General features: G+C 66.5%; 52 protein-coding genes and 2 tRNA genes (1 of these 54 running past the window's edge). 25 read left to right on the top strand and 29 right to left on the bottom strand.

Features of this window, described 5'->3' with window-relative positions:
* On the top strand, positions 1–73 hold the final stretch of the coding sequence (locus tag AAHM44_RS13155; RefSeq protein WP_342250255.1) for an SDR family NAD(P)-dependent oxidoreductase. Its footprint begins 641 nt before the window's first position; the window shows 73 of its 714 coding nt (coding positions 642–714); its start codon lies off the left edge, out of view; it ends in the stop codon at positions 71–73.
* A 125-nt stretch (positions 74–198) separates the two neighbouring features.
* Here AAHM44_RS13155 and AAHM44_RS13150 read toward each other — a convergent pair whose 3' ends face one another.
* The 7 genes from AAHM44_RS13150 to AAHM44_RS13120 form a co-directional block, all read right to left on the bottom strand.
* Entirely contained in the window at positions 199–1,380 is a 1,182-nt protein-coding gene (locus AAHM44_RS13150) for a serine hydrolase domain-containing protein (protein ID WP_269575332.1), read from the bottom strand.
* The gene (locus tag AAHM44_RS13145) at positions 1,377–2,606 is read right to left on the bottom strand and encodes a cyclopropane-fatty-acyl-phospholipid synthase family protein (RefSeq protein WP_342250254.1); all 1,230 of its coding nucleotides are present in this window, start codon (positions 2,604–2,606) and stop codon (positions 1,377–1,379) included. Before AAHM44_RS13145 ends, AAHM44_RS13150 begins: the two co-directional genes overlap by 4 nt.
* Positions 2,607–2,645: 39 nt before the next feature.
* A complete protein-coding gene (locus AAHM44_RS13140; RefSeq protein ID WP_342250253.1) occupies positions 2,646–3,797 on the bottom strand; it encodes an acyltransferase family protein in 1,152 nt (383 codons plus the stop codon).
* A gap of 120 nt (positions 3,798–3,917) precedes the next feature.
* A complete protein-coding gene (locus AAHM44_RS13135; protein WP_269575329.1) occupies positions 3,918–4,952 on the bottom strand; it encodes a 2-oxoacid:ferredoxin oxidoreductase subunit beta in 1,035 nt (344 codons plus the stop codon).
* Between the two features lie 10 nt (positions 4,953–4,962).
* On the bottom strand, positions 4,963–5,337 hold the full coding sequence (locus AAHM44_RS13130; protein WP_342250252.1) for a hypothetical protein: 375 nt from the start codon (positions 5,335–5,337) through the stop codon (positions 4,963–4,965).
* A gap of 167 nt (positions 5,338–5,504) precedes the next feature.
* Positions 5,505–7,448, bottom strand: coding sequence for a 2-oxoacid:acceptor oxidoreductase subunit alpha (locus tag AAHM44_RS13125; protein WP_269575327.1), 1,944 nt, complete (start codon positions 7,446–7,448; stop codon positions 5,505–5,507).
* A gap of 79 nt (positions 7,449–7,527) precedes the next feature.
* A complete protein-coding gene (locus AAHM44_RS13120) occupies positions 7,528–8,424 on the bottom strand; it encodes a histone deacetylase family protein (RefSeq protein WP_269575326.1) in 897 nt (298 codons plus the stop codon).
* A 152-nt stretch (positions 8,425–8,576) separates the two neighbouring features.
* On the opposite strand from AAHM44_RS13120, the gene AAHM44_RS13115 reads away from it, so the two are divergent.
* The 7 genes from AAHM44_RS13115 (at position 8,577) to AAHM44_RS13085 (ending at position 15,299) form a co-directional block, all read left to right on the top strand.
* The gene (locus tag AAHM44_RS13115) at positions 8,577–9,056 is read left to right on the top strand and encodes an RNA pyrophosphohydrolase (protein WP_269575325.1); all 480 of its coding nucleotides are present in this window, start codon (positions 8,577–8,579) and stop codon (positions 9,054–9,056) included.
* A gap of 95 nt (positions 9,057–9,151) precedes the next feature.
* Positions 9,152–10,042 carry a DUF481 domain-containing protein gene (locus AAHM44_RS13110; protein WP_260396045.1) on the top strand — a complete coding sequence of 297 codons (891 nt, stop codon included), beginning with the start codon at positions 9,152–9,154 and terminating at the stop codon, positions 10,040–10,042.
* A 145-nt stretch (positions 10,043–10,187) separates the two neighbouring features.
* Positions 10,188–11,396 carry a hydrolase gene (locus AAHM44_RS13105; RefSeq protein WP_342250251.1) on the top strand — a complete coding sequence of 403 codons (1,209 nt, stop codon included), beginning with the start codon at positions 10,188–10,190 and terminating at the stop codon, positions 11,394–11,396.
* A complete protein-coding gene (locus AAHM44_RS13100; RefSeq protein WP_342250250.1) occupies positions 11,393–12,403 on the top strand; it encodes an arginine N-succinyltransferase in 1,011 nt (336 codons plus the stop codon). Before AAHM44_RS13105 ends, AAHM44_RS13100 begins: the two co-directional genes overlap by 4 nt.
* The gene (locus tag AAHM44_RS13095; protein WP_342250249.1) at positions 12,403–13,662 is read left to right on the top strand and encodes an N-succinylarginine dihydrolase; all 1,260 of its coding nucleotides are present in this window, start codon (positions 12,403–12,405) and stop codon (positions 13,660–13,662) included. The genes AAHM44_RS13100 and AAHM44_RS13095 overlap by 1 nt, the downstream gene beginning before the upstream one ends.
* Positions 13,663–13,713: 51 nt before the next feature.
* On the top strand, positions 13,714–13,926 hold the full coding sequence (locus AAHM44_RS13090; protein ID WP_184166210.1) for a hypothetical protein: 213 nt from the start codon (positions 13,714–13,716) through the stop codon (positions 13,924–13,926).
* A 71-nt stretch (positions 13,927–13,997) separates the two neighbouring features.
* Entirely contained in the window at positions 13,998–15,299 is a 1,302-nt protein-coding gene (locus AAHM44_RS13085; protein WP_184166213.1) for a sensor histidine kinase, read from the top strand.
* A 161-nt stretch (positions 15,300–15,460) separates the two neighbouring features.
* On the opposite strand, the gene AAHM44_RS13080 is transcribed toward AAHM44_RS13085, so the two are convergent.
* Positions 15,461–15,537: transfer RNA gene (locus tag AAHM44_RS13080), tRNA-Arg, on the bottom strand.
* Between the two features lie 82 nt (positions 15,538–15,619).
* Here AAHM44_RS13080 and AAHM44_RS13075 point away from each other — a divergent pair.
* The gene (locus AAHM44_RS13075) at positions 15,620–16,117 is read left to right on the top strand and encodes a hypothetical protein (RefSeq protein WP_342250248.1); all 498 of its coding nucleotides are present in this window, start codon (positions 15,620–15,622) and stop codon (positions 16,115–16,117) included.
* Between the two features lie 2 nt (positions 16,118–16,119).
* Here AAHM44_RS13075 and AAHM44_RS13070 read toward each other — a convergent pair whose 3' ends face one another.
* The 8 genes from AAHM44_RS13070 to AAHM44_RS13035 form a co-directional block, all read right to left on the bottom strand.
* Positions 16,120–18,402 (bottom strand): fused MFS/spermidine synthase, encoded by a 2,283-nt coding sequence (locus AAHM44_RS13070; protein WP_342250247.1) that lies wholly within the window; start codon positions 18,400–18,402, stop codon positions 16,120–16,122.
* A 167-nt stretch (positions 18,403–18,569) separates the two neighbouring features.
* Positions 18,570–19,100 carry a GNAT family N-acetyltransferase gene (locus AAHM44_RS13065; RefSeq protein ID WP_342250246.1) on the bottom strand — a complete coding sequence of 177 codons (531 nt, stop codon included), beginning with the start codon at positions 19,098–19,100 and terminating at the stop codon, positions 18,570–18,572.
* A gap of 8 nt (positions 19,101–19,108) precedes the next feature.
* On the bottom strand, positions 19,109–19,660 hold the full coding sequence (locus AAHM44_RS13060) for a GNAT family N-acetyltransferase (RefSeq protein WP_342250245.1): 552 nt from the start codon (positions 19,658–19,660) through the stop codon (positions 19,109–19,111).
* Entirely contained in the window at positions 19,657–20,193 is a 537-nt protein-coding gene (locus tag AAHM44_RS13055; RefSeq protein ID WP_269575316.1) for a GNAT family N-acetyltransferase, read from the bottom strand. The genes AAHM44_RS13060 and AAHM44_RS13055 overlap by 4 nt, the downstream gene beginning before the upstream one ends.
* Positions 20,190–21,176 (bottom strand): porphobilinogen synthase, encoded by a 987-nt coding sequence (gene hemB / locus AAHM44_RS13050; RefSeq protein ID WP_342250244.1) that lies wholly within the window; start codon positions 21,174–21,176, stop codon positions 20,190–20,192. Before hemB ends, AAHM44_RS13055 begins: the two co-directional genes overlap by 4 nt.
* 18 nt (positions 21,177–21,194) lie before the next feature.
* Complete coding sequence (locus AAHM44_RS13045; RefSeq protein WP_342250243.1) at positions 21,195–22,643, bottom strand: MATE family efflux transporter; 1,449 nt, start codon at positions 22,641–22,643, stop codon at positions 21,195–21,197.
* A gap of 71 nt (positions 22,644–22,714) precedes the next feature.
* Positions 22,715–23,755, bottom strand: coding sequence for a choice-of-anchor A family protein (locus AAHM44_RS13040; RefSeq protein ID WP_342250242.1), 1,041 nt, complete (start codon positions 23,753–23,755; stop codon positions 22,715–22,717).
* A 239-nt stretch (positions 23,756–23,994) separates the two neighbouring features.
* A complete protein-coding gene (locus AAHM44_RS13035) occupies positions 23,995–26,673 on the bottom strand; it encodes a valine--tRNA ligase (protein WP_342250241.1) in 2,679 nt (892 codons plus the stop codon).
* Positions 26,674–26,782: 109 nt separating this feature from the next.
* Between AAHM44_RS13035 and AAHM44_RS13030 the strand changes: the two genes are divergently transcribed.
* Complete coding sequence (locus AAHM44_RS13030) at positions 26,783–27,205, top strand: MAPEG family protein (RefSeq protein ID WP_342250258.1); 423 nt, start codon at positions 26,783–26,785, stop codon at positions 27,203–27,205.
* Positions 27,206–27,215: 10 nt separating this feature from the next.
* Here AAHM44_RS13030 and AAHM44_RS13025 read toward each other — a convergent pair whose 3' ends face one another.
* From AAHM44_RS13025 to AAHM44_RS13005, 5 genes are all read right to left on the bottom strand, one after another.
* Entirely contained in the window at positions 27,216–28,124 is a 909-nt protein-coding gene (locus AAHM44_RS13025; RefSeq protein ID WP_342250240.1) for a hypothetical protein, read from the bottom strand.
* A gap of 85 nt (positions 28,125–28,209) precedes the next feature.
* Positions 28,210–30,258, bottom strand: coding sequence for a S9 family peptidase (locus AAHM44_RS13020; protein ID WP_342250239.1), 2,049 nt, complete (start codon positions 30,256–30,258; stop codon positions 28,210–28,212).
* A 174-nt stretch (positions 30,259–30,432) separates the two neighbouring features.
* Complete coding sequence (locus tag AAHM44_RS13015) at positions 30,433–30,948, bottom strand: DUF2497 domain-containing protein (RefSeq protein WP_269575309.1); 516 nt, start codon at positions 30,946–30,948, stop codon at positions 30,433–30,435.
* A gap of 36 nt (positions 30,949–30,984) precedes the next feature.
* Positions 30,985–32,589, bottom strand: coding sequence for a TolC family outer membrane protein (locus AAHM44_RS13010; protein ID WP_269575308.1), 1,605 nt, complete (start codon positions 32,587–32,589; stop codon positions 30,985–30,987).
* Positions 32,590–32,605: 16 nt separating this feature from the next.
* A complete protein-coding gene (locus tag AAHM44_RS13005) occupies positions 32,606–33,289 on the bottom strand; it encodes a protein-L-isoaspartate O-methyltransferase family protein (RefSeq protein ID WP_269575307.1) in 684 nt (227 codons plus the stop codon).
* Between the two features lie 164 nt (positions 33,290–33,453).
* Here AAHM44_RS13005 and AAHM44_RS13000 point away from each other — a divergent pair.
* The 9 genes from AAHM44_RS13000 to AAHM44_RS12960 all read left to right on the top strand — a co-directional run bounded on the left by AAHM44_RS13000 (position 33,454) and on the right by AAHM44_RS12960 (position 39,567).
* Positions 33,454–33,527, top strand: a tRNA-Cys gene (locus AAHM44_RS13000).
* Positions 33,528–33,688: 161 nt separating this feature from the next.
* Positions 33,689–33,907, top strand: coding sequence for a hypothetical protein (locus AAHM44_RS12995; RefSeq protein WP_269575306.1), 219 nt, complete (start codon positions 33,689–33,691; stop codon positions 33,905–33,907).
* A gap of 56 nt (positions 33,908–33,963) precedes the next feature.
* Positions 33,964–34,272, top strand: coding sequence for a hypothetical protein (locus tag AAHM44_RS12990; RefSeq protein WP_342250238.1), 309 nt, complete (start codon positions 33,964–33,966; stop codon positions 34,270–34,272).
* A gap of 38 nt (positions 34,273–34,310) precedes the next feature.
* The gene (cysS, locus tag AAHM44_RS12985) at positions 34,311–35,741 is read left to right on the top strand and encodes a cysteine--tRNA ligase (RefSeq protein ID WP_269575304.1); all 1,431 of its coding nucleotides are present in this window, start codon (positions 34,311–34,313) and stop codon (positions 35,739–35,741) included.
* Positions 35,742–35,851: 110 nt separating this feature from the next.
* Positions 35,852–36,418 carry a hypothetical protein gene (locus AAHM44_RS12980; protein ID WP_269575303.1) on the top strand — a complete coding sequence of 189 codons (567 nt, stop codon included), beginning with the start codon at positions 35,852–35,854 and terminating at the stop codon, positions 36,416–36,418.
* 119 nt (positions 36,419–36,537) lie between these two features.
* Positions 36,538–37,668, top strand: coding sequence for a hypothetical protein (locus AAHM44_RS12975; RefSeq protein WP_342250237.1), 1,131 nt, complete (start codon positions 36,538–36,540; stop codon positions 37,666–37,668).
* 136 nt (positions 37,669–37,804) lie between these two features.
* The gene (locus AAHM44_RS12970) at positions 37,805–38,740 is read left to right on the top strand and encodes an NAD(P)-dependent oxidoreductase (RefSeq protein ID WP_342250236.1); all 936 of its coding nucleotides are present in this window, start codon (positions 37,805–37,807) and stop codon (positions 38,738–38,740) included.
* A gap of 42 nt (positions 38,741–38,782) precedes the next feature.
* Positions 38,783–39,109, top strand: a complete 327-nt coding sequence (locus AAHM44_RS12965) for an ArsR/SmtB family transcription factor (RefSeq protein ID WP_342250235.1) — start codon at positions 38,783–38,785, stop codon at positions 39,107–39,109.
* A 2-nt stretch (positions 39,110–39,111) separates the two neighbouring features.
* Positions 39,112–39,567: an SRPBCC family protein gene (locus AAHM44_RS12960; protein WP_342250234.1), complete on the top strand. Its 456-nt coding sequence runs from the start codon at positions 39,112–39,114 to the stop codon at positions 39,565–39,567.
* Between the two features lie 27 nt (positions 39,568–39,594).
* On the opposite strand, the gene AAHM44_RS12955 is transcribed toward AAHM44_RS12960, so the two are convergent.
* Both AAHM44_RS12955 and AAHM44_RS12950 read right to left on the bottom strand, forming a co-directional pair.
* On the bottom strand, positions 39,595–40,713 hold the full coding sequence (locus AAHM44_RS12955) for a pyridoxal phosphate-dependent aminotransferase (protein ID WP_342250233.1): 1,119 nt from the start codon (positions 40,711–40,713) through the stop codon (positions 39,595–39,597).
* An 11-nt stretch (positions 40,714–40,724) separates the two neighbouring features.
* Positions 40,725–41,510, bottom strand: a complete 786-nt coding sequence (locus AAHM44_RS12950) for a sulfite exporter TauE/SafE family protein (protein WP_269576456.1) — start codon at positions 41,508–41,510, stop codon at positions 40,725–40,727.
* A gap of 553 nt (positions 41,511–42,063) precedes the next feature.
* Between AAHM44_RS12950 and AAHM44_RS12945 the strand changes: the two genes are divergently transcribed.
* Both AAHM44_RS12945 and AAHM44_RS12940 read left to right on the top strand, forming a co-directional pair.
* Positions 42,064–43,437 (top strand): class II 3-deoxy-7-phosphoheptulonate synthase, encoded by a 1,374-nt coding sequence (locus AAHM44_RS12945; RefSeq protein ID WP_184168277.1) that lies wholly within the window; start codon positions 42,064–42,066, stop codon positions 43,435–43,437.
* Between the two features lie 132 nt (positions 43,438–43,569).
* Positions 43,570–46,287 carry a PAS domain S-box protein gene (locus tag AAHM44_RS12940; protein WP_342250232.1) on the top strand — a complete coding sequence of 906 codons (2,718 nt, stop codon included), beginning with the start codon at positions 43,570–43,572 and terminating at the stop codon, positions 46,285–46,287.
* A gap of 152 nt (positions 46,288–46,439) precedes the next feature.
* On the opposite strand, the gene AAHM44_RS12935 is transcribed toward AAHM44_RS12940, so the two are convergent.
* Both AAHM44_RS12935 and AAHM44_RS12930 read right to left on the bottom strand, forming a co-directional pair.
* Positions 46,440–46,871 carry a DUF488 domain-containing protein gene (locus AAHM44_RS12935; RefSeq protein ID WP_269575298.1) on the bottom strand — a complete coding sequence of 144 codons (432 nt, stop codon included), beginning with the start codon at positions 46,869–46,871 and terminating at the stop codon, positions 46,440–46,442.
* On the bottom strand, positions 46,868–47,512 hold the full coding sequence (locus AAHM44_RS12930; protein WP_342250231.1) for a lysoplasmalogenase family protein: 645 nt from the start codon (positions 47,510–47,512) through the stop codon (positions 46,868–46,870). Before AAHM44_RS12930 ends, AAHM44_RS12935 begins: the two co-directional genes overlap by 4 nt.
* Positions 47,513–47,570: 58 nt before the next feature.
* Here AAHM44_RS12930 and trmFO point away from each other — a divergent pair, with 58 nt between their 5' ends.
* Positions 47,571–48,917, top strand: a complete 1,347-nt coding sequence (gene trmFO, locus AAHM44_RS12925) for a methylenetetrahydrofolate--tRNA-(uracil(54)-C(5))-methyltransferase (FADH(2)-oxidizing) TrmFO (RefSeq protein WP_269575296.1) — start codon at positions 47,571–47,573, stop codon at positions 48,915–48,917.
* Here trmFO and AAHM44_RS12920 read toward each other — a convergent pair.
* Both AAHM44_RS12920 and AAHM44_RS12915 read right to left on the bottom strand, forming a co-directional pair.
* Positions 48,887–49,384, bottom strand: a complete 498-nt coding sequence (locus AAHM44_RS12920; RefSeq protein WP_342250230.1) for an EF-hand domain-containing protein — start codon at positions 49,382–49,384, stop codon at positions 48,887–48,889. The genes trmFO and AAHM44_RS12920 overlap by 31 nt on opposite strands.
* Before the next feature lie 46 nt (positions 49,385–49,430).
* On the bottom strand, positions 49,431–50,090 hold the full coding sequence (locus tag AAHM44_RS12915) for a squalene/phytoene synthase family protein (protein WP_342250229.1): 660 nt from the start codon (positions 50,088–50,090) through the stop codon (positions 49,431–49,433).
* 198 nt (positions 50,091–50,288) lie between these two features.
* Between AAHM44_RS12915 and AAHM44_RS12910 the strand changes: the two genes are divergently transcribed.
* The 3 genes from AAHM44_RS12910 to AAHM44_RS12900 are packed head-to-tail and all read left to right on the top strand — an operon-like array spanning position 50,289 to position 53,346.
* A complete protein-coding gene (locus AAHM44_RS12910) occupies positions 50,289–52,019 on the top strand; it encodes a pilus assembly protein TadG-related protein (protein WP_342250228.1) in 1,731 nt (576 codons plus the stop codon).
* On the top strand, positions 52,016–52,636 hold the full coding sequence (locus AAHM44_RS12905) for a TadE/TadG family type IV pilus assembly protein (protein ID WP_269575292.1): 621 nt from the start codon (positions 52,016–52,018) through the stop codon (positions 52,634–52,636). The genes AAHM44_RS12910 and AAHM44_RS12905 overlap by 4 nt, the downstream gene beginning before the upstream one ends.
* Positions 52,633–53,346 (top strand): TadE/TadG family type IV pilus assembly protein, encoded by a 714-nt coding sequence (locus AAHM44_RS12900; RefSeq protein WP_269575291.1) that lies wholly within the window; start codon positions 52,633–52,635, stop codon positions 53,344–53,346. Before AAHM44_RS12905 ends, AAHM44_RS12900 begins: the two co-directional genes overlap by 4 nt.
* 102 nt (positions 53,347–53,448) lie before the next feature.
* On the opposite strand, the gene AAHM44_RS12895 is transcribed toward AAHM44_RS12900, so the two are convergent.
* Complete coding sequence (locus AAHM44_RS12895; RefSeq protein WP_269575290.1) at positions 53,449–54,855, bottom strand: pyruvate dehydrogenase complex E1 component subunit beta; 1,407 nt, start codon at positions 54,853–54,855, stop codon at positions 53,449–53,451.
* A 1-nt stretch (position 54,856) separates the two neighbouring features.
* On the bottom strand, positions 54,857–55,903 hold the full coding sequence (gene pdhA, locus AAHM44_RS12890) for a pyruvate dehydrogenase (acetyl-transferring) E1 component subunit alpha (RefSeq protein ID WP_269575289.1): 1,047 nt from the start codon (positions 55,901–55,903) through the stop codon (positions 54,857–54,859).
* Between the last annotated feature and the right edge of the window lie 379 nt (positions 55,904–56,282).

The raw sequence follows: 56,282 nt of genomic DNA, 5'->3' as shown, positions 1-56,282 counted from the left end.
GGTGGCGGAACGGATCGCGGCGCTGGCGGCCTCGGGGTTCGAGGCGGGGCATTTCGAGCGGGTTGAGGGCTGAGAGCTCTCGGTTCTTCCTGCTTCCCGGCAAAAGCCGGGGCCCAGGGTCACAAGCGGATCGGCAGAGAAACCCTGGGCCCCGGCTTTCGCCGGGGAGCAGTTTGACTTGCCAGGCCAGCGCTCGCGCTACTTCGCCGCGGCCTCGAACAGCCGGTTGAGGAACGCAGTGCGCGCCTTGCCATAATCGCTGTCGCTGGCCTTGGGCGCTGCTGCCGAGACCGCGATCACCACCTTCGATTTCGGATCGACGCGGATCGTCTGGCCGAAAATGCCCTGGGCGCCGAAGCGGCCTTCGGGATAGGTCCACCATTGATAGCCATAGCCGAAGCCCGGTACGCCGATATCGGCATGGGCGGTGGTCGACTGGCGATACCAGTCGGCAGGGACGACGCCCTTGCCGCCCTCGAGCGCGAACTGGCCGAGCCGGGCATAGTCGCGCAAGCTCACCGACAGGCAGCAGCCGCTGACCTCGTGTCCGGACGGATCGACCATCCAGAACGCGTCCTGCTCCATGCCATAGGGCTGCCAGATCTTCGCGCTGAGATAGGTGGCGAGCGGCTTGCCGGTGGCGCGCATCACCAGCACGCCGATCAGATTGGTCTCGCCGGTCTTGTAGACCCACTTCGCACCCGGCGCGAACTCGCGGGGGAGCTTCTTCATGTAGTAGACGGTGGGGTCCTCCCCTGCCGGTACCGGCTCGAGGAACATGCGGGCGACGTCGGACTTGGCGTCGGTATAATCCTCGTTCCACTTCACGCCCGAGGTCATGGTGAGCAGCTGTGCGATCGTGACGCCGTCATAGCCGCTGCCGGCGAGTTCGGGGATGTATTTGGTGACGAGCTCGTCGACCGACTTGATATAGCCATCCTTGATCGCCGCACCGACCAGCGACGAGGTGAAGGACTTGGCGACCGAGAAGCTGGTCCAGCGGCCCTCCCGCGAATAGCCGCGGGCATAGCGTTCGAGCACGATCTTGCCGTCCTTGAGCACGATCAGCCCGGAGATGTTCTGCTGGGCGATGAAGGCGTCGAGATCGGCATCGGGGAAAGCGAGCGGCTTGCCCGCGGGAAGCGCGCGGACCCTGGTGCCGGCCTTGACGATATGGCCGGGGAAGAGCCGCTCCATATGCGGGAAATTGGCGTCGCGCTGGGCCTGGCTCCAGAACAGCACCTCGGCACCGACCTTGCGCAGGCCCGAATTGTCGCCGGACTGCAGCTTCACGTCGGACGACTGGACCGCCTGGGCGATCGCCCCCTGCCCCGCGACGGTTCCCAGCGCGAGTGCGCCGGCCAGCAGCAACTTCCTCATATCCCCTCCTCCTTCACCAAGGTGAGCTGGACGACGTCAATACCGCCGCCTCTGAACCCGCCTTCGCAATACATCAGATAATAGCGCCACAAGTCGATGAAATTTCGGTCGAATTGTGCAGGCAGCGTGCCCGCCAGCACGGCCGCATCGAAGCGCTCGCGCCACAGGCGGAGCGTCTCGGCATAGTCGAGGCCGAAACCGATGCGGTCCTGGGTGGGCAGGCCCCGCGCGGCGGCCAGGGCGGCGAAACGCCGCTCCGACAGCAGCAGGCCGCCCGGGAAGACATAGGCCTGGATGAAGTCGACGTTCGCGGCATAGTCCTCGAAGAACGCGTCGTCGAAGATGATGACCTGCAGCGCCGCATGGCCGCCCGGCTTGAGCGCACCGGCAATGGCATCGAGATAGGCGGGCCAATAGGCCTGCCCCACCGCCTCGGCCATCTCGATGCTGGCAACCGCGTCATAGCTGCCGGTGACGTCGCGATAGTCGGTGAGGGTGAAGCGGGCGTCGCGCGGCACGCGTGCCTCGGCCCAGGCCTTCTGCTCGGTGGACAGGGTGATGCCATGGACCTTGCGCCCCTGCGCCACCGCCAGCTCGGCGAAGCTCCCCCAGCCGCAGCCGATCTCGAGGATCTCGTCGCCGGGGCTGGTGTTGGTGCGTGCCAGGATCGCCGCGAGCTTTTCGTGCTGGGCCTGTTCGAGCGTCTGGCCGGGTGCGGTGAACAGCGCGCTCGAATAGGTCATTCCGGGGTCGAGCCAGAGCTGGTAGAAGTCGTTGCCCAGGTCGTAATGGAACTGGATGTTGCGTCGCGAGCCGCCGCGATGGTTACGGTTGCGCCAGTGGAGCAGGCGCTTGATGCCCTTGGACAGGCCGGTGGCGCGGGCCTGGCGGGCGAGCTCGGCGCGGTTGAGGCCGAACAGCGCGAAGAGCTGGACCGGATCGGGGCTGGCCCATTCGCCGAGTGCCCAGGCCTGGTACCAGCCGATCGAGCCGCCGACCGCCAGGCGGAGCAGCGCACGCCAGCTGCGCAGGTCGACGATCGCGGCGGGCCCCTCGGCGCGGCCGCCGAGCAGGCGGGCGGTGCCGTCCGGCAGGCCGAGCGACAGGCTGCCCCGGGCGATGCCGGCGTCGATCTTGTCGAGCTGGCCACGAAACAAGGGGGCGAGCGCGCGTGCGGACCAGTGGCGCGGCTTGTCGGGATTGGGCTGGCTCAGGGGCGCGTGCATTGCGTCGCGCACAATGCACGCGCCGGTGAGTCGGGCAAGCTAGCTTTTGCTACGCTTCTTCGGGCGCTCGCCGTTGAACAGGTAGCGCAGCGCCGGGCTCAGCTTGATGAGCTTCCAGATGCCGTAGGAGCCGAAAAAGGCAGTCAGGCAGAGCAGGATGAAGCGCGGCCAGAGCGGGATCGGCAACTGGTCGAGCAGTGGCGTGACCAGCACGATCAGCGGCTCGTGGAACAGGTAGATCACGAAGGAGGCGGAGACGAGCGCCTTCACCCAGCGGCGCTCGCCATGGATGAAATGCGCCAGCGCGCCAAGCGAGGCCTGGGTGAGGCAGAGCGCGGCGACGCCGGTGAGCACCGGGCGCCACAGGAACGGCACCGTACGCGGATAGAAGGCGACGATGATGCTCGCGGCCAGGCCGGTGAGGAACAGGATCCAGGAGAAGCGGGCGAAGCGCCGGTCGAGCGCGGGGATGCGCTGGAGGATCGCCCCGAGCAGGAACCAGGGCAGATAGTCGAGCGCGTAGCGGGCCGAGAGGAAGTTGACCGCGAAATTGTTCAGGTAGCGATAGCGCTCGAGCTGGAGCGAGCCCAGCCCGCACAGGCCGAGTACCAGGCCGGTGGCGAGGGTGAGCGGAATGAACCAGCGGACCAGGTTGCGCTGCTCGCCCTTGAGCTCGGCATGGGCGAGCGCGGGGAAGATCCAGACCAGGGCGGCGAGCCCGGCGGTGTAGTAGAGCAGCACCTGGACGAACCAGAGATGCTCGAACGGGTTGCGCTCGGTCATCGTCATGATTTCCCACCAGCGACCGAGCGGGTCGGGATTGCCGGTGATGCACAGCAGCAGGAAATGCATGAGCGGCACGAGCAGGAAGGTGCCGGCCAGGAAGGGCGGGACGAGCCGGTGGAGGCGCGAGGGCAGATAGCTCGCCACCGGGCGCTTCTGGAGCAGCATCGCGGCGAAATAGCCGGCGATCATGTAGAAGCCCGGCATGCGGAACAGGTGGAGATAATCCGCCAGGTAGATGAAATCGATCGAGCGATCGTGGAAATTGGCGATCCACGGCCCGGGGCGCGCGGTGAGCGAGGCGTGGTACGGGATGCCGAACAGCAGGAACACAGCCCGCAGCGCGTCGAGGTCGTGGCGGCGGGCGCGCTCGGCGGGGGTGCGGAAGGTGCCGTCGCCTGGGGTCATCGGGACAAGACGCTTGTCGCCGGCGCAAGTTCACGCGGAAAAAGGCCGGCGGATGCGCGGGTCAACATGAACGGGGCGATAGGCCAGTTCGCCGCCAATGCAAGCCGATAGCGATAACAGTCAGAGCTTGTGCGGCTCCTTGTCGACCATCCAGGTCTGGCCTTTCGACACCAGCTTCTGGAGATCGGCGGCCTTGCCTTCGCTCGCCGCCTTGTTCTGCGCGATCACCGCGCTTTCGAACGTGGGTGCGGGGTCGTCATAGAGCACGCCGAGCGCCATCGGGAACGGGCCGAAGGGCATCTCGACCAGCATGTGCGCGATGGCGCGATTGGTGATGTTGTGGACGATCACCCCCGCCCCCTGCCAGTCGCCGTCGGTGACATCGACGACCTTGAGGACGAGCCGTTCGGGATCGAGCGCGAGGCCGCGGGTGCCGCCGGCGAAGAGCAAAGGCTGGCCATGCTCGGCCCAGAGCTGGTTGGCGGCGGCATTGGGCTTGGCGGTGAAGGGCTCGAAGACCTCGTCGTTGTAGACGATGCAGTTCTGGAAGATCTCGACGAACGCCGCGCCCTGGTGCGCATGCGCCGCCTTCAGAACCGATGGCAGGTTCTTGTGGACGTCGATCCCGCGGGCGACGAAGCGTGCCCCTGCCCCCAGCGCGAAGGCGCAGGGCTTGGCGGGGTGGTCGACCGAGCCGAAGGGCGTGGACGGGCTGCGCGTGCCTTCGCGGCTGGTCGGGGAATATTGGCCCTTGGTGAGGCCGTAGATCTCGTTGTTGAACAGCAGGAACTGGCAGTTCAGGTTGCGCCGGAGCAGGTGCATCGTATGGTTGCCGCCGATCGACAGCGCATCGCCGTCTCCGGTGATGATCCACACGTCGAGCTCCGGATTGGCGAGCTTGACCCCCGTCGCCACCGCCGGCGCGCGGCCGTGGATGGTGTGGAAGCCATAGGTCTCCATGTAATAGGGGAAGCGCGACGAGCAGCCGATGCCGCTGACGAACACCGTGTTCTCGGGTGCGACGCCCAGCTCGGGCATGGTGCGCTGCACCGCCTTGAGGATAGCATAGTCGCCGCAGCCCGGGCACCAGCGGACCTCCTGGTCCGTCTCCCAGTCCTTGGGGGTGCTGGGGCGGATGGTGGTGATCTCGTTCATGCGATCTCCCTCAATTCGCTTCGGCGATGGAGAGCTTCTCCATCGTCACGCCGCCGAACAGGTCGCGGCGGATGGCGTCGAACACGCGGCGGCGGTCTTCGGCGCGGTAGATGGTGGCGAGCACGGTGACGCGGACGCCGTCGACATCGGCGATCCAGCTCTGCTTGATGCCCTGCTTCGTCAGATAGTCGCCGAAGAAGTTGCGGCCAGGTGGGCGCCCGTCGAGGCTGAACTTGCCTTCGAACAGCGTGTCGATCACTCCGGCCTGGCGCGGGCTGGCGCGGCCATCCTCGGCCAAGGCATGCCAGTCGCTCATTCGCGGAGCGTCGGCAAAGACGACGGCGATGACCGGATCGAGGGGGTTGTTGCTCCGATAGGCCCGCATCGGGCCTCCATATCCGCTGCTACTGTCGCCGTAATCGGGCGAGAGTCCAGCCAGCTGCGTGGGCAACGCCTTGATATGGGCAACCACGTTCGGGGACATCATGGTTCTCTGGGCCGCAGCGGGAGAGGCCGTGAGCATCAGCCCGATCAGCAAACTCGTGGCGCGGATCACGGGTTCACTGCCTCCGGACTGGGCAACTGGCTGTCGCTGGGCGGGAGTTCCTGGTCGAAGTCCACGCCGATATGCTGGGCGATCGCCCTTTCGATCTCGGCGATGCGGAACGGTTGGCCGGAGACCTTGGTGAGCGACCGGGCATCGACGAGATACTGGTCGCGCAGCAGCGTCTTGAGCTGGCCCGTGTTCATTTCCGGCACGAGGACATGCTCGTAACTCTTTAGCAGGTCGCCAAGATTTCTTGGAAGCGGCCAGATGTGGCGGATATGGATGTGGCTGACGTCATGCCCCTTTGACCGCGCGCGGCGTACCGCCTGGGCGATCGGGCCATAGGTCGAGCCCCAGCCGACCACCACCAGCTTGCCGCCCGCCTGTCCCTGCTCGACCGGCTGGTCGGGCACGTCGATGCCCATCGCCTTGTCGCGGCGCATGTCGGTCATCGCCTGGTGGTTGGCGGGCGAATAATCGATATTGCCCGAGCCCTGCGCCTTCTCGATGCCGCCGATGCGGTGGAGCAGGCCCGGCGTGCCGGGCTTGACCCAGGGGCGCGCGCGCTTGTCATTGCGGGCATAGGGCTGGAACTTCTCGCCTTCCGGCGGGACCTGGGTGTGGAACGCCACCGGGAACGGCTCGTAGCTGCTCATGTCCGGCACCTTCCAGGGCTCGGCGGCATTCTGGAGATAGCCGTCGGTGAGCAGCATCACCGGGGTCATATACTGGGTGGCGATGCGCACCGCCTCGATCGCGACGTCGAAGCAGTCAGCGGCCGAGCGAGCCGCGAGCACCGGCAACGGAGCGTCACCATTTCTGCCGTAGACAGCTTGATATAGGTCAGACTGTTCAGTTTTTGTGGGAAGCCCGGTGGAGGGGCCGCCGCGCTGGGCGTTGACGATCACCAGCGGCAATTCGGTCATGATCGCCAGGCCGATCGCCTCAGTCTTGAGCGCGATGCCCGGCCCCGAGGAACAGGTGACGCCAAGGCTGCCGGCATAGGCGCTGCCCAACGCCGAAGCGACCGCGGCGATCTCATCCTCGGCCTGGAAAGTGGTGACGTTATATTCCTTGTACCGCGAGAGCGTGTGCAGGATCGCGCTGGCCGGGGTGATCGGATAGCCGCCGAAAAACATCGGCAGGTTCGCGAGCTGGGCCCCCGCGACCAAACCCAGCGAGATCGACTCCGCGCCGGTGACGGTGCGGTACAGGCCGGGCTCGGCAGGCGCGGCGGCGACCTGGCGTTGGCTGATCCCCATCGCGCCGAGCTCGGCGGTCTCGCCATAGGCATGGCCGGCGTTGAGCGCGGCGATATTGGCTTCGGCCAGATCGGGGGCCTTGGCGAACTTGGCCTTGAGCCAGTCGACCAGGGGCTGGCGATCGCGATCGAACATCCAGAGCGCGAGGCCCAGCGTCCACATGTTCTTGCAGCGTAGCGCCTCCTTGTTGCCGAGGCCGAAGGGCTTCACCGCGTCGAGGGTCAGCTGCGAGATGTTGAGCTTGAGCAGCTGCCACCGCGCCAGGCTGCCATCCTCGAGCGGATTGGCGGGGTATTTTGCCTTGTCGAGGTTGCGCTGGCCGAACTCGCCTTCGTCCGCGATGATCAGGCCACCGGGCTTGAGCGCTTCGACATTGGTCTTGAGCGCCGCCGGGTTCATCGCGACGAGGACATCGGGCTGGTCGCCCGCCGTATCGATCCGGGCCGAGCCGAAGTTGATCTGGAAGGCGGAGACCCCGAACAACGTGCCCTGGGGCGCGCGGATCTCCGCGGGGAAATCGGGGAAGGTGGCGAGGTCGTTGCCGGCCAGCGCGGTGGAGAGGGTGAACTGGCCGCCGGTGAGCTGCATGCCATCGCCGGAGTCGCCGGCGAAACGAACCACGATCGCTTCAGGTGCGGGATGCGCCGACGCCTCTTCGGGCGTAAGCGTATGCGCGGCAGTCGCCACAGCCTGTCTCCTGCAATTTTATATCGTTGCGCAGATGTCTACGCTCCAATCTCCCTCAACCCAAAGCAGAAAATGCGGATCAGCTCCGGGGCACGCCCTGCCCCAGCGCCAGGATCGAGGCAACGTGGCGGCGCGAGACTTCGAGCGCATCCTCGCCATAGCCGCCACCCAATGCGCTAGCGAAGGGGACGCCGCGTGACGTCATGGCGGCGGAAATCCAGCGATCGCGCTCGATCAGCCCTTCGTAGCTGAGTCCGAGGCGGCCGAGCCGGTCGCCGGCGAGCGGATCGACGCCCGCCTGATAAAGAACCAGATCGGGTGCGAAACTTTCGAGCAGCGGGATGAGAGTGTCCTCCAGCGCCTCCAGATACTCCGCGTCGCCCACCCCGTCGGCCAGCGGCACATCGAGCGTGGAGCGCGCCTTGCGAACCGGGAAGTTCTTCTCGGCATGGATCGAATAGGTGGCGATCTCCGGGCGTCCCGCGGTCAGCGCCGCAGTGCCGTCGCCCTGATGGACGTCGCAGTCGACGATCAGGATACGATGCCCCTCCTCCGCCAGGCGCACGCCGGCGATGGCGAGATCGTTGAACACGCAGAAGCCCGCGCCGGTACTGGCGAGCGCATGGTGGCTGCCACCAGCGGTGTTCGCGGCGAAGCCATGTTCGAGCGCGAGCCGGGCGGCGAGATAGGTGCCGCCGGGAACGGCCTGGGACCGGCGAGCGACTTCGGGCGTGACCGGGAAGCCGATGCGGCGCTCCTTCTCGGGCGGCACGGCGGCGCTGAGGACTTCCTCGACATAGTCCGGGTCGTGGACGGCCTCGAGCCAGGCGCGCGGCATCGGTTCGGGCTCGTGCCAGGTGAAGACCGGCCCTTCCTCGCGCAGCAGGTCGCGGACGAGGCCGTTCTTGTTCCATTGATATTGGCTGCGCGCTGGCGCCGGAGCGACGTAGTCTGGATGGTGGACGAGGTGGATCATTCGCTTGGAAGGTAGGTTGCGTCTCCCAATTCGTCATCCCCGCGCAGGCGGGGATCCAGGGTGACAAAGGACTGACTTGCTTGGCTCTGGATCCCCGCCTGCGCGGGGATGACGAGGGTGGTTTGGCTGTCCATCTCGCGCTACGAGGCCCCATGACCGATATCGCCTCCCTTCCCTATCGCCCCTGTGCGGGCGTGATGCTGCTCAATCGCCACGGCCGGGTGTTCGTCGGCCAGCGGCTCGATTCCGTGGTCGAGGCCTGGCAGATGCCGCAGGGCGGGATCGATCCCGGCGAGGACGCGCTTGAGGCAGCCTGGCGCGAACTGTGGGAAGAGACCGGGGTGGCCCGCGAGCTTGCCGAGCTGGTCGCCGAGGCCCCGGACGAGCTGTTCTATGACCTTCCCGAGGACCTGGCCGGGCGGATCTGGAAGGGCAAGTGGCGCGGCCAGCGCCAGCGCTGGTTCCTGTTCCGCTTCCTGGGCGAGGACGGCGACGTCAACATCCAGACCGCCGAGCCCGAGTTCCGCGCCTGGCGCTGGGCCGAGCCGAAAGATCTCCCCGAGCTGATCGTGCCGTTCAAGCGGGCGCTATATAAGGAACTGTTGACCGTCTTTGGACAACATCTCGTCTGATCCTGCCCTAGTTTCGCTCTCATAACGGCGATACGGACCCTGTCATGCGCGCCTCGCTCCTTGCCCTGCCGTTGCTGTTTGCTGCCCTGCCGGCGATGGCCATGCCACTGGATGACGATGATGACGGTGTTGCCGCGGCGCTGGCCACGGCGAATGTTCCGCAGGCGCTCAAGCTGATGCTCGAGGCGGCGATGGAATCGGGCAACGAGAACGACGTTGCCGTGATCGTGAAATATGCGCGGACGGCGGCACCGGACGGCGCCGACCAGCTGGTGAGGATCGCGGCCGACTGGCGCGATTCCAGGACGAAGAAGGCGCAGGCCAAGATCCGCAGCGCCGATTTCTTCGCGCTGGTGAAGGGTCATGCCGAGCTCGGCGGCTATGTGACTACCGGCAATACCGAGAATGTCGGCATCGCGGCGGCGATGGAGCTGAAGCGCGACGGCCTGGAATGGCGCCACAAGCTGCGTATCCAGGGCGACTATCAGGAGAGCCTGGGGATCACCACGCGCGAGCGCTATCTCGCTGCGTACGAACCCAACTGGAAGTTCGACGACCGCGCCTATCTCTACGGCGCCGCGCAATATGAGAGCGATCGCTTCTCCGGCTTTTCCGACCGCGTCTCGCTGTCGAGCGGGATCGGCTACAGCGCGGTCAAGTCGCCGGCGGTGAAGCTCGACCTCGAAGTGGGTCCGGCGTTCCGGTACACCCGCTTCATCGATCAGCCGGCCGAAAGCAATGCCGCGGCGCGCGGAAGCGTGGATTTCGGCTGGAAGATCACCAAGGGCATCTCGGTGACGCAGAATGCCTCGGCCTATCTGCAGAACGCCAACAGCACCGTCTCGTCCAAGTCGGCGCTGCTCACCAAGCTCTTCGGGCCGCTCTCGGCGCAGTTCAGCTATTCGCTGCAATATGAAAGCACCCCGGCGATCGGGCGCAAGAGCACCGACTCCACCAGCCGCGCGGCACTGGTCGTCGATTTCTGACCTGACGGCTCGGCCGGCTGCTTCCTTCCTTGTTCCCCGGCTTTCGCCGGGGAACCGAGTGGTAAGCGGTGCCATGCCTTGCCTGCATGAGATTCCCGGCGTTCACTGGGGTGACCGCAATAATATTTCGCGCTAGGTCCAGTGGATGACCGAGCTTTCCAAGACAGAACGCGCGGCAGTGGAGAGGGCCGCGGCCTCGCCGATGCTGGCGCGGACCGAGGCCTGGACGGCGATCAACAGCGGCACCCGCAATATCGCGGGGCTCGCCCGCATGGCCGATGCGCTGGCCGACGCATTCTCCGTCCTGCCCGGCCCGATTACGCTGGTGGAGCCCGAACCCGCCGACAGCGTGACCGTCGACGGCCAGGTGCTGCCCCTCGCCCATGGCCATCATCTTCACCTAGCGGTGCGTCCCGACGCGCCGGTGCAGATCCTGCTAACCGGCCATATGGACACGGTCTATGGTGCCGATCATCCGTTCCAGGCGAACAGCTGGCTGCCCGATGGCAACCTCAATGCGCCGGGTGCCGCAGACATGAAGGGCGGGCTTGCCCTGATGCTCGCGGCGCTGGAGGCAGTGGAGGACAGCACGCTCGCCTCGCATGTCGGCTATGAGGTGCTGATCAATTCGGACGAGGAGACCGGCTCCTTCTCCTCGGCCGGGCTGATCGCCGGCGCCGCCAAGGGCAAGGTTGCCGCGCTCACCTATGAGCCTGCGCTGCCCGATGGCACGCTGGCGGGCGCCCGCGGGGGTACCGGCAATTTCTCGATCGTGGTCCACGGCAAGTCCGCCCATGCCGGGCGCAACCCCGATGAGGGGCGCAACGCGCTGGTCGCTGCCGCGGACCTGGCGATGCGGCTCAATGACGCCAAGGCTCCCGGGCTTGCGGTGAACCCGGCGAAGATCGACGGGGGTGGCCCCAACAATGTCGTGCCCGAACTGGCGATCCTGCGCGTCAATTTCCGGCCCAAGGATGCCGAGGCGATCACTCGCGCCCGGATCGCGATCGACCAGGCCGTGGCGATCGTTTCCGTGAAGCATGACGTACGCATCCATGTGCATGGCAGTTTCAACCGCCCACCCAAGCCACTGGATGCCGGTGCTGAGAAATTGTTCGAACTTGTGCGCGCATCCGGCGCCGACCTGGGCATTCCGGTCGCCTGGAAATTCTCCGGCGGGGTGTGCGACGGCAACAACATCGCCGCCTGCGGGGTGCCGGTGGTCGACACGATGGGCGCGCGCGGCGGCCTGATCCACAGCCCGGACGAATTCCTGATCCCGGAAAGCCTGGCCGAACGCGCCGCGCTTTCCGCCGTCACCATGTTGCGTATCGCCGAGAAGGGGAAGTTATGAGTTTCGTGATCCGTGCCGCCCGCGACGAGGATCTGCAGGCGCTCTACGAGATGGCGAAGCTGACCGGCGGTGGCTTCACCAATCTGCAGCCCGAGAAGGACGTGCTCCGCGTCAAGCTCGCGCGCAGCCATGCGGCGTTCGATCGCGCCGAGGACGAGAGCGGCGATGACGTGTTCGTGCTGGTGCTCGAAAATGTCGATACCGGCGAAGTGCGCGGTACCTGCCAGATCTTCACTGCCGTGGGGCAGCGCTGGCCCTTCTATTCCTATCGCCTCGCCACCGAGACCAAGCATAGCGAGGAACTGGGCCGAACCTTCCGCGCCGAGACGCTCAGCCTGGTCAACGACCTTGAGGGCTGCTCGGAGGTGGGCGGGCTGTTCCTGCATCCGGGCGAACGCGCCGGCGGGCTGGGCATGCTGCTGGCACGCAGCCGTTACATGTTCATCGCCCGCCACCGGGCGCGCTTCGCCGAGCGGATCCTCGCCGAACTGCGCGGGGTGATCGACGAGGCGGGCGGTTCGCCCTTCTGGGATGGCGTGGCGGGGCGCTTCTTCGGGATGAACTTCCAGGAGGCGGACAGCTTCAATGCGATCCATGGCAACCAGTTCATCGCCGACCTGATGCCCAAGCACCCGATCTATACCGCGATGCTCTCCGAGAGCGCGCGCGGGGTGATCGGCCTGCCGCACCCCTCTGGCCGGGCCGCTATGCGGATGCTGGAGAGCGAGGGCTTCGCCTGGGAGCGCTATGTCGACATCTTCGACGGTGGCCCGACAATGACCGCGCGGACCGACCAGGTGAACACGGTGCGCGATGCCAGGACAGCCAGGGTGTCGGCGATCGAGCCGGGCGGCGAGGCCGCGCTGGTCGCGACCGGGCGGCTCACCGGCTTCCGGGTGACGCAGGGGCGCGTGACGGCGCAGGGCGACGGCGTCGTCATCGATCCGCGCACTTCCGAGCTGCTCGGGGTCGGTGTGGGCGACGAAGTCATGCATGTGGGCCGCTGATGCTTACCGAGATCAATTTCGACGGGATCATCGGCCCCAGCCATAATTATGCGGGGCTGAGCCACGGCAACCTCGCGGCGACGCGCAACCGGGGCGAGACCTCGTTCCCGCGCGCTGCGGCGCTGCAGGGCATCGCCAAGATGCGCGCGAATATCGCGCTGGGGCTGACCCAGGGCATCCTCCTCCCCCATGCCCGCCCGGATCACCGCTGGCTGGCGCGCCTCGGCACCCGTTTCGAGGATGCGCCGCCGCACAGCCAGGCCCAGGCGCTCTCCGCCTCGCCGATGTGGGCAGCCAACGCCGCGACTGTCTCGCCGGCGCCCGATACCGGCGACGGGAAATGCCATCTGAGCGTCGCCAACCTGGTGACGATGCCGCATCGCAGCCACGAATGGCCCGAGACGCTGGCGCAGCTGCGCATCGCCTTTGCCGACCCCGCCTTCGCGGTGCACGGTCCGGTGCCGGCGCCGTTCGGGGACGAGGGCGCGGCCAATCACATGCGGCTTGCCGCCGAGCATGGCGCACCGGGGGTCGAGGTGTTCGTCTATGGCATCTCGGGCGGCCCCTTCCCTGCCCGCCAGCATCCCGATGCCAGCGCGGCGGTGGCGCGCAAGCACCGGTTGGAACGCGTGCTGTTCGTCCAGCAGTCCGAGGAGGCGATCGCCGCCGGCGCGTTCCACAACGACGTGGTCGCCGTGGCGAACGGACGGGTGCTGTTCGCGCACGAACAGGCCTTTGCCGACAAGGACCGCTTCTACGCCGACCTGCGCGCGATGCTGCCGGAAGTGGAGATCGTCGAGGTGCCCGCGGCGAAGGTCAGCCTCGCCGATGCGATCAAGTCGTACCTGTTCAACGCGCAATTGGTGACGCTGCCCTCGGGCGAGATGGCGCTGGTGCTGCCGGGCGAGGCACAGGCGACGCCGAGCGTGTGGAACTGGCTGCAGGAGCATGTCGCGGGCAATGGCCCGATCCGGCGGCTCGAGGTGGTCGATGTCCGCCAGTCCATGGCCAATGGCGGCGGCCCGGCCTGTCTGCGCCTGCGCGTGGTCTGCGATCCGTCGACGGTCGATCCGCGCTTCCTGGTCGACGATGCAAGGCTCGATCGCATCGCATCCGTGATCGAGGCGCATTGGCCCGAGGCGATCCCGTTCGACTCGATCGCCGATCCGGCGCTGATCGCCCAGGTGGAGGCGGCACGGGCCGCGCTGCTCGAGGCACTGGACCTGTCGGATTTACTTACAGGTAACCATCCGTTTTAACGCGAAACTACGTATTTTGGCGCTTGGCCCGGGGCTTGCTTAACCTCTGGCATGTTCTACCGCATCGGCCGCCTGTTCACGATCAAGTCCAAGTTCGAGGCGTTCCTCGTAATCTACGGCCTTGCCTGCGGCGCGACGGAGCGCGGCGTGCACTATCTCGGCAAGTTTCCCGGGTGGGAAGGCTGGATGCTCTTCGCACTCTGCCCGATTGCTGTATTCATGGCGGGCGCCAAGATCCTGGACAGCTTCGATGTTCCGGATTGACCAGCGAATTGTTTCTGTAACGATCGGGGTTTAGCGGCCGTCGGGCTGGCCTGTGGGGAGGTTTTGAGCGCGTGCGTTTGTTCCGGGGTATATTTTCTTCTCTCGCAGCGCAGGCGCTGCTCGCCGCGGTAGTGCCGGGCGGCCTGATGGTATTCGTGATGCACGAGAGCCAGCAAGCCGAACTGGCCCAGCGTGACCGCGAGCGGCTCGATGCGTTCGTGCAGACCGCCGCGGAAGCAGCGCGCGCCGGGCGCCCGCTCGACCAGGTGGCGCAGCTCCCCGGGCCGCTTTCCGGGCGCGTGCTGCTCGTCGATCCGCAGGGCCAGGCCATCGCCGGCCCGACCACCAGCCTCGCCACGCGCGCCGAACGCCCGGTCCAGGTCGATGGCCGCACCGTGGCGACCGCCAAGATCGTCCGTCCGCCGGAGCTCAACGACCAGGATCGCCGGGTACTCGCCACCCAGTATATTGGCGTGGCGGCGATCGTGCTGGTGCTGTTCGTGCTGCTGCTGGTGATGGCCTATGTCTTCGCCCGGCGCTGGACGAAGCCGCAGCTCCAGCTCTACCGGATGAGCCGCGACGTGGTGAACGGCGATCTCGACCTCTATTTCGACGAGGAAGGCCCGGCCGAAGTGGTGGCGACGATGCGCAACCTGCGCCGCATCGCCAGCCAGTTCAGCCGCCTGGAGACCGCACGCCGCACCTGGCTGGTGTCAATCTCGGGCGAACTCAAGACGCCGACCGAGAATATGGGCGAGCATTTCATCAAGCTGTGCGAGGTGGATCCCCCGCTCCCGCCCGAACTGATCGGCGCGATCGAGGAGGATACCCGCCGGCTGATCCACATGGCCGAGGACCTGAACGCGGTGGCGCTGGCCGATCTCGGCCGCCTGCCGGTCAGCTTCGCCCAGGTCGATCCGCGCGCGCTGATCCACAACGCCATCTATGCCGACAGGAAGCGCGCCGAGGCACAGGGCGTGCGGCTCGAGACGAGCACGCTGCCCGAATATACGGTGATCGTGAAATGGGACGGCGCGCGCATCGAGCAGCTGTTCGGCGCGCTGATCGACAATTCGCTGCGCTACACGCCGAAGAACGGCCGAATCGTGCTCGGCCTCGAAAGCTCGCGCGATGCCTGGCGCCTGATCATCGACGACAATGCCCCGGGCGTGGATGTGATGCTCGCCCAGCGGTTGTTCGAACCCTTTTATCGCAGCTCGGACCGTTCGGACGAATCGGCCGCCTCCGGCCTTGGCCTGGCGACGGCGCGTGCGATCGTCGAGGCGCATCATGGGCGGATCGAGGCGAGCCGCTCGCCGATCGGCGGCCTGCGCGTGACGGTGATCCTGCCAGGCAACCCACCCACCGCCTGATTTGCCCTGTAAAGGCCGACAGACCCAAGCCCCGCCTGACCCCGGTCCGGCGGGGCTTTCTGTTTCGAAGAGCTTCTGGACGGCCCTGCGGCCGCCGCCGGAACGCGCAGAGCCTGAAACAGAAAAACCCCGCTAAGCCGTTGGCCTAGCGGGGTTTTAATTGGCGCACCCGGAACGATTCGAACGTCCGACCCTCAGATTCGTAGTCTGATGCTCTATCCAGCTGAGCTACGGGTGCGCTGTGGAGGGGAGCCTTTAGAAGCGCTTTTTGGATCGCGCAAGCCGTTGCGTGCACTTTTCCACAGGCATAAGGCACTTTCATGCGATTTATTCTGCTGCTCAGCCTTACCGCCCTCGCCGGATGCACCGAATCCACGGGGCGCTTCCCCTCGTTGCTGCCCCGGCCGATTGAATCGACCAGCCTGGCCGAGCCCGATCGCCCCGTGGCGGTGGCGACGCCCGACGCGGCGCTCGACAAGCGAATCGCCGAGATTCGCGGGACGCTGGCAGAGGGGATCAAGGCATTCACCGCCGGCGCTCAGGATGCGGAGGCCAAGATCGCTGTCTCCCGCGGGCTCCCGCAGGGGTCCGAGGCATGGCTGCAGGCGCAGGTAGCGATGGGATCGCTGGCCGAGTTGCGCCGCCCGGCGGTCTCGGTGCTCTCCGAGCTGGAGGAACTGGCGACGCAGCGCGGTGTGGATGGCTTGCCGCCCTACCCAGCGCTCGATGCGGCGGTCGCGGAAGCCGACCAGGCGGCCACGCAGCAGCAGAACCGGATCGATTCGCTCGAAGCCGCGCTGGGCGGCACCGGCAACTAGGCTCAGTCTTCCGTCAGGTCTGGGTGCAGAACGCGCAGCACCGGGATCACCGACGCATAGTCATCGGTCCAGGGCTGGAATTCCGGCCAGCTCTTGAGCTGCCGCCAGCCCCCGCCCCGTGCCGCCAGCCGCTGCAGCACCGCGGGATCGTGGCTGAGCGCAATCCATTCCGAAGCCGATTCGGCTCTTGGCTCGACCTGATCCACCTTGGTGCCCCCGCCCGGCAGCGGCGTGGCGATGAAATGCGGCGCAGGTTCATAGGACAGGCGAATCGCCTTCCATCCCCCGTCACGCGCTGCCGCGGACACCACCGGTGCCAGCGCCATGAACCGGTTCGAGATATGGACCAGCAGCAGCCCGTTCGGCGCCAGCACCCGGCTATAGGTGGCGAAAGCCTGGCGGGTGAGCAGGTGCATCGGCACCGAATCGGACGAAAAGGCGTCGAGCGCGAGCAGATCGAGGCTGGCGGTCTGCGATTCGGTAAGGCGCACCCGGGCGTCGCCGATCGAAATCCGGGTCTGTGGCGCACATTGGCGCAGGAAGGTGAACTTCCCCGAATCGCGGGCGAGCTGGACGATCGCCGGATCGATCTCGAAGAATCGCCACGCCTGGCTGGGCTTGGCATAGCAGGCGAGCGTGCCGGTCCCGAGGCCGACCACGCCGACACGAGCCGCCGGCCCGTAAAGCTCGGGCAGCGCCTGCATCGCCTGCCCCACGCCTGACCCGGGAACATAATAGGTGGTGGGCTGGGTCGACTGCGCGCCCTTTAGCTGGATGCCGTGCAGCGTGGTGCCGTGCGCCAGCTGGTTCTCGTTCTTGTACTCGGTGACGGTGTAGACACCGAAATAGCTACGGGTGCGCGCGTCGGAGAGCGAGAGCTGGATCGAGCGATAGCCGCCGAACAGGATCAGCCCGCCCGCCAGCGCCGCCAGATAGGCCGGACGCCGCCCTACCGCGACCAGCCCGAGCACGGCGACCAGCACAAAGGCGATCTGCTCGTGCATCTCGCCGAGCAACTGCCCCGGATTGGCGATGCCGATCCAGACCAGCAGCGCCACCAGCGCGCCGATCAGGACCGTCTTGCCACTGGCGCCGTGCAGCCAGAAATCGCGGATCACCGGCAGCAGGAAGATCTGCGGGCTGAGGATGCCGGCGGCGAACACCAGCAGCGGATATTCATAGGTCCAGTCGAACAGGATCGGCGCGAGCAGACCTGCGAACACGCCGCCCAGCACGCCGCCGAACGACATGGCGAGGTAGAAGCCGGTCAGCCGGTCCGGTGCCGGGCGCAGGGCATACATGCGGGCATGCAGCGTCACCGAGACGGTGAACAGCAGCAGCAGGCCGATGAGCGCATTGAGATAGGCAAGCTGCTGGTGCCCGGCGATCAGCGTGGCACCGAACATCAGGATGATCACCGGCGCGAAGCGGGTGAGGATGTCGGGCAGCACCGCATTGTCGCGGAAGGCGACCGAGAAGCTGAGCAGATAGAGGCCGAGCGGCAGCACCCATAGCATCGGCACCGCGACGATATCGGTGGTGAGGAAGGTGGTGGTGGCCAGCATCAGTCCCGAGGGGACGAAGGCCAGAATAATCCAGTGCAGCACGCGGCGGCGCGGCGGCGCGGGCGTGTGATGCGCGACATGCGGCTCGCCCTCGGCCTGGCGTGGCAGGCGGGCGGCGCAGGTGGCAACCAGTGCGAGCACCAGGACATAGCCGGCGGTCCACAGCCAGCTCTGCCCCTTGAGCGCCAATGTCGGCTCGACGATCAGCGGATAGGCGATCAGCCCGCCGAAGCTGCCGATATTGGACGCTGCGTAGAGCGCGTACGGATCACGGCCATGGCTGGCCAGGCTGTACCAGCGCTGGAGCAAGGGTGCCTGGGCCGAGATGGCGAAGAAGAGCGGGCCGATCGAAGCGATGAGCAGCCAGGGCACCCAGATCGCGGGCTCGGCATCGCCGGGCAGCTCGGTGGCGCTCACGCCGATCGGCAGCCAGAGCGCGGCGACGATCAGCACGCCGATATGGATGGTCGCCTGCATGCGCGGCGGCACGCGGCCGAGCCAGTGCGCATAGGCATAGCCGCCGAGCAGCAGTGCCTGGTAGACCAGCATCGCGCTGTTCCACACCGCCGGCGCGCCGCCGAGCCGCGGCAGGGCCATGCGCGCGACCATGGGCTGTACGAGGAAGAGCAGGAAGGATCCGGTGAGGATCGCTGCCACGAACAGCCAGCGCGTGGTGCGCGATCCGGCCTGTGGCGTCACGTCTTCGATGCTGCCCTCCATCCCGTCAGCGCCCCGTGCCGCTCTGGGCCGATTCGGCTTGCCGATCGCTGAACCAAGGTTGGGGAAAGGATTGTGCGGGATACGTAACGAACATGCCGCGGAGGCAAGCAGAGGACGTCCCGCTAGTAAAGGGCCAGGATGTTTCCGCTACCTTTTGCGCTGCGCCATCAGGCCGCCGGGCGCGCGATCCGATAGGTGATGTGCGGGTTGAGCCAGTCGGGTGCATTGGGGTGGATGAAGTCCTCGTCCTGCGCGCGCGTCATGCCCAGCCGCTCCATCAGGCCCCAGCTGCGGGTGTTGCCCAGCACCGTCATCGCCGCGACCTGGGGCGTATCGAGATTTGCCCATGCCCAGTCCAGACTGGCCTGCGCGGCTTCACGCGCATAGCCCTTGCCCCAGCCGGTAGCGGCCAGACGCCAGCCGATCTCGACCTGCCCGAACAAAGGCGTGCCCTCGGGCCCGGGCTTGAGCCCGCAAAAGCCGAGGAACGCGCCGTCTTCCTTGCGCTCGATCGCCCAGAAGCAATAGCCGTGCGCATCGAGCAGCGCGTTCTGGCGCGCCATTGCGGCATCGGCATCCTCGGCACTGAGCGGCGGGCCGAGGAATTCCATCACTGCCGGATCCCGGCCCATGGCGTGCCAGGCAGGGCGATCGCTGTCTTGCCAGCGGCGGAGGATCAGGCGGGAGGTTTCGATCATCATGCTTCCTAGTCGGTCGTTCCGGGGCGCGTAAGGACATAGACGATCTGCGCGCCGACGGGGTCTCCGGGCGGATAGCCCTGGTGGTGGAAATCGAGATCGGGCCTGCGGGTCATGCCCAGGCGCTTCATCAGGCCCCAGCTCGCCTGGTTCTCGATCGTGGTCCAGGCCCCGATTGCCCGGGCATCGAGGTTGGCCCAGCCCCAGGCGATGCTTGCCTCGATCGCCTCGCGGGCATAGCCCCTGCCCCAATGCGGCTCCGCGATCCGCCAGCCGATCTCCGGCATGCCGGCGACCAGCGCACCCGGGGGATAGTCCGATGCGATGCGGATGCCGCAGCTGCCGATCAGCTCGCCGGTGTCGCGCAATTCGGTCGCCCAGTAGCAATGGCCGAAATGGGCATAGTCATTAAGCCGACGCGCGAACATCGCGTCCATCTTCGCCACGGGCTGGATCCCGCCCAGATACCGCATCATCGGCCCGGTATTGAAAATCGCATCGAACGCCGGGCGCTCCTCCGGCCTCCAGGGCCGCAGGCGGAGACGCTCCGTCTCGATCATGCCGGGCGGTCGATCGCGTAGACGATCATCGCGCCGAAGGGGTCTTCCGGCGCGAAATCGGGGTGCCGGAAGTCGAGATCGGCGCGCCGCCGCATGCCGAGCCGCTCCATCAGGCCCCAGCTGCGCGTGTTGCCGATCACCGTCCAGGCGGCGATGCGCGGGCGGTCGGTATTGGCCCAGCCCCAGGCGATGCTCGCCTCGGCCGCCTCGCGGGCGATGCCCTGCCCCCAGAATTTCTCGCCGATCCGCCAGCCGATCTCGAGCTCGTCCGATACCGGCGTGTTCGGATGGCCGCCGATGCGGACGCCGCAGACCCCCGCCATCTCGCCGGTCTCGCGGATCTCGACCAGCCACATGCAATGGCCGTGGCGGGCCTGCTGGTCGATCATCTTGTCGATGATCGCGTCATGCTTGGCCTGGGGCACCGGGCCGCCGAAATGCTCCATCATCGCCGGGGTATTGGCGAGGGCATGGAACACCGGCTTGTCGGCCTCGACCCAGGGGCGGAGGCGCAGGCGGGCGGTCTCGATCACCGGGCGAGCAGCTTCGCCGCCAGCGGCGCATGATAGGTGAGCACGCCCGAGCAGCCGGCCCGGCGGAAGGCCATCAGCGTCTCGAGCACCAGCGCCTCGCGCTCGCCGGCGCCCGCTGCCGCCGCGGCCTCGATCATCGCATACTCGCCGCTCACCTGATAGGCGAAGACCGGCACTTGGAACTCGCTCTTCACCCGCAGGATGATGTCGAGATAGGGCAGGCCCGGCTTGACCATCACGCTGTCGGCGCCCTCGGCGATGTCGAGCGCGACTTCGCGCAGCGCTTCCTCGGCATTGGCCGGGTCCATCTGATAGGTCTTCTTGTCGCCCTTGAGCAGCCCGCGCGAGCCGACCGCGTCGCGGAACGGGCCATAGAAAGCCGAGGCATATTTGGCGGCATAGGCCATGATCTGGACGTTGACGTGCCCGTTCGCCTCCAGCGCCGCGCGGATCGCGCCGACACGGCCGTCCATCATGTCCGACGGGGCGACGATGTCCGCCCCCGCCTCGGCCTGGACCAGCGCCTGGTCGACCAGCACCGCGCTGGTCTCGTCGTTGAGGACATAGCCATTGGCGTCGACGATGCCGTCATGGCCGTGGGCGGTATAGGGATCGAGCGCGACATCGGTGAGCACGCCGATATCGGGCACCGCGTCCTTGATCGTCTTGATCGCCCGGCACATCAGATTGTCGGGGTTGAGCGCCTCGCGCCCGTCATCGGTACGCAGTTCGCGCGGCGTATTGGGGAACAGCGCCAGGCAGGGAATGCCGAGGTCGCGCGCCTCGCGGGCGCGGTCGGCAATGCCGTTCAGCCCCCAGCGCGAGACGCCGGGCAGCGAGGCGATCGGCTCCTCCCCTTCCCCTTCTGTGACGAAGAGCGGCCAGATCAGGTTGGCCGGGGTTAGGACGGTCTCGGCATGCATCCGGCGGCTCCATTCGGAGGCGCGGGTGCGGCGGAGGCGAAGCGCGGGATACTGACTCATGCTGGGGCTGATGCGCCCTCAGCAATTGGGTTGCAAGCGTCCGGCGGGTTCGGTGGTCGCCAGCGTCTCTTCCTCGACCTTTTCGGGCTCGGGCGGCACCACCAGCACCTGCGATCGCCAGCCGCCGTACCGGTAATAGAGCGAGGCGAACAGCAGCGAGAAGGCCGATCCGATCGGGAAGGAAAGCCATAGCGCATCGGTGCCGAACCAGCGCTGGCCGAAGAACGCGAAGCCGAAGCGGATCGGGAACAGGGTGAACGCCAGGATGACCAGCGGCGGCACGGTGGCGCCATTGGCACGCACGGTGGAGAACAGCACCATCGTCGCGCCGAACATCAGGAAGGTCCAGCTGGCGAGAAGCTGGATATGGCGGGCGATCGGGATGGCCGGACTCTCGGAACCGACGAACAGCGCCATTACCGGGCGATCGAACAGGATGATCGCGACGATCACGATCAGCGTGACGATCGTGTTGAAGATCAGCCCCGAACGGGTGATCGCGCCGACCCGATCCCATTTGCCCGCGCCGATATTCTGGGCGGCCATGCCCGATACCGCGACGCCGATCGCCATCGCGGGCATCTGGATATAGGTCCAGAGCTGTTGCGAGACGCCATATGCCGCGGCGGTATCGACGCCGAGCCGGTTGACCAGCCCGACCATGGTGAGGCCGGCGGTGGACATCACCAGCATCTGCGCCCCCATCGGCAGGCCCTTGGCGACGATCGTGCGGACCAGCGCGCCTTCGGGGATCAGGTAGCGCAACTCGGGTCCGCGCAGCCGCACCGGCAGGTCGCGCCAATAGACATAGGCGAGCAGGCCAAGGCTCGAGACGATCCCGGCGATCAGCGTGGCGGTGGCCGAGCCGGCGATGCCCATGCGCGGGAACGGCCCGATCCCGTCGATCAGCAGCGGGTTGAGCCCTGCATCGATGATCACGCTCAGCACCATGAACCACAGCGGCGTGATCGAGTCGCCGGTGCCGCGCAGGCTCATCTGGATCAGCACGCCGAGCATCGAGAATGGCAGGCCTAGGAAGATCACCCGCAGATAGGCCAGCGCCATCTGCTGCGCCTCGCCCGGCGTGGCGAGCAGGCGGAGGATCTGAGGAGCGAAGACCCAGCCGATGATGGCGATCAGGCAGGCGCCGCCCATCACCAGCCCGATCGCGGAGCCGAAGGCACGGCGCGCAGCCTCGACATCTCGGCGGCCCATCGACTGGCCGATCAGGATCGTCGCGGCCATGCCGAAGCCGAACACCGCCGAGAACATCAGGAACATGATGATATTGGCATTGGCCGTCGCGGCCAGTGCCTGCTCGCCGAGGAAGCGGCCGACCCAGATCGTGTTGATCGAGCCGTTGAGCGACTGGAGGATGTTCGAGCCGAGCGTCGGCAGCGCGAACAGCAGCAGGGTGCGGCCGATCGGGCCCTGGGTCAGGTCGTGTCTGGGAGGAGGGCCGGCCATGATGCTCGCTTCGGTTGGGCGGGAAGAGAAACTGCCCGCCTGCCCTTCACCAGCATTGGCCGGCGTTCAGGTCAAGCTACCCGAGTGCGTCGGCGACGCGTGGCCCACAGGCCGATCGCACCCAGTGCGAACAGGCCGACCGCCTCGCCCGGGATCGGGCTAGGGCCGCCACCGCCGGGGGTGCCGGTGCTGGGCGGGTTGTAGGTGCCGGTATAGGTGCCGAGATGGAACTCGCCATTCTGGGTCAGGCTGCCGAACACCGCCGAACCCTGGATGTAGTTGCCCGTGGTCGCCGCTGCCGTGGGCGCGAGGACCGAGCCGCCCCAGGCGGTGCTGGCGTTCAACGTGGTGGCGTCGGGGAAGTTCCAGATGACATGCTCGCCCAGCCCCTGGGTGCCGCCGAGGAAATTGTCGTTCAGGTTGACGTTTCCGCCGCTGACATTGACGATCGCGGTGTCCGCGCCGTTCAGGTTGAACTGGATCTCGCCGATCTTGTCGAGATCGGCCGCGCTGATGTTGAACACCGCAACCCCATCTGCATTCGGCGTGGCGTTGAAGGTGCCGCGATTGCCGGCAATCACCAGGTTGCTGTTCGCGTCGAGGCCGCCGAGCGTCTTGGACAGGTCGGTCAGGCTCGAGCTGAGCAGGCTGCCCTGCTGCTTGAGGTTTACCGAGAAGCTGGGATCGCTCGCCGCAAGTCCCGACTGCACCGTGTTCTGGTTGACGTTGGTGTTGGCGATCGTGCCGCCGACCTTCACCGTCTGCGCCGCGCCGTTCAGGTTGAAGCCGCTGTTGACGTTGCCGCCGATCACCGCGCCCGAACCGTTGTTGAGGTTCTTGGTCGATCCGTTGACGTCGCCGACCACGGTGAGGCCGGGAATGCCGAGCGGGCTCGGGGTTGGATTCGCGATCTGATAATTGGAAGAATTGCCGTTGAGGTTGCCGCCGACAAAGGTACGCCCCTCGACTTCCGACGAGGAGGTCAGGTCGCCGAGCACCACCAGGTTCCAGGTCCGCAGCGCATCGAGCCCGGCGACGGACTGGGCGGAAGCGGGTGCAGCGGCGAACAGCGCCACGGCAGCAACGCCGGCGGACATCAGGAAGCGGCTCATGGAGAACTCCGAGGGATTACGACTCGAAGTTGGTTAAAGACGCTGCACCGCAGCAGGGAAATTGCGAAGCTTGGTTAACGGCGTCCCGTATCGGGAGCTTTGCTGGAATGGTTAGGTCTGACGCCAAATAGGCATCGTCATCCCCGCGAAGGGGGGGATCCATTCTGGCTGGCATCGCGGATGGGCCGCAATATCACTGCTAATGGACCCCCGCCTCCGCGGGGATGACGGAATAGAGCTTAACCGAGACGAGCCAGCGCCGCGCTCAGCCGCTCGGCCTCGGCTGCCTTTTCGGCATGATCGGCGCGGGCCTTCTCGACTGCCTCGGGCTTGGCCTTCTCGACGAAGCTCGGGTTGTTGAGGCGACCGGCAAGCCCGTCCCGCTCCTTCTCCGCCGCGGCGATCGCCTTGGCGAGGCGGGTCTTCTCGGCTTCGATATCGACCACGTCGCCGAGCGGCACCACGAAGGTCGCTTCGTCGACGACGATCTGCAGCGAACCGCCGGCAGGCACCTCGCCCGAAGCCTGATCGACGCGCGCCAGACGCGCCAGCGCTGCTTCCTGGCGACCAAGCCGGGCGGTGGTTTCACCCGAGGCATCGCGCACGAAGACCGGCAGGCGAGCACCTGGCGGCACGTTCAGTTCGGTACGGGCGGCGCGGATCTCACTGACGAGCCGGATCAGCCAGTCAATCTCCTGCGCGGCCGAGGGATCGAGCGCACGGGCATCGGCCATCGGCCACTTGGCGACGATCAGTTCATAGTCGCGCGGGCCCATCTTCGACCATAGCTCTTCGGTGATGAAGGGCATGAATGGGTGGAGCATGACCAGGATCTGGTCGAGCACCCAGCCGGCGACCGCGCGGGTCTCCTCGACGCCTTCCGAACCCTCACCCTGCAGCACCGGCTTGATGAGCTCGAGATACCAGTCGCAGAAGCGGCTCCAGACGAACTGGTAGATCGTGTTCGCCGCTTCGTCGAAGCGCAGGTCGGCCAGCGCCAGGTCGAGCGCCTGCACGGTGGCGACGGTCTCGGCGATGATCCAGCGGTTGACCGCGAGGTTCGCCTCGGGCGCCTCGATCGTGGTCGAGGCCGAGATGCCGTTCGACTGGGCGAAGCGCGCGGCGTTCCACAGCTTGGTCGCGAAGTTGCGATAGCCCTCGATCCGCTTCTCATCCATCTTGATGTCGCGGCCCTGGCTTTCCATCGCCGCCATGAAGAAGCGCAGCGCATCGGCGCCGTAATTGTCGATCAGCCCGAGCGGATTGACGACGTTGCCCTTCGACTTGGACATCTTCTGCCCGTCCGCCGCGCGGACCAGGCCGTGCAGGTACAGCGTCCTGAAGGGCACTGCCTTCATGAACTGCAAGCCCTGCATCATCATGCGGGCATCCCAGAAGAACAGGATGTCGAAGCCCGAGATCAGTACGTCATTGGGATAGCGCCCGCCGAGCGTGGGATCAGGGTTCTCCGGCCAGCCCATCGTCGCGAAGGGCCAGAGCGCCGAGGAGAACCAGGTGTCGAGCACGTCGGGATCGCGGGTGAGCGCAACGCCCTCGCCCGCCTGTGCCTGGGCTTCCGCTTCGGTCTCCGCGACATAGGCGGTGCCGTCTGCGTCGAACCAGGCCGGGATCTGGTGGCCCCACCAGAGCTGGCGCGAGACGCACCAAGGCTGGATGTTCTCCATCCAGTTGAAATAGGTCTTTTCCCAGCTCTTAGGCACGACCTTGGTCGCACCCGAACGGACGGCCTCGATCGCCGGCTTGGCCAGCGTCGCGGCATCGACATACCATTGGTCGGTCAGCCAGGGCTCGATCACGTCGCCCGAGCGGTCGCCGAACGGCGTCGCGATCGTGCGCGGTTCGGCGTCATGCTCCTCGCCGTCCTTGTCGACATGCGGGATCAGGAAGCCTTCTTCCTTCAGCCGCGCGACCACCAGCTTGCGCGCCTCGAACCGGTCGATGCCGAGCAGGTCGTCGGGGATCAGCCCGTCGGACGTCTGGGTGATGCGGGCCTTGGTATCGAGCATGTTGAGCATGTCGCGCGCCTCGATCCCGGCGCGGCGGCCGACCTCGAAGTCGTTGAAGTCATGCCCCGGCGTGATCTTGACCGCGCCCGAGCCGAGCTCCGGATCGGCATGCTCGTCGGTGACGATCGGGATCAGGCGACCGGTGATCGGCAGGCGGACCTGCTTGCCGACCAGCGCGGCGTAGCGCTCGTCGGTCGGGTGCACGGCCACCGCCATGTCGGCCAGCATCGTCTCGGGGCGCGTGGTCGCGACCTCGATGAAGCCCGAGCCGTCGGCGAGCGGGTATTTCAGGTGCCAGAAGCTGCCCTTGATGTCCTTCGTCTCGACCTCGAGGTCGCTGATCGCGGTGCCGAGGCCCGGGTCCCAGTTCACCAGGCGCTTGTCGCGGTAGAGCAGCTTCTGCTTGTGCAGCTCGACGAACACCTTGAGGACGGCCTTGGAGAAGCCCTCGTCCATGGTGAAGCGCTCGTTCGCCCAGTCCATCGAGCAGCCGAGGCGGCGGAGCTGCTGCGTGATCTCGCCGCCGCTCTCTTCCTTCCACTCCCAGACCTTGGCGACGAATTCTTCGCGCGTGAAGTCGGTGCGCTTCTGCTGCTTGAGGTTCATCTGGCGCTCGACGACCATCTGGGTCGCGATGCCGGCATGGTCGGTGCCGACCACCCAGCGCGCGTCCTTGCCCTTCAGCCGGGCATGGCGGACCAGGATGTCCTGCAGCGTATTGTCGAGCGCATGGCCGATATGCAGGCTACCGGTCACGTTGGGCGGCGGGTTGACCAGCGTCCAGGGATCGGCGCCATCCCGCTCGGGGCGGAACAGGCCATTGGCTTCCCAGTGCTGGTACCAGCGGGATTCGAGTTCGGCGGGGTCGAAGGTCTTGGGGAGTTCGCTCATGATCGAGCGGCTTTAGCGGCGAGCCGGGCCCCGGGTCGATACAAAACTCGCGGATGATGCAGGTTGTTGATACAAATGCGTAACGACCGAGCCGAGGAGGGAGGCGATGATGCGTCTGGAAATGACCGTGCTGGTGTGGAGCTGCCTGTTGGCGCTCGTGCACATCTTCGGTGCCGCGCAGGTGAAGACCCGGCAATATGGCACCAAATGGAACATGGGCGCCCGTGACGAGGAATTGCCGCCCCCCGCCCCGATCGTCGGGCGGATGAGCCGCGCCCAGGCCAATTTCTTCGAGACCTTCCCGCTGGCGATCATCGCGGTCGTCGCGCTGAGCATCACCGGAACCCAGACCTTCTGGACCCAGCTCGGCGCCCTGCTCTGGCTGGGCGGGCGGATCGTCTACCTGCCGCTCTACGCCGCCGGCGTGCCGGTGCTGCGGACGATCGTGTTCCTGGCCAGCCTGGCCGGCATCCTCATGATGCTGTGGCCGTCGCTGGCGCTCGGCATCGGCGCGAACACGATCCTGGGCTAGCTTCCCCGCGCTAGAGCGCGAGGTCGATGTCGACGATGGCGCGGTCGGCCAGCGCGTTCGGTCCCCAGACCGGCGAATGGACGATCGTGCCGTCGGCTTTGGTCCAGGACAGGCGCACGCTGATCGGAACGCCCGGCGTCACGACATAGCCGCCGCTCGCCGGGAAGCGGCTGCGGTCGCGCAGCAGCCATTTCGCGAAGCCGGTGAGCGGTCTGGCGCCGGTGATCTGGCCGGCGATCATCCAGTTGGTGGCGCCGCCCTCCCCCGCCGTGCCGATCTCGACGTCCACCGGACCGCTGGCGTCGATGCGGCGATGCTCCACCGCGATCCAGGCATCCAGCGGCTGCGGCACCGGGTTGCGCTCGGCAACCGGATCGACGGGGCGGATGCCCAGGTTGCGCAGCAGGCGGTTCACCCCCGCGCTGCCGCCCGCGAGCACCAGCGATTCGATGAGCCGGCAGAGGAAATGCGCATCGGCACCGCCGGTGTCATAGCCATAGTTCGCGAACAGCTCGATCAGCAGCACCGACTGGAAGCCGAAGGTCACCGCCAGCGCGAACAGGCAGGAAAGGATCGGCTTGATGTTCCGCCCGTTGAAGAAGGCCGCGACGAAGCCGAGGTTGAAGAACCATGCCAGGGCGGATTCGAGGATCGCCGCGAGCACGAACAGCACGATCAGCGCCTTGCCCGATTCGGTGATCACCTGCGGCGCTTCCGGATCACCTGCATCGGCGTCGGGCTGGTTCGCCTGGGGTGGAATGGCGGCTTGCGGCGCGGCCGCATCCACCGGCGCGGCTGTTTCATTGGCGACGAATACGCCGTCCTGCTCGTTGGCGACAAGGACACCGTCCTGCGCCAGCGCCGGCCCGACGACCAGATTGGTGGAAAGCAGGAACAGAATGGCGAGCAGGCTGCGCATCAGGTGTCTCCCCCAAAGACAAGGGGGATCAACTACCCGATACGCAGCCTGCTAGCTAACGGACTTCAAGCCATTTCCGAGCGAATTACTGCGCGGTCTTGCCGGTATACTGGTCCAGCCAGCCGAGCACATTGCCATACCATTGCATCGAGTTCTTCGGCTTGAGCACCCAGTGGTTCTCGTCCGGGAACACCAGCAGCTTGGACGGTATCTCGCGGCGCTGGAGCGCCGTGAACGCGGCCAGGCCCTGGGTATAGGGAATGCGGAAGTCCTTCTCGCTGGTGATCACCAGCTGCGGGGTCTTCCACTTGTCGACATGATTGACCGGGTTCCACTTCTCGAACGCGGCGGGGTCCTCGAAATAGGCCTTGCCGCCATGTTCCCACTCGTCGAACCACAGTTCCTCGGTCTCATAGGCCATGGCGCGGGCGTCGAACACGCCGTCATGCTGGACGATGCACTTGAACCGGTCGGGCCACTGTCCCTCGATCCAGTTCATCATGTAGCCGCCATAGGAGGCGCCGAGCGCGCAGGCATTGTCGGCATCGAGATACGCGAACTTGTCCGTCGCGGCCTTGAGGCCCTTTTGCAGGTCCTCGAGCGGCCAGCCGCCCCAATTGTTGCGGATCGCGTCGGTGAAGGCCTGGCCGTAGCCGGTCGAGCCGTGGAAATCGACCGCGACCACCGCATAGCCGGCGCCGGCGAACACGGCCGGGTTCCAGCGATAGGACCAGCTGTTGTTGCTCGAACCCTGCGGACCGCCATGGACGATGAAGGCGATCGGTGCCTTCTTGCCCTCGGCCAGGCTGGCGGGCTTCACCGAATAGCCCCAGACAGTGTCGTTGTTCGCACCGGTGAAGCTGAACCGCTCGACCTTGGGCAGGTCGATGCCGGCAAGCTTCTCGGCGTTGACCGAAGTCAGCCGCGTGCTGGCCTTGCCCTTGAGCGCGTAGAAATCGTCGGGCGCGGTCAGGCTGTTCATCGAATAGACCACGCCGCCCTTGGTCGGCACGATCGCCGAGACATTGCCGAGCTGGGTGAGCCGGGTGACCTTGCCGGTCTTCGGATCGACCGACCAGATCGGGTTCTCCTGCGTATCCTCGGCGGTGACGTAGATCGTCTTCGAATCCGGCGCCCAGGCGATCGAGCCGACCGAACGATCCCAGGCCTGGGTCAGCGCCTTCACTTCGCCGGTGGCGAGGTTGCGCAGCTGGAGCACCTGGCGATCGGCCTCATAGGTTGCCCGCGCCATCGAGAAATAGGCGAGCCACTTGCCGTCCGGCGAAACGGTCGGGAGGTTGTCCATCCCCTCATTCGCCTTGGTCAGGTTGACCGGCGCCGAGCTGCCGTCGGCGGGCGCCGCGAAGATGTCGAGATTGGTCGATTTGGACTCGATCCGCCCCGCCTCGCGCAGCGCGAAGTAGACGGTCTTGCCGTCCGCGCTCCACGATAGTTCCTCGCCGCCGCCGAACGGCTTGGAAGGCGTGTCGCCGATCAGGCTGCCGACGATCGGGGTGCCGTTGCCGGTGGCGCCGTTCGGGCCGAAGGGCAGCACGAACAGCTGCGAGCGCTCGCCGTTCGACCATGTATCCCAGTGGCGCACGAACAGCTGGTCATAGGTGCGGCCCGAGCCGGCATTGGGGTCCTTCTTGACCATCGCCGGCTCGAGGCTGGGCGCGCCGGGTTTGCGATCGGCCCAGACGAGCAGCTTCGAGCCGTCGGGCGAAACCTTGAACCCGCTGAACCCGCCCGGGATATGGGTGAGCTGGGTCGCGGTGCCGCCGGTGATGGCGACGCCCCACACGGCATCGTCGCCGCCCTTGTCCGACTGGAACCACACGGTCTTGCCGTCGGCCGAGAATTGCGGGCTGGTCTCGTTGACATCCGCTTCCGCCACGAGCTTCTCGGGCTTGGCGCCCTTCACCGTCAGGTCGAGGCGCCACAGGTCGTAGCGCCCCTTGTTGGCGGCGAGATCGGTCTCGCGCTGCTGCCAGACGAGCCAGTGGCCGTCGGGCGACACCGCCGGCGCGCCGACGCGCGACATGGTGGCGACGTCCTGGATGGTGAGGTCACGCGCCAGCGCGGGCGCGGTGGTGGCGGCGAGCGTAACGCTCGCGAGCAGGATGTGCTTCATGGCCACGAGGATAGCCGGAAGGTTGCGGGCGTTACAATCGGCCAGCACCATCAAACCAGCCATTTTCGTCATCCCGGCGAAAGCCGGGATCTCGTGCGGCTCTTTTCCACAATCGCCTAAGATCCCGGCTTTCGCCGGGATGACGGATTAGTCGTGGGATTGGAAAACAGCCGGTTACCGCCCGGTGATTCGCGAGATTTCCTTCGCGACCATGTCTTCCACCAGACGCGGCAGGTTGGCATCGAGCCAATCGCTCAGCATCGGCTTGAGCATCGAGCGGACCATGCCCTCCAGCGTGTCCGAGCCGGTCACTTCCGGCTTCACCACCATGCGCGACAGCGCTTCGAGCGGGCCGCGAGTCGCCTGTGCGGCGCTCTCCGACACGATCGGTTCGGCGGGCTGCTCGACCGGTGCCGCGGCGGCGGGCGCGACAACCTTCTTGGCGGGAGCTTCGGGCTGCGTGGGTGAACCCATCGACATCGGCGTCGGCGTCTCCAGACTGTCGTCTTCGACCGGTTGGCTCAGCTCAAGTATCTCGTCAACCGTGGCGGACTTGTCCGCCACCGTCGTCGTCGCGCGACCGGCACGACGCGTACGCGTCGCGATGGCAGCATCGCCTTCCTCGGCGATGATGCGCTTGATGGAGGAAAGGATCTCCTCCATCGACGGTTCGCTACTGATGTCCCCCATCAACCGGCTACTCCTGCAAGCCCCGGGGTGGGGTAATCACGGCTTTTTACGGTTAATGTCAACAGGCCGCGTGGTGTCGGTGCGCTGGAGCACCGGGTCGAGCGACGTGCCGCTGACATCCGGTGTCTGCACCGGCGTCTGGTTGGTGCGGGTGCCCACCGTCTGCGGCTCGGGATCGTCGTTGCGGTCCGACCAGCGATTCTTCACGCGCTTGTAGTTGATCTCGGGGTCGTAGAGCGGCCCGCCGTCAAGGTTAAGGTCGCGTGCCTCGGCCCGGCCCATCGCCGCCAGCAGCTGGAAGCCGGCCACATAGGCGTCGCGCTCCGCCGTGACATAATTGACCTGGCTGTTGAGCAGTTCCTGCTCCGCGTTCAGGATGTCGAGGATCGTGCGGGTGCCGACGCTGTTCTCGGCGCGGACGCCCTCGAGGCTGAGCTTGTTGGCATCGACCGCGACGCGGGTCGATTCGATCACCCGCAGCGAGGACTGGTAGTTCGCATAGGCCGAGCGGACCTGGGCGATCACGCCGCGCTCGGTGAGCGTGACGGTTTCCATCGCCGCGGCACGGCGCGCCTGGGCCTGACGGACCTGCGCGGCCGGGCGGCCGCCCTGGAAGATCGGCAGCGTCACCTGGGCGCCGACGCTGTTCGCGATGCCGTTGGCGTTGATGCCGTTCGCGGCGTGCAGCTGGTCGCTCAGCGAGCCGAGATAATTATAATAGTTGCTGCTCGCGGTCAGCGCGACCTGGGGCGAGCGCGTCGCCCTGGCGGCACGCACGTCGAACGCGGTGGCATCGCGCTGCTTCTGCGCCGCCTCGAGGTCCGGATTGCTCGCGATCGCGGCCTGTTCGGCATCCTGCACGTCGCCCGGCAGGTTCGGCAGCGCCGGCGGCTGGGCGAGCACGCCCGGAGGCGCGCCGATGATGCGGATATAGTTTTCGCGCGAACCGATCAGCCCGGCTTCGGCGGTGCGCAGCTGGCTCTGGGCAAGCGCGAGGCGGGCTTCCGACTGGGCGACGTCGGTGCGGGTCAGGTCGCCGACTTCGAACCGGTCGCGAGTCGCCTGGAGGTTGACCTCCAGCACATGGACGTTCTGCTGGTTGAGGCGAACGATCGCCTCGAAGCGCAGCACATCGACATAGGACGTCACCGCATCGGTGAAGAGCTGGGCTTCCGAACCGCGCAGGCTGGCCTGGCCGGCATCGACGCGGGTTTCGGCTGCGCGCACCGAGTTGCGCACGGCGCCGCCCGAATAGACCGGCACCGAGACGCTGAGGCCGGCGCGGCCCTGGCGGGTCGGCCCGGCGAACGGACCTGAAAGCGCGTCGCTGTCATAGATGCTGTCGGTGACCGACGCGGTGCCGTTCAGGCCCGGACGGCCCGCGGCTCGTGCGATCGGGACATTCTCGTCGTTCGCGCGCTGGGTGGCGCGGTCCGACTGGAGGCCCGGATTGGTGTTGTACGCCTGAACCAGTGCATCGCGCAGCGTCGTCGTCGGTTGCGCGGCCTCGGCCGGCGCCGCAGTGCCGACTTCGACGCGTACGGGCGTGCTGGTGCCCGAACGCGTCGTCGTGGTCTGCGCGGCAGCAGGCACGGCAATCGCAACAAGGCTGACGCCCAGGAACAGAGAGGAAATTCGCATGAGCCTCTTCTTCAGATCAGAATTTAAAGGTTCGTAGGCGTTCGAAACCAGGAAGCACTGCACATTCGATGTCGGCGAAGTCGGTGAGGCCGAAGCCCCCCTCGGTCCGCTGACCGGTGGCGAGACGGGTGACGCCCCGATCCACGATACCGGTGACCACGCGGCCATCGGGCTTGAGCTGGTCGAGCAGCGCGGCGGGAAGCTCCTCGACCGCGCCATCGACCACCAGAAGATCATATGGGCCTTCCGAGGCGTGGCCGGCGGCCAGCGGACCCTCGATCGGCTCGACATTGGCATAGCCGGCCAGCGCGGTGCGGGCGAGCGCGGCCAGGGCCGGCTCCTCCTCGACCGCGACCACCGACGTGGCGAGGTCGGCGAGCAGCGCGGCGGCATAGCCACCGGCGCCGCCGATCAGCAGCACCTTGTCGGTCGGGCGGACATTCGCGACTGTCAGCAGCCGGCCCGTCGCCAGCGGCAGGTTCTGGCTGCGGCCGCCGGGCAGCGGCAGCAGCGTGTCGCGATAGGCGATCGCGCGATTCTCTTCCGGCAGGAAGTCCTCGCGCGGAACGCGTGCCATCACCTCGACCACGCGAACATCATTGACCGCGTTGGTGCGCAGCTGGCTGGCGACCATCGCGTGGCGCATCACTTCGAAGCGGTTCGCCTCGGCAGGCGCGGTATCGACCGAAAGAGCCATCATCACTCCGGATATCTGGCACAACCGTATTAGTTGTGCAATACACTGTTTCTGTAGGCGGCTTGTATCCCCTTCATATGGCTTCGCCAAGCAATGCGCGCAGCTATTTTTGCACTGCAATGTTGACAGGACCGCAAGCACCTGCGCATTGCCGCCCCTCGCTCCGAGGCCCGATGGCGGAGTGGTGACGCAGAGGACTGCAAATCCTTGCACGCCGGTTCGATTCCGGCTCGGGCCTCCACTCTATTTCCCCACCATGACGCGTCACCTTTTGGCTGTGCCGGTGTGGCTTTCCTGCAACTCATCTACGGATTCGCACGGCCCGTCGGCGACGTACCGACCCGCACGCGGAACAAATCACGATTCCGTGCCGTTGACCTCCCGATTATCGGGAGACGAGGCATGTACGATTTCGGCATCCGACACGCTCTTACCGGCTATCGTGTCGCGTATCGTCCGCAGCAGCAGAATTATTGTCCGGGCTGCGGGGGATCCCATTGGGTCATCGGCCGGCTGACCGCTGAATGCGCGTTCTGCGCGACGGCATTGCCGCTGATGGCGGGGGGCAGTTCCGGCAATGGTCTTATCCGTCGCCAGGGCGAGGCGGCGTTGGCCGCCTGAACCTCCCGCCTGCTCATGCGTTTCCGCGGGTCTGAACTCCGCGAACAGGAACGCTTATGACCGATGTTTCCGTTACCTCGCCCGTCGAGCGGATCGCGCGCGTGATCGCCGCCGAGATGCTGAGCCCCAATGGCGAGGCGTTCGAGGAACCGGTGGAACCGGTCGGGCTCATGGTCGAGCGGATCTGGCCGGTCGAGGTCGAGCGGGCGATGGCGATCCTGCGTACCCTGCGCGAGCCGACTCGCGAGATGGTCGCGGCCGGGCGCGAGGCGGGGGATGATCCGGCGTTGATCTGGAACGCGATGGTCCGCGCCGCGCTGGAACAGGCGGTGGAGACGGTGGAGACCGTGGCCGAACCCGCCTGAGGCTTGCAGCCGGGGCGCGAGCCGCTAATGCCTCCGGAATGACCGGCGCCCAGCTCACGCTTTACAATTCGCTCACCCGCAGTTTGGAATCCTTCCAGCCGCTCGACCCCGCGCAAGGCGTACGCGTCTATTCGTGCGGGCCGACGGTCTATAATTACGCCCATCTCGGCAATCTGCGCGCCTATGTCTTCACCGACACGCTGAGCCGGGTGCTGACCTGGAAGGGCTATCCCCTCACCCATGTCATCAACATCACAGATGTCGGCCACCTGACCAGCGACGCCGATGCCGGCGACGACAAGATGGAAGCGGCGGCCAAGGCCCAGGCGAAGAGCATCTGGGACATCGCCGCGCATTACACCGCAGCGTTCAAGCAGAACATTTCGGATCTCAACATCCGCCAGCCGAGCCGCTGGTCGGTGGCGACCGATCACATCGCCGAGATGATCGACTTCGCCGAGAAGATCGCGCCCGAGCATTGCTACGAGCTCGAGTCGGGCCTGTATTTCGACACGACCAGCGTGCCCGACTATGGCCGCCTTGCCGGCAACCAGGATGACGCAGCCGAAGGGCGGATCGATCCGGTGGCCGGCAAGCGTCATCCCCAGGACTTCGCGATCTGGCGCAAGTCGCCGCAGGGCGAGCAGCGCCAGATGGAATGGGACAGCCCCTGGGGCAAAGGCGCGCCGGGCTGGCACCTCGAATGCTCGGTGATGAGCATCAAATATCTGGGCGCTCCGTTCGACATCCATACCGGCGGCATCGATCACCGTGAGATCCACCACCCCAACGAGATCGCGCAGAACCAGGCGTTCTGCGGTTGCTCGGATACCGGCTCGCATTTCTGGATGCACAACAACTTCCTGGTCGACCGCCAGGGCAAGATGTCCAAGTCCAAGGGCGGCTTCACCACGCTGCAGTCGCTGATCGACGCGGGCGTGCATCCGCTCGCCTATCGCCTGATGTGCCTTTCGGCGCAGTACCGCAGCGAGCTGGAATTCTCGGCCGAGAACCTCGCCGCCGCCCTCACCCGCCTCAAGCGACTGGTGATGACGGTGAGCGCGCTCAAGGCGCGAGCCGAGGGAGACGGCACTGCTCCGGTCAACTGGCTGGAGCGGCTCGACGAGGCAGTGTCGGACGATCTCAACACGCCCAAGGCACTGCCCGCGCTCGACGAGATGCTCGCCGAGAAGAAGCTGTCGCCCGCCGATCGCCTCGCCGGCCTTGCTGCGTTCGATGCGGTGCTCGGCCTGCGCCTGCTCGAGCTGACCCGCGAGGAACTCCGCGTCCGCCCCGCCGGTGCGACGATCACCGCCGAGGAGATCGAGGATCGTCTGGTCGAGCGCAAGGAAGCCCGGCTGGTGAAGGATTTCCAGCGCTCGGACACGATCCGCGATGCGCTTGCGGCCGCCGGTATCGAGGTGATGGACGGCGATCCGCTCGGCTGGGACTGGAAGCCGGCGATTTAATCGCAGCGGGCAGGCTTCGCAGCGCCGGCGACCGGCTTGGTCGATGCCGGCTGGGTTTCCGTCGCCATGGCTGCACCGGACAGGCGTCGTCCCTGTCCGGAGTCGCCCCGATGAAGCCCTACCCTGTCCTTGTCACGCTGCTCGTCGTCCCTGCACTGTTCGCCGCCGCGACGGTCTGGGCCAATGGCGACGAACCAGAGCTCGCCGGCAGCTGGTCCCAGGCCTCGATCGGGCAGGAACTGGTGATCGCGCCGAAGTTCAAGCTGCAGCCGAGCATGACGCCCAACTACGGCACCAGCCTGGGCGGGACGGTCGGCACCGGCTCGTATACCAATACCACGATCGTCACCGAAGCGACGCCAATGCGTGTCGACCGCCGCATGAACCTGTCGATCCGCCCTGACGGCGGCTATAGCTGGCGCATCACCAAGGTGCAGCCGGAGGGCGCGCGTTGCGCCCGGACGATCGACCAGGTGAAGCAGGGGCGCGTATCGATCGCGGGCGGCAAGATCAGTTTCGCGACGAGCGGCGGCACCGAGACCTGGCGGAGCAGCTGCGGCAAGAGCGGCACTGGCGCCGTTGCGGCCATCACCGAGACCTATCGCTATTCGCTGGCCGCCGGCGTGCTCTCGGTTCGCGGTTCCGGTGGAGTGAACTGGCAGTTCCGCCGCAATTGACCCTTGGGTCTGCCCTGAAGCGGTGGCGGGCGCAGGCAGCGCCGATTTTGTCGCAGCGACGTTCCTTCTGGTGGCGGCAGATCACAAGGGCGGGGTGAACTTTCACCGCAGGGCCGTCCATGCCTCGATCGAACCACACCCGTCTCTCCCGCCTGTCCGCGTTTCTGGCTCTCCTCGTCGTCGCACAGGGCAGTGCTCCCGATGCGGCGCGAGCCGCGCCGCTCCCGATGCAGGACTGCGCGGCGGCGCTGCAGCAGGCGGCGGACGATATTTCGGCGCTGCCCTCCTCCACGCCTTCTGAGGTCAACGACCAGCTGCAGCTCGATTACGATGCGGCACAAGCGGCGACCAGTCCCGCCGCCTGCATGGCGATCGTCCTCCGCATGAACGAGGTCGTGCGGCGCTATCGCGTTACGGGCAGCGCGGACGGTGCAGGTGGTGCCGGACTGGGTGCACGAAGGTCCGGCCAGGGCAGCGACCGCGCAGCTGCGACGCCTGCGCCCTCCGCCGGGCAAATTGCCCGGGAAGATGTCGAGGAGCGGCGCCGCGAACGCCTCGAGCGGGCAACCCAGGACCAGAACGAAGACGTCAGCGCGGTCGCCGCCTATGGCGAGGCATTCGCTGCCTATCGCTTGGCGATCCACGCTGTCGCCAAGACTGTGCAGCCGCAACCCGAGCTCGGAAGCGTGGATAAGCCGATAGCCGAGATTGGCGTGATCATCGAGCGGATGGAGAACGACATCATCGTCAATGACAATGTCGATGCGCTCCACGCCAGGCTGGAGGATGCCTTCCGGCGGATCGACGAGCTGCGCAAGGCTGCCGATCGTGCCTCGGAGCGCTTCCGGGCGGCGAAGGCAGCCAAGGAGGCGGCGGAAAGCAATAAGCCTGGCGATGACCCTTTGCTGGGACCATTGGTTCCGCTGCGCTTCTACAAGAACTACAAAGTGGCGGAAGAGCGCTATCTCCAGGCCGCGCGCAGGCTCGCGCAAGCTGAATTCGCCGCCAAGCAGGCGCGCAACAAGATCGACCGCTGGATCCACTGGTACCAGCCGTTTCTCGACATGAAGCCCGGCTATAAGCAGGCCTATGACGCGGCCTATGCGAGGCATGCCGAGGAGCAGGAGAGTGTCAGGAACAAGTGCGACAATATTGCGCTCAGCGCCTGCGTCCAGCTGACCCGCACCACCAATGAGCGGCAGAAGCGCGAACTGGACGGCATCTTCAACAGCTATGTGATCCGGCAATAGGCCGTATCGGGCGGCCGGATTTCTCGCAGTTGCCCTTGCATCCCCCCGCCTGCTTTCGCCAAATACGGGCCTGAGTGGTTAGGAGCAGGGCGATGCGGAAAGAGCAGCTGGAGCCGGCGGGCACAGGGCTCGGCCGATGAAGGCCGTCCTCCCCGCGCTCGCCCGGCCACTCGTCGAGCCGCAACTGCCGGCGGGCCTCGATATCGCCTGGTTCGCTACGCCCGAGGAAGCGCGCGCCGCGGTAGCCGATGCCGATATCGCCTGGCTCGATCACAACAATCCGCAGATCTGGGCGGAGAACGTAGCCGCGGCGACGCGGCTCCAATGGCTGTCGACCCTCTATGCCGGGCTCGATGTGCTCGACACCGCGCTGCTGTGCGAACGCGGCACACGGGTGACCAATGGCAGCGGGGTCAATGCGCATACCGTCGCCGAATATGCGGTTATGGGCGCGCTGGTCGCCGCCAAGCGCTTCGACCAGGTCATCCGCGCCGCCGATCGCCAGGAATGGCCTACGGACGCGCCGGGCAAGCTCGAGCTGTTCGAAAGCAAGGCGCTGGTGATCGGCTATGGCACGATCGGCAGGCTGATCGGCGAGCGATTGCAGGCCTTCGGCGTTGAAGTGACCGGCGTCACTCGTTCAGGTGCCGAAGGCACGGTGGGCCCGGATGCCTGGCGCGCGCTGCTGCCCGAGACTGACTGGGTGTTCCTGGCCGCTCCGTCCACCGATGCCAGCCGCGCGATGATCGGCGCCGAGGAACTGGCGGCGATGAAGCCGAGCGCCTGGATCATCAATGTCGGTCGCGGCGAGCTGATCGACCAGGACGCGCTGATCGAGGCCTGCACCAAGCGGCGCATCGCCGGCGCCTTTCTCGACACTGTCACGCCCGAGCCGTTGCCGCCCGAGCATCCGCTGTGGACCACGCCCAACGTCATCCACTCGATGCACCTGTCGGGCCGCAGCCAGACGCGCATGTTCCTCCGCGCCGCGGCCCTGTTCGTCGAGAACATCAATGCGTTCGTCGAGGGGCGTCCGCTCCGCAACGAAGTCGATCTCGCCGCCGGCTATTGATTTCCGCTTGCCCAACCGGGGTGGTGAAGATTAGTTAGGTGTATGCCTAACCAAATCGACGCTGCCTTCGGCGCGCTTGCCGATCCCACCCGTCGGGCGGTGGTCGAGCGGCTGGGTGACGGCCCGGCCAGCGTCAGCGACCTCGCATCCGGCTTCACCATGGCGATGCCGAGCTTCCTCCAGCATGTCCGGGTACTCGAGGGCGCCGGGCTGGTCCGCACCGAGAAGCAGGGCCGCGTCCGCACCTGCACCCTCGAGCCGTTCGCCCTTGCGGCGGTCGAGCAATGGATCATCGAGCGCCGCCGCGCGACCGAAGCGCGTTACGATCGCCTCGCCAAATTCCTCGACGCCGAGGATCAGGAGAATTGAGCATGGCCGAAGCCGTCCACGACAAGTTCGTCATCGAGCGCCGCTTCAAGCAATCCCCGGCCCGGGTCTTCGCCGCTTTCGCCAGCGAGGAAGGCAAGGCGCGCTGGTTCTCTGGCCCGAACGAACTTTGGGACATGGTTGATCGCCATTTCGACTTCCGGGTCGGCGGCACCGAGCATCTGGAGGGCCACTGGAAGAGCGGCACGGTCACTCGCTTCGACGCCTCCTATCACGACATCGTGCCCGACAGCCGGATCGTCTATGCCTATCGCATGAAGCTGAACGGCAAGCCGATCTCGGTGAGCCTGTGCTCGATCGAGCTGCAACCAGACGGCGCCGGCACGCGTCTGCTCCATACCGAGCACGGCATCTATCTCGACGGCTATGAGGATAATGGCTCCCGCTTCCATGGGATCAGCCTGCAGTACGACAAGCTGGGCGAGACACTGCCCGACTGAGCCGGGCATGCCCCGCCCTCCCCGCGATCAGGCTCCCACCACCTCCGGCAGCGCCGCGGCATAGCGCTTCACGTCCTCGATCCTTCCGGTCGAGACGCGCGACCATTGCGACCATTTGCCATAGGCGCCGCGGATCTGGATTCCCTTGGCCGCCATCGCCTTCTGCACCGCATCGGCATCGGGCACCTTTACATAGACGAAGTTCGCCTGGCTCGGCGCGGCGGTCAGTCCCGCCTTCTTCACCGCATCGAGGATCAGCCCGCGCCCTTCCAGGATCCGGTTCTTCGAGAAGCCGGTAAAGGCGGTGTCGTTGTACGAGGCGATCGCCGCCGCCAGCCCTGCGGTATTGCCGCCGAAGCTCATCTCGTATTTCCGGATCGTCGCGATCGTCTCGGGCTGGCCGATCGCGAAGCCGACGCGCAGCCCGGCCATGCCGTAGATCTTGGAGAAGGTGCGGCAGACGAGCAGGTTGTGCCCCTCCTTCACCAGCGCCGAGACCGAGCTGTAGTCGGGCCTGTCGGTCAGCTCCATATAGGCTTCGTCGACCAGCACCGTCGCGCTCGGCCCGACCTTGCGGACGAACGCCCGCATCGCATCGCCGTCGAGCAGCCGCCCGGTCGGGTTGTTCGGGTTGCAGATATGGACGAGCCCGACATCGGGTCCCACCGCCGCCGCCATCGCATCGAGATCGATGTCGAGATCGGGCTTGAGCGCCACCCGCTTCAGCTTCGCGCCCTTGGCCTCGGCATAAAGCGCGGTCGTATCCCAGAACAGCTCGGGGCACAGGATCGCGCCCTTGCCCTTCAGCGCGAGCCCCGCCGCGCTCAGCACTTCGGTCGAGCCGCTGCCGAGCGCGACATGATCCGGCGTCACCCCGAAGCGCTCGGCGATCATCGCGGTCAGCTTCCTGGCGGCGGTGTCGGCGTAATAGCATCCCTTGGCCGACCATTCGGCGATCGCCGCGATCGCGCTCGGCGCGGGGCCATAGGGGTTCTCGTTGCGCGAGAGCAGCGCGATATCCGCCGCCGGCCCGAACAGCGGCGCTTCGGCCCCCGCCGCAGCATGGGCAAGGCGCGGCGGGAATGCAGCGCAGGCCGCGGTTGCGGCACCGCCGCGGATCAGCGTCCTTCTCGAAAGCTCGACCATCTTCGCCTCCATCATTTGAGTCCGTTGCGGATCATCACGATCCCGATCAGCACGAGGTACAATCCGAAGATCCGGCGCAGCAGCGACGGACTGAGCGCATGCGCGGCGGCGACGCCCCAGGGCGCCGAGATCAGCGTGGTCGAGGTGACGACCAGCGCCGCCGGCAGGTTGACGAAACCCAGCGAGCCGAACGGCAGCCCAGGCTTGCCCAGCCCGATCGCGATGAAGCCGATCACGCCGGGAATGGCGATGATCGCGCCGATGCCCGAGGCTGTGGCGATCGCGCGGTGGATCGACTTGCCGCACAGCGTCATCACGATGATCGCGATCGTGCCGCCGCCGATGCCGAGCAGCGAGGAAAAGGCGCCAAGCCCGCCCGCGATCCCCGCCCGCGCGGCACCGCCCGGCATGGCAGTCGCCAGCTGACGCTCGGCGAGCAGCGGGAACAGGAAGTGCAGCGCCATGATGAGCACGCCGGTGCCGAAGATCGCGGCCAGCCCCGCGCCCGGCACCCGTGCCGCCAGCAGCACGCCGCCGCCGACTCCGAGCACGATCCACGGCGCCCAGCTTTTCAGGACGTCGAAGTCCACCGCGCCGCGCTTGGCATGGGCGTGGACCGAGCGGATCGAGGTCGCGACGATCGTGGCCAGCGAAGTGCCGATCGCGACATGCGCGAGTTCGTCCGGGCTGCCGCCCAGCAGCGGCAGCACCGCGAACAGTGCCGGCACGACGACAAATCCGCCCCCGATCCCGAAAAGCCCGCCGGCGAACCCGGCTACCAGCCCGGCGGCAAGCATCGCCGCGAGCGCTTCCACCCAGGCAACCGCGGTCACCGGGCACTTCCTTCGAGACTGGGTACGCGCAAAAGAACTTTGGGCACGAAACTCTCCCGCTGAGCTTCCTGCCTCTCCTGTCGCAGCGCGCTTCCCGGTCCGCGCCCTTTGGGCCGTCGGACGGTGCGTGCCGCTATGTACGTTCCTTGCGACGCATGGCCGCGTCGCTGCCGGCCTGCGATTCCGGCGTATGCGAGGCTATCAGAGACCGTGGCGACTGCAAGTGCGCATGAATTACCCTGCTGGGGAAATTTTTCGCTTGCAGGATTTTACCCAGCGGGGGTAAGGCGCCTGCACTATGACGACACTTGCAGGCACCAAGATCCGCCGCTTCCGCGAGGAACGCTCCCTCACCCGCGCTGCCTTTGGCGCCTGGTTCGATATTCCGGGCTCTACCGTCCAGGGCTGGGAGAAGGATGGCAAGCGCGCCAATGCCAAGGTGGCGAACCTGATCGCCGCGCATGGCATTGCCGGCCATGCCGACTGGAATGTGACTGTGCGCGAAGCGGAGAATGACATGCATGCAAGCTGGAGCCCCTCGAGCTGGAAGGCCGCCGAGGCGCGCCAGCTGCCCAATTACCCCGATCAGGGCGCGCTCGACGCGGCGACCAACCAGCTGACCTCCTTCCCGCCCCTCGTCTTCGCCGGCGAGGCGCGCGAGCTGACCAGCGAGCTGGCCAAGGTGTCGCGCGGCGAGGCCTTCCTGCTCCAGGGCGGCGATTGCGCGGAGAGCTTCGCCGAGTTCCACCCGAACAACATCCGCGACACCTTCCGCGTGCTGCTCCAGATGGCGGTGGTCCTCACCTTCGCCTCGAAGCTGCCGACGGTGAAGCTCGGCCGCATGGCCGGCCAGTTCGCCAAGCCGCGCTCGGCCGATACCGAGACGATCAACGGCGTCGAGCTGCCGTCCTACCGCGGCGACAATGTCAACGACATCGCCTTCACCCCCGAGGCGCGCATCCCCGACCCGCAGCGAATGCTCCAGGGCTATTCGCAGTCGGCGGCGACACTCAACCTGCTCCGCGCCTTCGCACAGGGCGGCTATGCCAATCTGCACCAGGTCCATAAATGGACCCACGACTTCATGGGTCGTAGCCCCTGGGCGAAGAAGTACGCCGATGTCGCCGACCGGATCGGCGAGGCGCTCGACTTCATGGCCGCCTGCGGTATCGATGCGGACAGCGTGCCGCAGCTCAAGGCGACCAGCTTCTACACCAGCCACGAGGCGCTGCTGCTCCCCTATGAGGAAGCGATGACGCGCCAGGATTCGCTGACCGGCGACTGGTACGACACGTCCGCGCACTTCCTGTGGATCGGCGATCGCACGCGGTTCGAGGGGTCGGCGCATGTCGAGTTCCTGCGTGGCATCGGCAACCCGATCGGCATGAAGTGCGGCCCCAGCCTGGAGCCGGACGCGCTGCTGCGCCTGCTCGATACGCTGAACCCGAGCCGCACACCGGGCCGGATGACGCTGATCACCCGCTATGGCCACGACAAGATCGAGGCCGGACTGCCCAAGCTCGTCCGTGCGGTGAAGCGCGAGGGGCATCCGGTGGTGTGGAGCTGCGATCCGATGCACGGAAACGTCATCAAGGCCGCGAACGGCTACAAGACCCGTCCGTTCGATCGCATCCTGGCCGAAGTCCGCGGCTTCTTCGCCGTGCACCGTGCGGAGGGCACGTTCGCCGGCGGCATCCATGCCGAGATGACGGGGCAGAATGTCACCGAATGCACCGGTGGCGCGATCGACATCACCGAGCAGGGCCTGGCCGATCGTTACCACACGCATTGCGATCCGCGCCTCAATGCGGGACAGAGCCTGGAGCTCGCGTTCCTGCTTGCCGAAATGCTCAACGAGGAAATGGCTGAACGCAGAAAAGCCGCTGCTTGATCGAATATTACGGAACCGCTCCGTTAATTAACGGATTTACATCGCTGTCAGCATCCTGGATTGGCTACGCTTTGCGCGGAGTTTTGCTTGGCAACGGTGAGGGAGCGTCTGCCAGAGAATTGGTTTGCGTCGGTGCTCCCGGCGCTGCAGCTGTTCGTCGGTGCGCTGGCCGGCTGCATCGCCTGGGCTCTCTGGCATCGCTCTACCGGCCATAGCCCTCCCATCGGGCTCGCCATCGGCGTTTCGGTCGGCGGATTGCTGCTCACCAGCACGCGATTCTGGCCACTGCTCGCGGTGGCGGTGCTGCTCACCTATTGGCTGTTCCAGTCTCCCTTCCCGCTGATCGAACAGCTTTTCCGCGCATTGGGGCTGGCGCTCGGTGCATTGGTCACCGCGATGCTCATCAAGCGCCGTGGCATCAACCCGAACGAACTGCTTGATCCGCGTTCGATCCTCTGGATCTTCCTGGCCGCGGTTGCCGGCTCGCTCGTCGCGGCCACGATAGTCGCGCTTGGCGCGACGGTGGTGGGGCAACCGGCTACTTTCATTGACAGGTTCGCGCAGCAAGGGCTTGGCATGATCCTTGTGGCGCCGCTGGTGCTTGTGTGGGCGACGCCGCCGCGCGAGCGCTGGTCGCCCTTGCGCTGGGTCGGCTTCGTCGCGGTCATGCTGTTCTGCGGCGCCATCGCCGCCCATGCCTTCCTTACGACGACCGGCAGCCCGATGAGCTGGGCGATCTTCCCACCGCTGGTGCTTGCCGCGCTGGGATGGCACCTGCGGGGCGCGACGACGTCGGTGGTGATCAGCGCATTGATCGTGCTGTGGAGCACCGAGATCGAAACCGGCCCCTTCTCCACTGCGGCGTCCGACCATCGCCAGCTCCTAGCCCAGATATTCGTCGCGGTGACCTGTGCGACCATATTCCTGCTGGCTGCCTATGCCGATGAGCGCCATGCGGAGGACAAGCTCAGCCTGGCGGCGCGCAGGCTGGAGATCGCGCGGCTGAACCTGACCAACATGGTTCGCGATGCGACTTCGGCGGTGGCGATCCTCGACCGGAATCTGCACTTCGTCGCCACGTCCAAGCGCTTCATCACCGATTTCCGCCTGCCCGAGGGCGTGTCGATAGAGGGGCGCAGCCATTTCGAGGTCTTTCCGACCTGCGCTCCGGAGCGTCGGCAGCAATATGCGCGCGTGCTGGCGGGCGAGACGCTTTCGGGCAATGGCGATGCCTTGCATCATCCGGACGGCACTGTCGATTATGTCCGCTGGAGCTTCCACCCGTGGCGCGACGAAGACAGCCAGATCGCCGGCGTCGTGATAACCAGCGAGTTCATCACTGCCGAGATGGAGGCTCGGCGCAGGCTGGAGGAGGCCGAGCGCCGCTATCGCGCCGTGTTCGAGCAGGCCGGCGTGGGCGTCGCCCGCCTCTCGCTCGAGGGCGTCTTCCTCGAAGTGAACGACCGGATCTGCGAGATGACTGGCTATCCCCGCAATGAGCTGCTCGGGCAGAATTGCCGCAAGGTCGGCACCGCGGAGCAATGGCCGTCGACCGAGGAAGGCATCCAGGCGCTCGCCCGTGGTGAAATTCCGCTCTATTCGGACGATCGCATGCTGCGGCTGCCCGATGGTCAGCTGCGTCCGGTGCATTGCACCGCCAACATGGTGCGGGCGGGCGACGGCGCGCCGGATTATATCGCGGTGGTGATCCTCGACGTGTCGCGCCGCATCGCCGCCCAGCGCGCGCTCGAGGAAAGCGAGAAACTGCTCCGCCTTGCCCAGGAAGCCGCCGGCGTGGGGGTCTGGGAGATCAATCTGATCCGTGGCGGCTCGCGCCATTCGCCGGAAAGCGCGCGCCTGTTCGGGCTCGAATGGCACGAGGGCGAATATCGCCTGGCGGATGTCGCCGATCGGCTCGGGATCGATCAGGTCATCGAGCTGCGCAAGGCGATCGTCCATGCGCGGCGAACCCAGGGGCCGCTCGACATGACGCTGCGCCTCACCATGGCCGATGGCGAGATCCGCTGGGTGACGCTGCAGGGTCGCTATGATCCGCACAATGGCCAGCCGCGGCTGCTCGGCCTCATCATCGACATCACGCATGATATCGAGGCGGAGGCGCAGCTGCGCGAGGCGCATGAGAAGCTGCTCCGCCTCGCCCGCCTGAACGCGATGGGCGCGATGGCGTCGACGCTGGCGCACGAGCTGAACCAACCGCTGGCGGCGATCACCAACTATCTCGAGGCCTGCCGCTACCTCACCCGCTCGCGCGGCGATCCCGATCATGACATCCTCGACGCGCTCGACCGGGCTCGGGTGCAGGCGCTGCGGGCCGGCGACATCATCCGCAAGATCCGCTCCTTCACCGTCACCGGCGAGGTCAACCAGGCGCATCTCGATCTTGATCGCGTGATCCGCACCGCCTGCACCGCGGTGCGCCAGCTCAAGGTCTCGCGCGAAGTGACGATCGAGTGCGACTGCGACACCGGTGAGGCCGAGCTGATCGGCGATGCGCTCCAGATCGAGCAGGTGCTGACCAACCTGATCCGCAACGCGGTCGAGGCGACCAGCCATAGCCCGCTGCGTGAAGTCAGTGTGACGGCACGGACCGAGGAACATGAGGTGATCGTCCGGATCGCCGATTCCGGCCCGGGCCTCAGCGACGCGATCCTCGACAATCTGTTCGAGCCGTTCCGCACCACCAAGGAAAGCGGCACCGGCCTCGGCCTGCCGATCTGCCGCACAATCGTCGAGGCGCATGGCGGGCGGCTCTGGGCGGAGAACCGGCCCGAGGGCGGTGCGATGTTCAGCTTCGCGCTGCCGAGCGTCGAGGCCAGCGTAACAGCCTGAGGCACTGCGCAACAAACTGAAACACCGCTGCAAGACCCGGCCGGCAGAGGGGAGCGGGCCGGCGCCTTGCCCCTCTGTGACGCCGGTCCCCCAAACCTACGGGGCGGCCGAATCTCCCCCTGACATTACGGCCGCCCCGGCCTTTCCGGGCCCTAGGGAAACAGATCCACCACCTCGGCACCCTCGCCCTCCGCGGCGAGCAGCAGGGTGCGGTGGCAATGGGCCGGATCGCGCTCGAAACAGAGCAATGCGCTTGGCTTTTCCGCCGCCAGCGCCCGCATCCTCGCCGCTTCCGCCTGTGCCTCGGGCAGCTCGAGCTGGCCGGCATAGACGCCGCGCAGCGTCTTCACATCGCCCTTCTTGGCGGCGTCGCGGCCCAGCTTGGGCGTGCCGAGGTTCTTGAGCAGCACATAGTCGATCCCCGCGTCCTTCAGGCTCGCCGCGAGGATGTTCTTCGAGAAGCCCGGCCGCCGCGACAGCGGCACCGCCCGCACGTCGATCACCCGCTCCACCCCGGCCTTGCGCAACGCCGCGATGAACTCGTCCATCGTCGTCGCTTCATAACCGATGGTGAAGATCCTCATGCCGTGGGCATCTCCTGGTTCAGGGTATGAACGCCGCCCCAGGCGATCAGTGCCTGGCCGATGAAATAGGTTGGCCACACCAGCAGCGACGCGACCAGCGGCGGCAGCATCCGCCCTTCGTTGAGGAAGATCAGCCAGTCGGACACGAAGAACAGCAGCGCGCCCGCCGCGACCAGCGTGCCGAGCCGGCTGAGCATCGCCGAGGCCGCCATCAGCGACAGGCCGAACACGTAGAAAGCGAGCAGCTCGACCTGATAGCCGCCCTTGAACACCCACCAGGCGAGCAGCGCCATGCCCATCGCCACCGGCGGCGCGATCCACTGAGCGGCGGGTACGCGCTTGTGGCGCAGATAGAGATAGGAAGCGAGGAAATGCCCGGCGAGGAAGGCAAGCCCGCCCGCCGCCATGCCCTGCAGCTCGAGCAGCACGTCGCCCAGCGCGCCCAGCGCCAGCACGGCCCCGAGCACCCGCCCGTCACCGCTTGCCGCCTTGCCGCGCGCCCAGAAGGCGAGCAGCGCGACGCCCGCGCCCTTCCACACCACTGCGGCGGTCCCGCCCGCCGCCAGCCAGACATTGGCGTAATAGGTGGCGCCGGCGATCAGGGCGAGCGCGAAGAGCGGGTCGATACGGGTGCGGTCCATTCGCCCCTGATGCCGTGTGACTGGCGCATTGCCAAGCTTGGCGCTACCGGACGTCCCCATGCACGACATTCACATCATCGGCGGCGGCCTGGCCGGCTCGGAAGCCGCATGGCAGCTGGCCAACAAGGGCTTCAAGGTCCGCCTTTCCGAAATGCGCGGCGGCGGCACGATGACCCCGGCGCACCAGACCGAGGGCCTGGCCGAGCTGGTCTGCTCGAACAGCTTCCGCTCGGACGACGCCCAGAGCAACGCCGTTGGCCTGCTCCACCAAGAAATGCGCGACCTCGGCTCGCTGATCATGGCGCAGGGCGACATCCACAAGGTCCCCGCCGGCTCCGCCCTCGCCGTCGACCGCGACCGCTTCTCCGACGGCGTCACCGCCGCGCTGATGGCGCATCCGAACATCGAGATCGTCCGCGAGCGCATCGACAAGCTGCCCGAGAGCGGTCTGACGATCGTCGCCACCGGACCGCTCACCGCGCCCGGCCTGGCCGAGAGCATCGGCACCGCCACCGGCAAGGACCAGCTCGCCTTTTTCGATGCGATCGCCCCGATCGTGCATCGGGACTCGATCGACATGGACGTGGCCTGGTTCCAGTCGCGCTGGAACAAAGTCGGCCCCGGCGGCACGGGCAAGGACTATATCAACTGCCCGATGACCAAGGAGCAGTATTACGCCTTCCACGCCGCCCTGATGGCCGGCGAGAAGACCGAGTTCCGCGAGTGGGAGGATGTCCCCTATTTCGAAGGCTGCATGCCGATCGAGGTCATGGCCGAGCGCGGGCTGGAAACGCTCCGCTTCGGCCCGATGAAGGGCGTCGGCTTGGATGACCCGAAGACCGGCCGCTGGCCCTATGCGGTCGTCCAGCTCCGCCAGGACAATGCCAGCGCCACGCTCTGGAACATGGTCGGCTTCCAGACCAAGCTCAAATATGCCGAGCAGGTTGCGCTGTTCCGCACGATCCCGGGGCTCGAGAATGCCGAGTTCGCCCGCCTGGGCGGCCTCCACCGCAACACCTTCATCAAGTCGCCCGAACTGCTCGACGGCCAGCTCCGTCTCCGGAGCGCGCCGCATATCCGCTTCGCCGGCCAGATCACCGGCTGCGAAGGCTATGTCGAAAGCTCGGCGATCGGCCTGCTCGCCGGGCGCTTCGCCGCGGCCGAGCTCGCCGGCGAGACGCTGACCGCGCCGCCGCGCGAGATGGCGCTGGGCGCGCTGCTCTCGCACATCACCGGCGAGGCGGAAGCCGAGACCTATCAGCCGATGAACGTCAATTTCGGCCTGTTCCCGCCGATCCCGGGCAAGACGAAGAAGGCCGATCGCAAGCTGATGTACACCGATCGCGCCCGCGAGGCGAAGACCGGCTGGATGGCTCAGCCCTCGCTGTCGTCCGCAGCGTCCTGAGCCGCCGGCGCCTGCGCCTTCGCTCCGGCGGGCGCGCAGACGCAGCGCGGCTTGGGCTTGCGCTTCACGGCGGTGGTGGCGAATTCGGCGCGGGTCAGCACGCCTGACTTGTCCTTGTCCGCCCCGGCGAAGCGCTCCACCGCCTTTACCGACCATTCCTCGAAGCTCAGCTTCCCGTCCCGGTCGGTGTCGAGCCGGGCGAACAGCTTGCGGCGCAGGGCGAAGAACTCGTCCTTGCTGATGCCGTCATTCTTGTCCTTGTCGATCCGGTCGAACCGCTTCTGCTCGCGCGTCTTTGCGGCGGCGCTCGGCGGCTCCCCCGGAACATCCTGCTCCGTTTCGGACGCGATTGCCGCCACGGGCGCCTTTGGAAGGCTGTTTCCGGTACTGGCGGACCCGCGAAACAGGAAAAGACCCGCCACGACCAGCAGCAGTGCACCGCCCGCTCCCACCAGATAGCGCCACATTTCCGCTCTCCCCTCTGAGAAGAGCGAGGCTAACGCGGCACCGGGGTCAGCGTCCAGTCAGCCGGTGCCAGAGCAGACGGCCGACGCGCCCCGGCGCGCCTGCCGCCTGGGGTGCCTCGGCCAGGTCCATCCGCGCCAGATGCGCCAGCGCGCCCAGCGCGCGTCCCGCCCGGCTCCAGCGCGCGCCGCTGGCCTTGGCAAGCAGCGGAACCGCGAGATCGCGGGCAGTCGCCCTCTCGTCCTCCGCATCCAGGTTCCGGCCGAGATCGGCGATCGCCCAGCCCTGCCCCGCGACTGCCAACGGGTCGCCCTTGGCGCCCAGCAGCGCGCCCGCGGCAAGGAACAGATGCCCGCGCCCCTCGCCGAAGCGCTGGATCGCATCGGCGTCGAGCACTTCCTCCTCGATCAGCACTTCCCAGCCATGGACGATCGGCACCAGCGACGCGCCGGTAACGCCGCGCGGCAGCACCTCTGCCTCGATCGCGCGCAGCACCGGCTCTGCGGGCGCCGGCGCGCGATCGAGCTTCTCCAGCGCCTCGCGCCACCAAGCCAGCCGCATCTGGCCGACCGCCGGCTCGCGAGTAGTCCGCAGCAGCTGTGCCAGTGCGTCGTCCAGCGCGAGCAAGGCCACCAGGCCCGGGCGGCCGGCAATCGGTGCATAGCTCAGTGCCAGATCTCGTTCCGGCTGCTCCACGATCCCGTTCATGCCGCGAGTCCCAACGGTTTTAAGGCCCGCATTAACCTTCCGGATTTATACGTATTTAGCGACAACTGAGCCAAGCAGTCTCGTTGTCGGGGGATGAGGGGCGCAAAAATGAGTGACGGCCGGCCGATTGCGGGTGGTTCGATACGCGCTTTTCTGGGCGCGCTGGCACGTGATACGCGTGCGAACACGCTTGCCATCATGGCAATCGCGCTGATCCCGCTTGCGGGCATGGTGGGCGGCGGCATCGACATCAGCCGCATGTACATCGTCAAGACGCGTCTGCAACATGCATGCGATGCGGGCGCGCTCGCGGGCCGCAAGACGATGGGCGGCGGCACCTGGGCGCAGACGGTCAACGGCACCGCCAATTTCCCCGAGGTAACCGCGAAGAACTATTTCGACGCGAACTACAACAAGGACGCGTACGGCGCCGGCACCGTCACCAAGGCGTTCAGCGAGAATGCCGGCAAGGTGAGCGGCACCGCGTCGGCCGTGCTGCCGATGACGCTGATGCGCATCTTCGGCAAGACCTCCGAGACGCTCAGCGTCACCTGCGACGCCGAAATGCGCCTGCCTAACACCGATGTGATGTTCGTGCTCGATACCACGGGCTCGATGGATCAGGACGACGGCAAGGGCACCAAGAAGATCATCGGCCTGAAGACCGCGGTGAAATGCTTCTACGAGATCGTCGCGCGGCTCGACACCGATGCGACCTGCGAAGGCGGCGCGCCGAGCGGCGGCACCGGCAACCAGGTGCAGATCCGCTTCGGCTTCGTGCCCTATGCCACCAACGTCAATGTCGGCCGCCTGCTCAAGACCGAGTGGATGCCGGACAGCTGGACCTACCAGACGCGCAAGCTCGCCAACACGCCCTCGGGCAACTGGGGCAACTGGACCAGCCAGCAATCCACCTCGTGCGGCAACATACCGGAAGACACCGAATCGCGTCAGTACACGATCGACAGCCGTGATCGTTGGGGCAATTGCACCTATCGCTATCGCAACTGGTCGGGCACCGCCGCCAAGTGGAACTATGGCGCGCTCAGCCAGACGATCTCGGGCCTGAAGAACGGTACGAACTGGAATGCCAGCTTCACCCTGCCGATCGGCGCGGGCGGCGCGCAGACCACGCTTACCTGGGACGGGTGCATCGAGGAGCGCACCACCGTGCGCCAGTCCACCTATCAGCCGATCCCGAGCGGCGCCAAGGATCTCGATATCGATTCGGTGCCCGATTCCGATGCCACGCGCTGGGGCCCCGCGCTTCCCGGCATGATCTTCACGCGCAAGACCGGCGCGCGCAACGGCGGCAGCTATGACCTGGCGGCGGTGAACAACACCGACGCGATCTATAACAACACGTCCTACTACGCCTGCCCGACAGTGGCGAAGAAGCTCCAGTCCTGGACCGCCAGCGATTTCGACGATTATGTCGACAGCCTCACGCCCGAAGGCAACACCTATCACGACATCGGCCTGCTCTGGGGCGCGCGCCTGCTCTCGCCGACCGGCATCTTCAAGTCGGAGAACGCCTACACCCCGCAGGGCGGCGAGATTGAGCGCCACCTGATCTTCATGACCGACGGTGACACCTGCACCGGCACCGACAACTATACCGCCTATGGCGTGTCGTGGTTCGACCGCCGCACGACGGATGCCTCCTCGGCGCCGACCGATGGCTGCACCGACACCGGCACGCTCACCACGCAGGTCAACGCGCGCTACACCGCGCTGTGCGAGGCAGTGAAGAACAGCAAGATCACGCTGTGGGTGATCGCCTTCGGCAACCTTGCCGCGTCCACCGAGACGCGCCTCACCAACTGCGCGACCACCGGCCGCTATTTCAAGGCAACCAGCTCCAAGGACCTGCAGGACAAGTTCCGCTCGATCGCGGACCAGATCTCGCAGTTGAGGCTCACCAAATGATCCGGCGCCCCCTTCCCCGTCTTGCTCAGGACGAGCGCGGCGCGACGATCGTCGAGTTCGCGATGATCGCCCCGGTCATGGGCATCCTGCTGCTCGGCGCCTTCGACGTGGCTCACACGCTCTACATGCGCGCGGCGCTGCAGGGCGTGGTCCAGAAGGTCGCGCGCGATTCAACGCTGGAAAGCGGCCTCGACGTCAATACCCAGGCCACGCTCGATGCCAAGGTGACCGGCCAGGCCAAGGCGCTCGCCAATAACGGCACGGTGGCGATCACTCGCAAATGGTATCGCACCTTCAGCAATGCCGCGGCCGCGAAGTTCGAGCCTTTCACCGACACCAACGGCAACGGCACCTGCGACGGTCCCTCGGGCGGCACGCCGGGCGAGCTGTACGAAGACAATAACGGCAACAACAAATGGGATTCGAGCGGCGGCAACAGCGGGGCGGGCGGCGCCAAGGATGCGGTGGTCTACACCGTGTCGGTCAGCTATCCGCGCTTCTTCCCGATCTACCGGATCATCGGCGGCTCGAACCAGACCACGGTTACGGCCTCCACCGTGCTGCGCAACCAGCCCTATGGCGACCAGGGCGCTCCCACCGTGAGGAACTGCCCATGAGCCGCGTATCGGCCCTTCCTCGCCTGCTGCGGCGTTTCCGGGATGACAAGAGCGGCGTCGCGCTGCTCGAATTCGCCTTCTCGCTGCCGATCGTGCTGACGCTCAGCCTCACTGGCGCCGAGCTGACCAACTATATCATCACCAAGATGCGGGTGAGCCAGATCGCGCTTCACCTCGCGGACAATGCCGCGCGTATCGGCTCGGGCACGCAGCTCCAGGCCAAGACGATCAGCGAGGCGGACATCAACGACCTGCTCACCGGCGCGGACCTGCAGTCGGGCGAGCTCAAGCTGCTCGCCAATGGCCGCGTGACCATTTCGAGCATCGAGCCCGATCCCAGCAACTCCGGCAAGTCGCGCATCCGCTGGCAGCGCTGCCAGGGCGACAAGACCTCGCTGGGTTCGACCTATGGCGCCCAGGGCGACAAGAACCTGGCCGGCGTTGGGCCTTCGACCCGCCAGGTCGCGGCACCCGACAATGGCGTGACCATGTTCGTCGAAGTGCGCTTCCAGTACACGCCGCTGATCAAGACCTCGCTCTCGCCGACCAGCGAGTTGAACGAGATCGCCTCGATGATGGTGCGCGATCGCCGCGACACCACCGACGACAGCAGCCTGGGCAACGCCGCGACGCATCCGCGCGGTATCTACAAGGTGAGCGGCGTCAGCCCGTCGATGTGCTCCGCCGGCCAGGCCTATCTCGAAACCTAGGCGTCAAAGCTTCGCGCCTGCCGGTCGTTCTCCCTCGACCGGGCTGGCAAAAGAAAAGGCCGGGGTCTCCCCCGGCCTTTTCCGTGTTCGCTATGAAGCCGATCAGCCCTTGTAGGTGACCTTCTTCACTGCCGCGACCACCTTGTCGGCGGTGATCAGCGCCAGCTTCTCGAGGTTCGCCGCGTAAGGCAGCGGCACGTCCTCGTTGGTCACGCGCAGCACCGGCGCGTCGAGGTCGTCGAAGCCTTGCTCCATCACGACCGCGGCGATTTCCGATGCGATCGAGCAGACCGGCCAGCCTTCCTCGACCACCACCAGGCGGTTGGTCTTCTTCAGGCTCTCCAGAACGGTAGCCGTGTCCAGCGGACGCAGCGTGCGCAGGTCGACCACTTCGGCGTCGATGCCCTCGCCTGCCAGCTTGTCGGCGGCTTCCAGGGCAACGCCCACGCCGATCGAGTAGCTGACGATCGTCACGTCCTTGCCCGCCCGGACGATACGCGCCTTGCCGATCGGCAGGACATAATCGTCGAGCTGCGGGATCTCGAAGTGACGGCCGTACATCAGCTCGTTCTCGAGGAACACGACCGGGTCTTCCGAGCGGATCGCCGCCTTGAGCAGGCCCTTGGCGTCCTGCGCGTCATAGGGGGCGATCACGATCAGGCCGGGGACGCTGGCGTACCACGGGCCATAGTTCTGCGAGTGCTGCGCGCCCACGCGCGAAGCGGCACCATTCGGACCGCGGAACACGATCGGGCAGCGCATCTGGCCGCCGGACATGTAGTTGGTCTTCGCCGCCGAGTTCACGATGTGGTCGATCGCCTGCATCGCGAAGTTGAAGGTCATGAACTCGATGACCGGCTTGAGCCCGCCCATCGCCGCACCCGCACCCAGGCCGGCAAAGCCGTATTCGGTGATCGGCGTGTCGATGACGCGCTTCGGGCCGAACTCCTCGAGCAGGCCCTGGGTCACCTTGTAGGCGCCCTGATACTCGGCGACTTCCTCGCCCATCACGAAGACGCGCGGATCCTTGCGCATCTCCTCGGCCATCGCGTCGCGCAGCGCTTCGCGGACGGTCACCTTGACCATCTCGGTGCCCTCGGGGATCGCCGGGTCCTGGACCGTGGCGGCCTTCTCGCTGGCGAGCTGCTTGGTGCCGCTGTCGGCCTTTTTCGGCCCGCCATCCTCGCCGGCAGCCGGCTCCGCCGCGGCAGGCGCAGGCGTCGGGGCCGGCGCAGCAGCAGGTGCCGGAGCCGCGGAGGCATCCTCGCCCTCGCCCGCGATCGTCGCGATCACGGTGCCGACCTTCACGTTATCGGTGCCCTCGGCGACCAGGATCTTCGCGATCGTGCCTTCGTCGACCGCCTCGAACTCCATCGTGGCCTTGTCGGTCTCGATCTCGGCCAGGATGTCACCCGACTTCACCGTGTCGCCTTCCTTGACGAGCCACTTGGCGAGCGTGCCCTCCTCCATGGTGGGCGACAGCGCCGGCATCTTCAGTTCGATCGCCATCTCAGTAGGACTCCACCAGCACGTCGGTATACAGTTCGGAAGCATCGGGCTCGGGCGTCTGCTCGGCGAAGTCGGCAGACTCGTTCACCACCTTGCGGATCTCCGCCTCGATCGCCTTCAGCTCGGCCTCGGTGACCTTCATGTCCTCGAGCTCGCGCTTGACCTGCTCGATCGGATCCGACTTGTCGCGGACCGACTGGACCTCTTCACGCGAACGATATTTCGCAGGGTCGGACATCGAGTGCCCGCGATACCGGTACGTCTTCATCTCGAGGATGATCGGGCCCTTGCCCGCGCGGACCCAGGCCAGCGCTTCCTCGGCGGCGCCTCGGCAGGCGAGCACGTCCATGCCGTCCACCTGGATGCCGGGGATGCGGAAGCTCTCGCCGCGACGATAGAGCTGGTCTTCCGACGAAGAGCGGTTGACCGACGTGCCCATGGCGTACTGGTTGTTCTCGATCACATAGATGATCGGAAGCTTCCACAGCTCGGCCATGTTGAACGATTCGTAGACCTGGCCCTGGTTCGACGCGCCGTCGCCGAAATAGGCCATGGCGACGCCGCCATCCTCGTTATACTTGTGCGCGAACGCCAGGCCGGTGCCGAGCGACACCTGCGCGCCGACGATGCCGTGGCCGCCGTAGAACTTCTTCTCGGTCGAGAACATGTGCATCGAGCCGCCCTTGCCGCGGCTGATGCCCGCCGCGCGACCGGTCAGCTCGGCCATGATGACCTTGGGATCGATGCCATAGGCGAGCATGTGGCCATGGTCGCGATAGCCGGTGATCACCGAGTCCTTCTCGCCGTCGAGCGCGGACTGCAGGCCGACCGCAACGGCTTCCTGGCCGATATAGAGGTGGCAGAAGCCGCCGATGAAGCCGAGGCCATAGAGCTGGCCGGCCTTCTCCTCGAAGCGGCGGATCAGCAGCATCTGCTTGTAGAATTCGAGCAGCTGCTCCTTCGAAGCCTCGAACCGCTTGGGCTCTTCGGGCCGCTCGCGGTTGGTCTTTGCGGGTTCAGTCGTTTTGCGTGCCGGTGCTTTGGCCACAGGAAATCCTCGTCCGGGGAGGGGGAAAGGCGGGTGCCTATAAGCGCGTTTTTGCCCGCCGCGCAACAACGCGCGAATAGCCGGTGCCGTGCCCCTGACGCGACGGCAATTGCACTCTCTGCAACCAAAGATGCGAGTTGCGAAAGTTGCAATGCAGCATGATTTGGAGGCGCTGCGGCGTAGGAGAGAAGAGGCCGCCGCACGCGGTTCGCCGCCCCTACCCGCTCGTCCCAACCAGTTCCCCGGCGAAGGCCGGGGGCCAGCTGCAATGCCGTTTGTGAGGCTCCCGCTCCTCCATACTCCCCTCCCTGCAAGGGAGGGGTCGGGGGTGGGTTGCGCCCCCCGGCGTACCCCGGGGCCCCCGGGGGGCGGGCGGGGG

The organism is Sphingomonas sp. OTU376 (genome assembly GCF_038440415.1).
Lineage (GTDB): Bacteria > Pseudomonadota > Alphaproteobacteria > Sphingomonadales > Sphingomonadaceae > Sphingomonas > Sphingomonas kyeonggiensis_A.
The sequence above is the reverse complement of the archived record's forward strand: the minus strand, read 5'-3'. Positions and strand labels throughout refer to the sequence as shown.

Bases quoted from the DNA above. Each gene is read 5' to 3' on its own strand.
- AAHM44_RS13150 (WP_269575332.1), bottom strand. From the start codon at position 1,380: ATGAGGAAGTTGCTGCTGGCCGGCGCACTCGCGCTGGGAACCGTCGCG.
- AAHM44_RS13145 (WP_342250254.1), bottom strand. From the start codon at position 2,606: ATGCACGCGCCCCTGAGCCAGCCCAATCCCGACAAGCCGCGCCACTGG.
- AAHM44_RS13140 (WP_342250253.1), bottom strand. From the start codon at position 3,797: ATGACCCCAGGCGACGGCACCTTCCGCACCCCCGCCGAGCGCGCCCGC.
- AAHM44_RS13135 (WP_269575329.1), bottom strand. From the start codon at position 4,952: ATGAACGAGATCACCACCATCCGCCCCAGCACCCCCAAGGACTGGGAG.
- AAHM44_RS13130 (WP_342250252.1), bottom strand. From the start codon at position 5,337: ATGCGGGCCTATCGGAGCAACAACCCCCTCGATCCGGTCATCGCCGTC.
- AAHM44_RS13120 (WP_269575326.1), bottom strand. From the start codon at position 8,424: ATGATCCACCTCGTCCACCATCCAGACTACGTCGCTCCGGCGCCAGCG.
- AAHM44_RS13115 (WP_269575325.1), top strand. From the start codon at position 8,577: ATGACCGATATCGCCTCCCTTCCCTATCGCCCCTGTGCGGGCGTGATG.
- AAHM44_RS13110 (WP_260396045.1), top strand. From the start codon at position 9,152: ATGGCCATGCCACTGGATGACGATGATGACGGTGTTGCCGCGGCGCTG.
- AAHM44_RS13105 (WP_342250251.1), top strand. From the start codon at position 10,188: ATGACCGAGCTTTCCAAGACAGAACGCGCGGCAGTGGAGAGGGCCGCG.
- AAHM44_RS13100 (WP_342250250.1), top strand. From the start codon at position 11,393: ATGAGTTTCGTGATCCGTGCCGCCCGCGACGAGGATCTGCAGGCGCTC.
- AAHM44_RS13095 (WP_342250249.1), top strand. From the start codon at position 12,403: ATGCTTACCGAGATCAATTTCGACGGGATCATCGGCCCCAGCCATAAT.
- AAHM44_RS13090 (WP_184166210.1), top strand. From the start codon at position 13,714: ATGTTCTACCGCATCGGCCGCCTGTTCACGATCAAGTCCAAGTTCGAG.
- AAHM44_RS13075 (WP_342250248.1), top strand. From the start codon at position 15,620: ATGCGATTTATTCTGCTGCTCAGCCTTACCGCCCTCGCCGGATGCACC.
- AAHM44_RS13070 (WP_342250247.1), bottom strand. From the start codon at position 18,402: ATGGAGGGCAGCATCGAAGACGTGACGCCACAGGCCGGATCGCGCACC.
- AAHM44_RS13065 (WP_342250246.1), bottom strand. From the start codon at position 19,100: ATGATCGAAACCTCCCGCCTGATCCTCCGCCGCTGGCAAGACAGCGAT.
- AAHM44_RS13060 (WP_342250245.1), bottom strand. From the start codon at position 19,660: ATGATCGAGACGGAGCGTCTCCGCCTGCGGCCCTGGAGGCCGGAGGAG.
- hemB (WP_342250244.1), bottom strand. From the start codon at position 21,176: ATGAGTCAGTATCCCGCGCTTCGCCTCCGCCGCACCCGCGCCTCCGAA.
- AAHM44_RS13045 (WP_342250243.1), bottom strand. From the start codon at position 22,643: ATGGCCGGCCCTCCTCCCAGACACGACCTGACCCAGGGCCCGATCGGC.
- AAHM44_RS13040 (WP_342250242.1), bottom strand. From the start codon at position 23,755: ATGAGCCGCTTCCTGATGTCCGCCGGCGTTGCTGCCGTGGCGCTGTTC.
- AAHM44_RS13035 (WP_342250241.1), bottom strand. From the start codon at position 26,673: ATGAGCGAACTCCCCAAGACCTTCGACCCCGCCGAACTCGAATCCCGC.
- AAHM44_RS13030 (WP_342250258.1), top strand. From the start codon at position 26,783: ATGCGTCTGGAAATGACCGTGCTGGTGTGGAGCTGCCTGTTGGCGCTC.
- AAHM44_RS13025 (WP_342250240.1), bottom strand. From the start codon at position 28,124: ATGCGCAGCCTGCTCGCCATTCTGTTCCTGCTTTCCACCAATCTGGTC.
- AAHM44_RS13020 (WP_342250239.1), bottom strand. From the start codon at position 30,258: ATGAAGCACATCCTGCTCGCGAGCGTTACGCTCGCCGCCACCACCGCG.
- AAHM44_RS13015 (WP_269575309.1), bottom strand. From the start codon at position 30,948: ATGGGGGACATCAGTAGCGAACCGTCGATGGAGGAGATCCTTTCCTCC.
- AAHM44_RS13010 (WP_269575308.1), bottom strand. From the start codon at position 32,589: ATGCGAATTTCCTCTCTGTTCCTGGGCGTCAGCCTTGTTGCGATTGCC.
- AAHM44_RS13005 (WP_269575307.1), bottom strand. From the start codon at position 33,289: ATGATGGCTCTTTCGGTCGATACCGCGCCTGCCGAGGCGAACCGCTTC.
- AAHM44_RS12995 (WP_269575306.1), top strand. From the start codon at position 33,689: ATGTACGATTTCGGCATCCGACACGCTCTTACCGGCTATCGTGTCGCG.
- AAHM44_RS12990 (WP_342250238.1), top strand. From the start codon at position 33,964: ATGACCGATGTTTCCGTTACCTCGCCCGTCGAGCGGATCGCGCGCGTG.
- cysS (WP_269575304.1), top strand. From the start codon at position 34,311: ATGACCGGCGCCCAGCTCACGCTTTACAATTCGCTCACCCGCAGTTTG.
- AAHM44_RS12980 (WP_269575303.1), top strand. From the start codon at position 35,852: ATGAAGCCCTACCCTGTCCTTGTCACGCTGCTCGTCGTCCCTGCACTG.
- AAHM44_RS12975 (WP_342250237.1), top strand. From the start codon at position 36,538: ATGCCTCGATCGAACCACACCCGTCTCTCCCGCCTGTCCGCGTTTCTG.
- AAHM44_RS12970 (WP_342250236.1), top strand. From the start codon at position 37,805: ATGAAGGCCGTCCTCCCCGCGCTCGCCCGGCCACTCGTCGAGCCGCAA.
- AAHM44_RS12965 (WP_342250235.1), top strand. From the start codon at position 38,783: ATGCCTAACCAAATCGACGCTGCCTTCGGCGCGCTTGCCGATCCCACC.
- AAHM44_RS12960 (WP_342250234.1), top strand. From the start codon at position 39,112: ATGGCCGAAGCCGTCCACGACAAGTTCGTCATCGAGCGCCGCTTCAAG.
- AAHM44_RS12955 (WP_342250233.1), bottom strand. From the start codon at position 40,713: ATGGTCGAGCTTTCGAGAAGGACGCTGATCCGCGGCGGTGCCGCAACC.
- AAHM44_RS12950 (WP_269576456.1), bottom strand. From the start codon at position 41,510: ATGCTTGCCGCCGGGCTGGTAGCCGGGTTCGCCGGCGGGCTTTTCGGG.
- AAHM44_RS12945 (WP_184168277.1), top strand. From the start codon at position 42,064: ATGCATGCAAGCTGGAGCCCCTCGAGCTGGAAGGCCGCCGAGGCGCGC.
- AAHM44_RS12935 (WP_269575298.1), bottom strand. From the start codon at position 46,871: ATGAGGATCTTCACCATCGGTTATGAAGCGACGACGATGGACGAGTTC.
- AAHM44_RS12930 (WP_342250231.1), bottom strand. From the start codon at position 47,512: ATGGACCGCACCCGTATCGACCCGCTCTTCGCGCTCGCCCTGATCGCC.
- trmFO (WP_269575296.1), top strand. From the start codon at position 47,571: ATGCACGACATTCACATCATCGGCGGCGGCCTGGCCGGCTCGGAAGCC.
- AAHM44_RS12920 (WP_342250230.1), bottom strand. From the start codon at position 49,384: ATGTGGCGCTATCTGGTGGGAGCGGGCGGTGCACTGCTGCTGGTCGTG.
- AAHM44_RS12915 (WP_342250229.1), bottom strand. From the start codon at position 50,090: ATGAACGGGATCGTGGAGCAGCCGGAACGAGATCTGGCACTGAGCTAT.
- AAHM44_RS12910 (WP_342250228.1), top strand. From the start codon at position 50,289: ATGGCAATCGCGCTGATCCCGCTTGCGGGCATGGTGGGCGGCGGCATC.
- AAHM44_RS12905 (WP_269575292.1), top strand. From the start codon at position 52,016: ATGATCCGGCGCCCCCTTCCCCGTCTTGCTCAGGACGAGCGCGGCGCG.
- AAHM44_RS12900 (WP_269575291.1), top strand. From the start codon at position 52,633: ATGAGCCGCGTATCGGCCCTTCCTCGCCTGCTGCGGCGTTTCCGGGAT.
- AAHM44_RS12895 (WP_269575290.1), bottom strand. From the start codon at position 54,855: ATGGCGATCGAACTGAAGATGCCGGCGCTGTCGCCCACCATGGAGGAG.